This window comes from Pseudomonas sp. MF6396, from assembly GCF_002018915.1.
GTDB classification, from domain to species: domain Bacteria; phylum Pseudomonadota; class Gammaproteobacteria; order Pseudomonadales; family Pseudomonadaceae; genus Aquipseudomonas; species Aquipseudomonas palmensis.
On record NZ_MVOK01000018.1, the window covers coordinates 55,870 to 110,035 of the forward strand.

A 54,166-nucleotide genomic window follows, 5' to 3' on the forward strand; every position below is an offset into this window, starting at 1 on the left:
CGAGATCGACGAACCGCTGGCCAACTTCTATGCCTCCGGCCCCCTGTCGCTGGGCAGCAAGCTGGGGCCGACGTTGTGGCAGTTCCCGCCGAACATGCGTTTTGACGAGGGGTTGTTCGATGCGTTTCTGGCGCGCCTGCCGCACACCGGCAAGCAGGCCAAGGCCCTGGCCGCGCAGTGTGCCGAGCGGATGCAGCGTGCGGGTTACCTGGAGGGCGCCGACCGGCAGGTGGTGCGCCATGCAGTGGAGGTGCGTCACGAGAGCTTTCTGGACCCGGCGTTCGTGGCGTTGCTGCGCAAGTACCGGGTAGCGCTGGTGGTGGCCGACACGGCGAAGAAGTGGCCGCATGTGGAGGACTTGACCAGCGACTTCGTGTACATGCGCCTGCATGGGGATGTGGCGCTGTACAGCAGCGGGTATTCGCAGGCGGCCTTGCGCGGCTGGCAAAAGCGTATCCAGGCGTGGAAACGCGGGGCGCAGCCTGGGGATGCGCGGTTGATCGATGCGGCGAGTGCGGCGCCGAAGGCGGCGCATCGCGATGTGTACTGCTACTTCGACAACGACATCAAGGTGCGCGCGCCCTATGACGCCAGACGGTTGCTGGAGCTGCTGAAGCTGGACAAGGGCCTGGAAGCGACACCGGGTGCTGCGCTGTAGGAGCCAGCCAGGCTGGCGAACCGGACACCGCGAAACACCGGCCAACGCAGCGCGCCCTTCGCCGGCAACGCCGGCGCCTACATGCCGTTCACAAACCCCTTGAGAAAGTCGATCCAGGCCCGCACCTTGCGCGGCACGTGGTTGCTGGCCGGGTACAGCGCGTACACGCTCTGCTCGGCAAAGCGATACCCCGGCAATGCATCCAGCAGACGCCCGGTACGCAGGTCGTCCTCGATCAACCAGGCCGGCAGCAGCGCCACGCCCAGCCCCTGCAAGGCGAACGAACGCAGGATCGAGGCATTGTCCGCCACCATCACCGCCCGGCCCGATGGCTCGTACACCGCCGCCTCCCCCCTCTGATCGAGCAACGCCCAACCGGCCTGGCGCTCGAAACGCCCATGCACCAGCCTGGGCAAGGCGTTCACCTGGGCAAGCGTCGCCCCTGGCACGCCCACGCCCGGCGCCATCACCAGGTGCACTGCATAGGTCTCCAGGCACACCCCGCGGTAGCCTGAATCCTGCGCCTGACCCAACCGGATGGCCACGTCGAAGCGCTCCTGAACCAGGTCCGCATGGCTGGTGTGGGTTTCCAGCCGCACGTTGAGCAACGGGTGCTCGCGCATGAACAGCTGCAAGGCCGGCGCCACCACGCGCAAACCGTACTCCACCGTGGAGGTGACCCGCAGGCTGCCCTGCAACCCGCCATGCTCGGCACGCGCCTGCTCGATGGCCAACCGCGCCTGCTCCAGCACCAGCAGGCACTGACGGTAGAAGCCCTCGCCGGCATCGGTCAACGCCACCCGGCGCGTGGTGCGGATCAGCAGGGTCACGCCCAGCTGCGCCTCCAGCTGCTTGATACCGAAGCTGACCGCGGCGCGGGTCTGGCACAGGCGTGTGGCCGCCGCCGTGAACGACCCCGCCTCCACCACGGCGCAAAACAGCTCGAAACGGTCCAGGCTGACCATGCAAAGGCCCCTTGATTGTCAAAATAATTCGACCAATCTGACAGTATTGCGGGGCTTATTCAATCATCAGCACCGCCCTACACTGCGCCCATCGTTCTCCAGCGGCGCCCCGTCATGCCTTTTCGCAGCAAAGTCAGCCTGATCTTCCTGATGGGTTTTGCCCTCGACCTGCTCAACCTGTTCGTGCTCAACAGTGCCTACCCCGCCCTGCAGCGCCAGCTCGGCGCCTCGGTCACGCAGCTGGGCTGGGTCGGCAACGCCTACATGCTCGGCCTGACCCTGATCATCCCGCTGGGTAACGGGCTGGCGCAGCGCATCGGCGAGCGCGCCACCCTGCTGCTGTCACTGGCCCTGTTCGGCCTGGGCTGTGCCCTGGCAGGCTCGGCCCGGAGCATCGAGGCACTGATCGGCTGGCGCCTGCTGCAGGGCCTGGGTGGCGGCCTGCTGATCCCGGTGGGCCAGGCGCTGGCCTACCGCGCCTGCCCCGCCAGCGAGCGCGCCGGCCTCACCTCGCGGGTGATGATGGTGGCCCTGCTGGTGCCGGCGCTGTCGCCGGCGCTGGGCGGGCTGATGGCCGACCAGGGCGACTGGCGCTGGGTGTTCTTCGCCCTGCTTGCGCCCACCCTGGCGTGCGCCGCGCTGGTGCTGGCCTGGCTGCCCGGCGGTCGGCCCCAGCCCAGCGTACGGCCGGCCCTGGACCTGCGCCTGTTGCGCCAGCCACTGCTGCACACCGCCATGCTCATCTACCTGTGCGTACCGGGCGTGTTCATGGGGATCAACCTGGTGGCGGCGCTGTACCTGCAAGGCACGCTTGGCCTGAGCGCCACTGCCACCGGCGGGCTGATGCTGCCGTGGGCCGCCGGTGCGCTGGCGGCGATCGCCCTGAGCCGGTGGCGCTTCAACGCACTGGGCCCACGCCCGCTGCTGCTGGCCGGCATGGGCATTCAAAGCCTGGCGGTGCTGGCGTTGGCCAGCCCCTGGCTGGTCGCCCACCCCGGTTGGCTGGTGCTGCTGTATGCGTTGCTGGGCCTGGGCAGCAGCCTGTGCAGCAGCACCGCGCAGACAGCGGCGTTCGTGGCGATCCCCGAGGCCGCCATGGGCGCGGCCAGTGCGTTGTGGAGCCTGAACCGGCAGTTGAGTTTCTTTTTCGGGGTGGCGTTGCTCGGCGCAGTGCTCGACTGGCGATTGCCGGGGCCTACAGCCTACGCGCAAGTGCTGGCGCTGGGCGCCGCGCTGACCTTGCTGCCCTTGCCCTGGGTGCTGCGCCTGCCGGGCGCCGGGGCCGTGTTTGTTCAACCTGTGGAGTGAGTGCAATGCCAGAGCGTAATGCAGGGTTTGAGGAGGTGCTGGAGGCGCATGTGCAGATCCGCCAGTGGCTGGCCGGCGAGGCACGGCCGCCGTTGCTGGAGCGCTTTGCCGAGGGGTTCTCGATGTTCACGCTCAAGGGCACGGTGCTCGACAAGGCGCAGCTGGAGAGTTTTTTTGCCCAGGCCTATGGCTCGCGGCCTGGCCTGCGCATCGAGATCGATGAGATGCACGACGTGGCGCCGGGGGTGGTGACCTATCGCGAGCATCAGCAGGATGACAGCGGCCAGACCACGCTGCGCTGGTCGACGGTGGTGTTCGATGGGCAGGGCAAGTGGCTGCATTTGCAGGAGACCGCGGTAACGCCGCAGCCTGTGTAGGAGCCAGCCTTGCTGGCGAAGCGAACACCGCAAAAGCCCGACAGACCGCGGTGTGGCCTTCGCCGGCAACGCCGGCTCCTACCGCGAAGGCGCTGCCTTCTTGGCCGGCGCCTTCTTGCCCCCACCCAGGCTGCGCTTGAGCAGCTCGGTGAGGTCGATGATGTCCGCACCCTTGCCCGCTGCCTGGTCTTCGGGTGCCTCCACGGTGGCGATCTTGCCCTGGCTGGCCTTCTCCTCCACCAGCGCCATGATGGTGTCCTTGAAGTCGTTGTGGTACTCCTGCGGCGTCCAGTGCCCGGCCATGTCCTCCACCAGACGCTTGGCCATCTGCAGCTCCTTCTTGTCCACCGTGGCCGCGCTCACGCTCTTGTCCAGCTCCAGCCCTTCGAGCCCGCGGACCTCATCGGGCCAGCGCAGGGTGATCATCACCAGGGCGTCCTCCAGCGGGCGCAGCAGCGCCAGGTGCTGCTGGGTATGCAGCACCACCTTGGCCAGCGCCACCTTGCCGGTGCTCTCCAGGGTCTGGCGCAGCAGCGCATAGACCTTGCCACCGCGCTTGTCCGGCGCCAGGTAGTACGGCGTGTCGAAGTGCTGCAGCGGGATCTCGTCACTGCCCACGAACGAGAAGATATCGATGGTCTGGGTGGCCTCGGGCCGCGCCTTGCGGATCTCGTCCTCGCTGATCACCACATAGCGGCCCTTCTCGAACGCCACGCCCTTGACGATATGCTCCTTGTCGATCTCCTTGCCGGTGACCTTGTTCACCCGCTTGTAGCCCACCGGGTCCATGCTGCGCTTGTCGAGCCAGTCGAAATCGACCCGGTCGCTGCTGACCGCCGTGGTCAGCGACACCGGGATATGCACCAGCCCGAAACTGATCGCGCCCTTCCAGATCGCCCTGCTGGCCATGCTCGTCTCCTCGCCTAAGGCAATGGGTTGCCACCGGTCACGCCAAACACTTCACCGGTGATGTAACTGGATTCCTGCGACGCCAGCAGCACGTACAGCGGCGCACACTCGGCCGGCTGGCCGGGGCGCTTCATCGGCGTGTGCCCGCCGAAGTCGGGGATCTTCTCCGGCGGCTGCCCGCCGCTGGGCTGCAGCACCGTCCAGATCGGCCCCGGTGCCACCGCGTTGACACGGATGCCGCGCTCGATCACCTGCTTGGCCAGGGCCTTGGTAAAGGCCACGATCGCCGCCTTGGTGGTGGCGTAGTCGAGCAGGGTCGCCGACGGCTGGTACGACTGGATCGATGCGGTGTTGATGATGGTGGCCCCGGCCGGCATCAGCGGCACGGCCGCCTGGCACAGCCAGAACAGCGCGTACACGTTGGTCTTCATGGTGGCGTCGAACTGTTCGCTGCTGACCTGGCCCACCTGCTTGCGCGCCACCTGCTTGCCTGCCACGTTGACCAGGATGTCCAGCCCGCCCAACTGGTCGTGGGCCTGGCTGACCAGTTCGCGGCAAAAGGCCTCGTCCTTGAGGTCGCCCGGCAAGGCGATGGCACGCCGGCCCTCGGCCTCGATCAACTGGATGACTTCCTTGGCATCGCTGTGCTCGATGGGCAGGTAGTTGAGCACGATGTCCGCACCCTCGCGGGCAAAGGCGATGGCCACCGCACGGCCGATCCCGGAGTCGGCGCCCGTGATCAGCGCCTTGCGCCCCTGGAGCCGGCCAAAGCCCTGGTAGCTGTGCTCACCGTGGTCCGGCTTGGGTTGCATGCCGCTGTCCAGCCCAGGCGCCGATTGGCCCTGGGCCGGAAACGGCGGTTGCGGGTACTGGGTCAGCGGGTTGCGCATGCTGTACTGGTTGCTGGGTTTTGGCGTCGACATCGGGATCCTCCGGTACGGTTCAGTGCCTCAGTGCGTGGGGGCCTGCCTGGCGCAGCCGCAGCCACTGGCAGAACAGGGTTTGCCGGCCGGGTGATGATCGGCGCAGGCCTGACAGCAATAAGACTTGCCTTCGCGTTGCACGGGGTTGTCGCCGACCTTGCAGTTGCAGTCCGGGCAGGCACAGGTCTGTTGGTCCATGGTCTTGACTCCTGAAGGTGATGGTCGTCATCGGTGGCGCCGTTTGGCGCCCCTGCAAGAAGTGACCGGCCCGCGCGCGCAATGGTTCAAGGCAGTTGGTCCGCTTGCGGCAAAGCCGATGAAACCCTGGCCGCTTTGTGACCTCCACAGAACACGAGGGGCCCTTTCGCCCCGGTACCGGAGACCGCCATGACAAGCCACCTGGTCAAGCTGTTCACCCAACCCAACTCGGCGTGGGCCGACATTCGCCACGACGAGGAAGTCCACCCGCGTCACTACCTGTCACACCTGCTGTTGCTGGCACTGATCCCCACCGTATGCCTGTTCATCGGGATCACCTCGGTGGGCTGGAGCCTGGCCGAAAACGAGAACGTGCGCCTGAGTGCCAGCAGCGCGTTGCAGCTGTGCATCCTGCTGTTTCTGGCGATCATGGCGGGCACGGTGCTGATGGGGGCATTCATCCGCTGGATGTCGCGTACCTTCGATGCACGCCCCACCCTCAACCAGTGCATCGGCTTTGCTGCCTACACCGCCACACCGTATTTCATAGCCGGGCTGGCCGGGCTGTACCCGAGCCGTTGGCTGGCGGTCACGATACTGGGCGCGGCCACGGTGTACGCGACCTTTCTGCTGTTCACCGGTCTGCCGACCTTCATGCGCATCCGCAAGGAAGACGGCCTGCTGTACTCGGCCAGCGTGTGGGGGGTGGGGTTGCTGGTGCAGGTGACCATCCTGGTGTCGATGATCCTGTTCTGGTTCAACACCCTGCAACCGGAATACCTGCGCCCGGCCGGCCTGGGCTAGCCGGGCGCATGGGGGTCAGGCGCGGTACAGCCTGCGCGGCTGCAGGCCCATGGTGCGGCGCTCTTCGCGGATCTGACCCACCAGGTCCGCGATGGCCCGCACGTCGGGCAAGGCGCTCAGCTGGATACCCGTGACCGTAAGCTCGGCATACTCGGCATCGGCCGGCAGGTGGATGGTCAGCGCCAATCCGTCGCTGCACGCCACTTCACAGCGCCATGGCAGAAAGGCGCCTTCTATCAGGCGACGCAGTTCCAGATCACACACTCCGTTCATTGGCATGATGCAACCCTCGATGTCTCAGGTGTAACCACTAGTAAGGGCCCCCCGGGCCCGACATTCAAATCGAAAACTCCAATACAGCCCCCGGCATCTGATTGACCGGGGCAATGAAACCGCACCGGCATGTTCAGCCGTTGCGCGTCACCGTCAGCCCCACTGCTGCAATGCGCTCGACCTGCTCGTAGCCAGGTTCGAGCAGTTGCTCGCCAAACACGTCAGGGTCCAGCTCCTGGTAGTGCCACGACCATTGCGGGGCGGTGAGCTGGGCACGGATGGCGGCAAGGAACGGGTCGTGCCCGTCGACCATCGCCACCCCGGTGTACAGCAGCAGCGTGCCGCCCTGGCTCAGGCGCCCGATTGCCTCGTTGACGATGCGCAGCGACAGGTCGGCGCCCAGGCTGCCGCCACCGTGACGATAGGCGCGGCGGCCGGCATCGAGCATGTACGGCGGGTTGGCGACGATCAGGTCGAAGTTGCCGGTAATGCCCTGCAGTACATCGCTGTGCGCCACCGACACATTGGCCAGCCCGGCCAGGGCCACGTTGATCGCGCTCAGGCGCAGGGCGTCGGGGTTGATGTCCAGCGCGGTGACCTGGGCGTGCCGGCGTGCACGGCCGATCAGTATCGCCCCTACCCCGGCCCCGCAGCCGATATCCACCGCGTGGTTGATTTCGCTGAAGCGGCCCTGCAGGTGGCTGGCGATGAAGTGTGCGAAGCGATAGCTGTCGGGCCCGAAGAACACCGCATCGGCCTGCGTGGTGGGAAAGCCCGAATGCACGAACAGCAGGTCCTCCAGGCTCGACCAGCGCACCCGGCTGCGCCAGCAGTCGCCGTCTTCGTCGAGAATCTGTGCCACGCGCATCTGCGCCAGTTCGTCGGCCGACAGCAGCGAAGCGGTGAACGGACGGTTCCAGCCAAAAATGTCGCGCAGGGTGCGCGCCCGCGCCGCGCTCTGGCGCTCGTTGTTGCGCTGCTGGGTCAGCGGGGTGACGCAGGTGAAGCGGTAGCCGTCGGCCTGCAGACGCCGGCCCAGTTGCAGCAGGGCCTTGTCCGCTTCAGGCTGGCAGGTGTTCAGCAGCATGGTGCACTCCTTCAGTTTAGGCCGGTGAGCTGGCGGTACATCCGCGTGGCCTGCAGGCCGCGCGGCAGTGCATGGCGGTTGCCGGCCATGGCGTCGATCAGGCGTTCGATACGGCACTGTGCGGGCAGCGCCTGCAGCTCGATGTCGAGCGCGGTGTCGTCCGAAGGCATCGAGGGTTGCAGGGCGCTGCCCTGGGTACGTTCGGGGTTGCCGGCCGGCTGCCAGTCGCCAGCGATCCAGTCATGCAGCAGCTGCTTCTCATACACGCTGAACACCCCGAACATCGCCGCGCCCGGCCCCTCGATCACCTGCCAGAAGCGGCTGAGCTGTGGGTCCTGCCCGCGCTTGATCCAACCCTTCTGTTCCAGCACGCCAAGAAAGCCCGGCATGCTGCCCGGCTCGGCCAGCCATTGATTGACGGTGCGCCCCTGGAAGCGGCAGTAGTCCGAATGCATGTGCTGGCCGAAGGCGCGCTTGCGTTCGAGCAGCGCCACCACCTCGGCCTCCAGGTCAAAGCCTGCGATGATCGCCGCCGAGCCCTGGCCCAGGTCGTTGAGCCGGTAGCCGGCGACCACGCGCTGGTAGAAACGCCCGTCGTCCTGCTCCGGGCGCAACTGCTGCAGGGCCTGCACGGCCTTGCGTGCATGGCCGCTGCTGGCGTTGTCGATGGTGACGTGCAGGCGAAAGTACTGGGCATCCAGGCCCAGTTCGTCGAGCTCGTAGGCGCTGATCAGCAGGTGCAACGGCAGCTGCTCATAACCCAGGTTGTAGCCGATCACCTCGGGCAGGAACATGTCGCTGTTGGCCCCCAGCGCCAGCTGCAGGCAGCCCTGCAGGTAACGCTCGTCGGGCAGCGGCACCGGCTCGTGGCAACCGGCCTCGGCCAGCAGGCGGCGATAGATCAGCACATGGTTGCAGGCCGGGTCGCCATCGCCCAGCTCTTCGAGGTAGATACGGATCAGCCCGTGATAGCGCGGGTCGGCCCAGTGTCGCAGCAGCCCGTGCAGCCAGGCGCCGTCCACCGCCTTGGTGGGGGCCACATGGTGCAGAAAGTACAGCGCGTGGGCGCGAGTGCTGAAATAGCGCCGGGGCGCGCCGGCCTTGCGCCCGGCCAGGTATTCGGAGTATTCGCCGGCAACTGCGGCGGTGCGCCGGTCGGTCCACGCGTCCAGTTCGCCCGGGGTTGCCGGCAGGTCGTCCTGCAGACCCTGTGTGCGCAGCAGTTGCTCGGCCAGCCAGGCGGCACTGCCCACCAGGTCACCGCGCAGCAGCGCCTGGTAGCGGTTGAGCAGGTCGCCGGCCTGAACCTGCGCCAGGTCGGCAGTCGGGCGGGTTGCGTTCATCACGGTCATGGCCGTTGTCCTCTTGGCTGCCCCTTGCAGTCGATATGCAAGGGAATGGGCGCTGCGCTGCAAAGTTCCACAGCCCCGCCAAGCGGATGAAAAAGTCGTGCGGGCTTACCGTTCGTCTCATGCACGCAAAGATTTTAAAACTTTGCCCCGTGGCCTATCTCCACACCTATGTGAGGTCCACAAGGCTTCGCATCCCAATGACATGAGGATCAGCATCATGGACAAGAAAGAAAACTCGGGAAACTTTGCCAACGACAAGAACAAGGCGTCGGAAGCCGGCAAAAAAGGTGGGCAGGCCTCCGGAGGCGGCGCTGGCAGCCAGGGCAACAAGAAGCCTGACGCCACCAAGTCTGACACCCGCAAACCAAGTGGTGGTGGTCGTAGCTGACGCTCGAGCGACCGGCGCACCGAGGGTGCGTCGGTCTTGAGGACTCTTGATGAAGCAGTACGTCATCCACTTTCATTGCCCGATCGATCAGGGCACCACCGAGCGCTTTCGCGACCGTTGCCTGCAGGCGATCGACGAAGGGGCCAGCGCCCTGCTGCTCAACCTGTCGACCATCGGCGGCAGCACCCACCTGGGGTTCTCGATCTACAGCTTTCTCAAGTCGCTGCCGGTGCCGGTCAGCGCGGTGAATGCGGGCAACATCGAATCCATGGGCATCGTGATGTACCTGGCCGCCAGCGAACGCCTGGCCGTGCCCCACTCGCGGTTTCTGATCCACCCCATGACCTGGCACTTCAGCCAGAGCGCGGTGGACCACTCGCGCCTGCGTGAATACCTGTCGAGCCTGAACAACGACCTGGAGCGCTATGCGCGGATCTTCGAACTGGAGACCGCCCATGCCGAGCGCAAACTGGACATCATCCACTGCCTGTCGGCCGAGGAACGGGTGATTCCTGCCTACGATTCGCTGGCCTGCGGCATGGCCCACCGGCTGGAACAGGTAGTGTTCGACACCGATGCCCGCCACCTCACCGTCAGCGCCGAACACTGATGTCGAACAATCAGACTGAATTATTTGGTGGCTGGAAGGTACTTAGTTAGGCGGTATGAGTGAACACGCATCGGTCACCACGTTGAAAGGATTTTCAGGGAACCATGAACAACGCAAAACTCTTCGTCATCGACTATCAATTGCACGGCAAACAGAAGTCCTTCGTGATTCGTGCCGAGGCGATGGACAACGCCGAAGCCTGGCACTGGGCCAGCTGTGACGCCGGGGTGGGGCATATTCCGCGCTATGGGCGCGAGAAGGTAAAGAAGGTCAGCAAGCCACTGGCCGAGCGGTACGGAATCACCGAGGTGACGTGGCGCCAGAGCCACTGAGACGGCGCTGCGTCCAGCGCGGGCCAGGCCCGCGCTGACCGCAGCACAACCCGGTCAACCCGGAATCAGCAAGCCACGCTGCACCGCCGGCCGCGCCAGAAACGCCTCCAGCACGCGTCGAACCTCGACGAACTCCTCGATCCGCACCAGATCCCCCGCTTCGTAGAAACCGATCAGGTTGCGCACCCACGGCAGCGTGGCGATGTCCGCGATGCCGTACTCGCCCATGATCCAGTCGCGCCCGTGCAGGCGCCGGTCCAGCACGCCCAGCAGGCGCCGCGCCTCGTCCACGTAGCGCTGCAGCGGGCGCTTGTCTTCATAGGCCTTGCCGGCGAACTTGTTGAAGAAGCCCACCTGGCCGAACATCGGGCCGATGCCGCCCATCTGGAACATCAGCCACTGGATCGTCTCGTAGCGCGCAGCCGGGTCTTCAGGCAGCAGCTGGCCGGTCTTCTCGGCCAGGTACAGCAGGATCGCCCCCGACTCGAACAGCCCCAGCGGCTTGCCCCCCGGCCCGTGCGGGTCGAGGATCGCGGGGATCTTGTTGTTGGCACTGAGCGAGATGAACTCGGCGCTCAGTTGATCCTCGGTGGCAAAGTCCACCTTGTGCGCCTCGTAGGCCAGGCCCGTCTCTTCGAGCATGATCGACACCTTCACCCCGTTGGGCGTGGGCAGCGAATACAGTTGCAGGCGCTCGGGGTGGCGGGCAGGCCATTTGCGGGTGATGGGGTAGGCAGAAAGATCAGTCATCGGCAGCCTCTGGTTCGGCAGTGGCGCAGGCGCGCACCATCACCCAGTCACGGTGACGTTCCGGCCCGCAGACAAAAATGGCCTCGCCCACCTGGCGGAAGCCATTGCGTTGGTAAAAGCGGATCGCCCGGCTGTTGTGTTCGTTGACCGTCAGGCGGATCGCCCCACCCACCTGGGCCAGGGTGTCCTCAAGCAGGCGCTGGGCCGCGCCCTGGCCATGGTGCTCGGGCAGCACGTAGCAGCGGCTCAGTTCCGGCAGGCCGTCGGCCGCCTCGATACCCAGCGCCTGCGCCGCCTTGTCGATCAGGGTGTAGCCCACCACCACGCCGTCATGCTCCAGCACGCGCAATTGCTTGGCGCGGCTGATCAGGTGCAGGCAGAAGTGTTCGGGCTGAAGATGGCCTCGGATATAGGCGGCAAGCGCCTTGGCCGATGAATCGGCGGGGCTTGCCAGGGCGAAGGTCTGGCTGGCGATGTCGCTGAGGGCTTCAGCATCGGCCGGCCGGGCAGTACGGGTACTGAAAAGCATGCTGCAACATCCTGTCCAACGGGCGAACCTGCATGGTAGCCCGTTCCATCACCGGCGCGACAGCACCCTACGCACTCAACGTCGCCGAAACAGCGGCCTGGGCTCGATCACCGAACGCCCGTAGAGCACGCTCATGCCCTGCAGGCCCTTGAGCGCGTCGGCTGCCGACTTGTCCTCGCGCACGGCAAAACTGTCGAAACCGCACTGGCGCATATGGCTCAGCTGGTCGCGCAGCACATCGCCGACAGCACGCAATTCGCCCTGCCAGCCCAGCCGCGTGCGCAGCAGGTAGGCCTGGCTGTAGCCACGGCCATCGCGAAACGAGGGGAAGTCGATGGCGATCAGCGGCAGCACGCCCAGCCACAGCTGCAGCGACTCGACATCGTCATCCGGCCCCAGCCACAGCCCGTGATAACCACTGGGCTGCGCCAGCCAGCGGTGCAGCGGCAAAATCAGCGCGCCCGTCGGCAGCGGCGCCTCCTGCTCGCGCAGCAACTGCCAGCTGTCGCCCTCCACAAGCTGCGCCTGCCCTTGGCGTATCGCGATCACATTGCGCATGTGGACACCTCCGGCTGCCTGGCATAGACGCGCTCCTTGAACGGCTCCAGCCCCACCCGCGCCACGGTGTCGACGAAGGGCTCGTCGAGTTCGCGGTAGGCGCAGTAGGTGGCCACGATCTGCTCGATCACGCGGGGGATCTCGGCGGCGCTGAACGACGGGCCGATCACCTTGCCCAGTGCGCTGGCCTTGCCCTGCGCCCCGCCCAGGGTCACCTGGTACCACTCGCTGCCGTTCTTGTCGACGCCCAGGATGCCGATGTTGCCGATGTGGTGGTGGCCACAGGCGTTGATGCAGCCCGAGATGTTCAGGCTCAGCTCGCCCAGGTCGTGCAGGTAGTCGAGGTCGTCGAAGCGGCTCTGGATGGCCTGGGCGATGGGGATCGACTTGGCGTTGGCCAGCGCGCAGAAGTCGCCGCCCGGGCAGGCGATGATATCGGTCAACAGGCCGATGTTGGCGGTGCCCAGGCCCTGCTCGCAGGCCAGACGCCACAGCGGGTACAGGTCGGCCTTGCGGACATCGGGCAGGATCAGGTTCTGCTCGTGGGCGATGCGGATTTCACCGAAACCGAAGTGCTCCGACCAGTCGGCCACGTTGTCCATCTGCTCGGCGGTGAGGTCGCCGGGGGGCGCCGCCGGGCCGGGCTTGGTCGACAGCACCACGCTGGCATAGCCGGCCACCTTGTGCGGCTGCACGTTGCGCGAGACCCAGCGGGCGAAGGAGCGGTCCATGGCCAGGTGGGTGCCGTAGTCCAGGTCGCCGTCGGGCTGCGCGGCGTAGCATGGCGGCGCGAAGCCTTCGGCCACCCGCTGGAACTCGGCTTCGGTGAGCTGCGCCGGGCCGTCCTTGATGTGTTGCCATTCCTGTTCGACTTCACGGGCAAAAGCCTCGATGCCCAGTGCCTTGACCAGGATCTTGATGCGCGCCTTGTACTTGTTGTCGCGCCGGCCATGGCGGTTGTACACCCGCAGGATGGCCTCGACGTACGACAGCAGGTGCTCCCACGGCAGGCCCTCGCGGATCTGCAGGCCCAGGATCGGCGTGCGCCCCAGGCCGCCGCCGACCATCACCCGCAGGCGCATCTGCTGGCGCCCGTCGCGGTAAAGGTACAGGCCGATGTCGTGCATCATGATCGCTGCGCGGTCCTGGCGGGCCGAGCAGATGGCGATCTTGAACTTGCGCGGCAGGAACAGGAACTCGGGGTTGATGGTCGACCACTGGCGCAGGATCTCGGCCAGCGGGCGCGGGTCGATGATCTCGTCGGCGGCGACGCCGGCGAAGGCCTCGGTGGTGATGTTGCGCACGCAGTTGCCGGAGGTCTGGATCGCATGCATGTCGACCTCGGCCAGGCGCTGCAGGATATCCGGCACCTGGGCCAGTTCGACCCAGTTGAACTGGATGTTCTGGCGCGTGGTGAAGTGGCCGTAACCGCGGTCGTAGTCGCGCGCGATGCTGGCCAGGGTGCGCATCTGGCGGGCGCCGAGGGTGCCGTAGGGGATGGCCACGCGCAGCATGTAGGCATGCTTTTGCAGGTACAGGCCATTTTGCAGGCGCAGTGGCAGGAATTCTTCTTCGCTCAGTTCACCGGCAGTGAAGCGCTGCACCTGGTCGCGGAACTGGGCTACGCGCTCGAACACCAGTGCACGATCGTATTCGTCGTAGTGATACATGGTCGGACCTCATCAGGGAGGCCGCTACTATGGCTTCGAGGTGTACTGGGTTACAGATTCAGGTTGGGGGGATTAATGCGGATCAGTTGACCCGGTGGCGCCTGTATCGCGGGTCAAGCCCGCTCCCACAGAACGTTCACAGCCCCTCAAGTCGGTGCACAACCTGTGGACCCGCGAAGGGCCCTTACAGGCCGACAGTATCGCTACGCTTGAGCTCGCCGATCTTCTCCAGCCGCGCCCGCACGATGTTGCGGCTGATGTTGAGCAGGCGCCCGGTCTGCAGCTGGTTGCCGTGGCAATAGCGGTACGCGGTGCGAAACACCGTCTCTTCGATATGATCGTACAAATCCTCTACGTTCTGCTCGAACAGCGCCGTCAGCGCCGCCTCCAGGCTTGGCGCCTCGGGCGTCTGCAGGCGCAGCGGCTGGGCGCTCTCCTCCTGGCGGATACCCACCGAGCGCATGTCCACCAGGTGCAGGTCGGCCGGCTGCACCACCTGCTGGCGGCACACCAGCAAGGCATGGTGAATGGCATTCTCCAGCTCGCGGATGTTGCCTGGCCAGCTGTGCCCCAGCAGTTTGCGCTCGCTCTCCAGGCTCAGGCTGGCGCGGCTGTAGCCCAGGCGCTGGCAATGCTCCTCGAGAAAGAACTCGGCCAGCGGCAGGATGTCGCCGGGGCGCTCGCGCAGCGGCGGCAGGCGGATGGTCGCCACGTGCAGGCGGTAGAACAGGTCTTCGCGAAAGTGCCCCGCCACCACCGCATCGGCCAGGTTGACGTTGGTGGCCGCCACCAGGCGCACGTTGATCGGGATCGGCGTGCGCGACCCCAGCCGCACCACTTCGCGTTCCTGCAGCACACGCAGCAGCTTGACCTGCATGTTCAACGGCAGGTCGCCGATCTCGTCGAGAAACAGCGTGCCGCCATTGGCCGCCTCGAACCAGCCCGCCTTGCTGTTGGTGGCCCCGGTGAATGCGCCCTTTTCATGGCCGAACAACTCGCTCTCCACCAGGGTTTCGGCAAAGGCGCCGCAGTTGACTGCCACGAACGGTTCGCGACCGCGCCGGCTCAACTGGTGGATATGCCGCGCCACCAGTTCCTTGCCGGTGCCGGTCTCGCCGATGATCAGGGTGTTGGCCTCGCTCGGCGCCAGGCGCTCGATACGGGCCAGCAGTTCCTGGGAGCGAGGGTCCTTGAACACCAGCACGGTGGCACGAACGGATTTGGTCAGTTCCCGGGCATGGGGATGGGTAATCAGCGACATGGTGCATTCCTGGCATTGATAGCGCCGGCCCATAGTGCACGAAACAAATTAGAACAAATAATTATTAATTCATCTTTGTATATTCCAATTTCACCTATCAGAAACCACCTGCTGAGGCGCTGCTGCCACAGCAGCAATCCGGCCCAGGGGGTTGCTTGCAAATCAGCAGCGCGGTGCTGGGCAGCGTCTGTATGAAACCAGGAAAACCCTTCTGATTCAGCAGGTTGCGTGAATATTTCAGCATCTGGCACGGCTTTCGCTCTGCACCCGGCATCGTTGTTTCGCCCAAGGAAGCCCCTGATGAAATTCCCGCACTCCGTGGCCTTCGGCCTGAGCCTGCTCGCCCTCTCCTGCGCCGCCATGGCCGCCGACACCTACGCCCCCACGCCCGACCCGCTGCAGGGCGACGGGCGCGTTTCGGCGTTCTACCACTGGGAACAGGCGATCCCGGCCACCCCCGGCAGGTTGCTGCGCAGCGAGCCGCTGGAGCAGACCCTCAGCCTGCCCGGTGCGGCCAGCCAGCTGCGCATTCTCTACAGCTCCACCGACGGCATCGACGGCAAGACCCCGATCGCGGTCTCCGGCGCGCTGTTCATTCCCCAGGGCAAGGCCCCGGCCGGCGGCTGGCCGGTGGTCACCTGGGGGCATGGCACCGTCGGCGTGGCCGACATCTGCGCGCCGTCCTGGTCGGGCCGCTCGTACCGCGACGTGCAGTACCTGGCGCGCGGGCTGAACGAGGGCTATGCCATCGTGGCCACCGACTACCAGGGCCTGGGCGTGCCCGGCGGCCACCCGCGGCTGAACAACCGCATGGCCGCCTACGGCATCCTCGATGCGGCCCGCGCCGTGGTCAGCGGGGTGCCGGGCCTGGCCAACAAGGTGCTGGTGGTCGGCCAGTCCCAGGGCGGCGCCGGGGCCTTCGCCTCTGCCGCCTATGCCCCCACCTACGCTCCGGACCTGGGCCTGAAGGGCAGCGTCGGTACCGGGGTGATCTACACCGTGGGCGCCAGCAACGTGGGTGAGCAGGACCCGAACAAGGTCGACGCGTCACTGGCCTACGGTTTCTACACCCTGCTGGCCGCGCAGCAGTACGACCCGAGCATCGACCCGCGCGACTTCTACACCGACAAGGCCCTGCCACTGTTCGAACAGGCTCGCACCACCTGCCTGGCGTCGCTCACCGCCGATGTGATCGGCACCGGGCTGACCCCGGCCAACACGCGCAAGGCCAACGACGGCGCACAACTCAAGCCGTGGCTGGCGCAGGTCTCCTACCCGACGCTCAAGCTTGCGCAGCCGATCTTCATCGGCACCGGCGCCGAGGACAAGACCCCCGCTGCCGTCACCCAGGTCAGCCTGATGAAGGACGCCTGCGCTGCCGGCTCGGTGGTCGAGGGCCACCTGTACAAGGGCCTGGGCCACAGCGAGACGGTCAATGCCTCGCTCAAGGACTCGCTGCCCTTCGCGCGCAAGGTGTTCAGCGACCAGCCCGTCACCCCGATCTGCAACCCCAGCGTGCAATAAGCCAGGAGCCTGCCCATGAGCATCGAATTCTTTACCCGCCTGCCGCTGCACGGTGAAACCCAGTTCCTGCCCGGCGACCCGCGCAACCGCGGCGACTGGCATGCCGGCGGCGCCAGCACCGGCGCGGTGTCGGGGTTTGCGGTCGGTGACCACTTCACCTACATCGACTACCTGGGGCAGATTGCCCGGGCCGCCGAAATCAACGGCTTCGGCGGTGCGCTGATGGTCAATGCGCCGTCCGGCGAAGAGCCCTGGACGGTATGCTCGCTGCTGGCCCGCGAAACCCGCACGCTGAAGTTCGTCACCGCGTTCCAGCCCTACCACTACACCCCGTGGGTGGCGGTGCAGCAGGCCGGCACTTACCAGCGCGCCAGCGGCAACCGGCTGGTGTGGAACATCATCAACGGCGGCTCGGACGCCCTCCAGCGCCAGGTCGGCGACCTGGCCGAGCACGACGAGCGCTACGCCCGCGCCACCGAGTTCATGGATGTGGTCAAGGGCTACTGGCACTCGGAGCACTTCCACTACGACGGGCGCTTCTACAAGGCCGAAGACGGCGGCCTGCGCGGGCCGCAGAAAAAGGCCGAGCTGCCGCTGATCTGCACCGCCGGCTCGTCGATTGCCGCCCGCGAGTTCGCTGCAAAGCATGCCGACTTCTACCTGATGCGCGCCGAGCACCCCGACGAGATCGCCGCGCTGATCGCCGACATCCGCCAGCGTGCGCTCACGTTCGGCCGCAGCGACATCCGCTTCGGCCTGTCGATCGACGTGATCGCCCGCGAGACCGAGGCACTGGCGCTGGCCGAAGCCAAGCGCTTTTTCGACGAGGGCGTGGCCAGGGGGGCCGCCAAGGCCAAGGCGGCCCACGAAGGGCTGCGTACCGCGCGCAAGCTCAGCTACGAGGAGGACTACCGGCCCGAGCACGACGAGCGTGGCTTCGACGATTTCTTCATCTACCCCAACGTGTGGTCGGGCTTCAGCCACATCGGCATCCCGCCGGGCCTGGCGCTGGTGGGCAGCTACGCCAACGTGGTGGCGCGCATTCGCGAGTACAACGCGCTGGGCATCGACCTGTTCTTCCTGGCCGGCTACCCGCACCTGGAAGAAGCCTACCGCCTGGGCGAGCACGTCCTGCCGCACTTTCGCGGTGAACGGCAGGCGCTGAGCCGGCCCGTGCAGGCCACCGCGCAGTTGCGCGCGGCAGGAGCCTGAGCCATGAACCCCAACCACTACAGCCGGCGCCAGTTCATCGGCCAGGGCCTGGCCATGGGCGGCGGCCTGCTGCTGGGCACCAGCCTGCTCAGCGGCTGCGGCCCGGATGAGGCCCCCGCCCCCGCCGCCGGGGTTGCCCAGCCGCGGCACGGCGGGCGCCTGCGCCTGGGCATCCTGGACGGCGGCCAGACCGGCAACCTCGACGCCCACAAGCCCATCGGCAGCGGCATCGTGCGCGGCTTTGCGCTGTACAGCAAACTGTGGGAATGGGACGAGCAGATGCAGCCGCGCCTGGCCCTGGCCGAGTTCGCCGAGGCCAGCAGCGACGCGCGCAGCTGGACCCTGCGCCTGCGCCAGGGCCTGGAATTCCACAACGCCAAGACCATCGATGCCGACGACCTGATCTTCTCGATCCGCCGCCTCACCGACCCGCAGCTGGCTTCGCCCTACGCCGCCTTGCTGCACTGGGTGGACCGCGACAACCTGGTCAAGCTCGACAACCGCACGGTGCGCCTGAGTTTCAAGGACGGCCGCAGCTTCCTGCCACTGCCGGAAACCTGGGTGAATTTCGGCGGCATCGTGCCGGTGGACTATCACCCGGTCACCAACCCGGTCGGCGCAGGGCCCTACCGGTTCAAGAGTTTCACCCCCGGCCAGCGCTCGGTGTTCAGCCGCTTCGAGAACTACTACAAGGCCGGCAGGCCGTATGCCGATGAACTGGAGATCATCGACTTCAAGGACCAGGTCTCGCGCCTGGCCGCGCTGCGTGCCGGGCAGATCGACATGGCCAACGGCATGCCCAGCGAGCAGTTGCAGGTGCTCGAGCGCGACCCGCGGCTGAACCTGGTGACGTCGATCAGCGGCAACTGGCTGTCGTTCGAAATGAACACCAGCAAGCCGCCATTCAACGACCCGCGGGTGCGCGAGGCACTGCGCCTGCTGGCCGACCGCGACGAGCTGGTGCGCCGCGCCCTCAACGGCCAGGGCCGCGTGGCCAACGACCTGTACGCCCCGTTCGACCCCACCTTCAACCACGCCCTGCCCCCGCGTGCCCATGACCCGCAGCGCGCCGCGCAACTGCTGCGCGAGGCTGGCCAGGAACACCTGCGGGTGGAACTGGTGACCACCGCCGGGCCGGCGCTGGCCTCGGCGCTGGTGCTGGCCGAGCAGGCCAGGCGCATCGGCGTGACCCTCGATGTGCGCCAGGTCGACAGCGCCACCTTCAACGGCCCGCAGCAGGACCAGTGGCTGCTGAGCACCGGCGGCACCATCGGTGCGCCGTTCCTGGCCAGCGCCATGCACACCGACGCGCCGTTCGCGGTGGCCAACAAGACCCACTTCGACGACCCGCAGTTCACCCAGCTGTTTCTGCAGGCCATGGCCCAGCCGGACCTGGCCAGGCGCACCGCACTGGTCCACCAGGCGCAGCAGATCCAGTACGACAAGGGCGGCCTGCTGATCTGGGGCTATGCCAACCTGCTCGATGCGTTTTCACGCAAGGTCGGCGGCGCGGCGCCGGAGCAGACGTTGTTCAGCACCTGGCGTTTTGAAAACCTGTGGTTGAACAACGCCGCCTGAGCGCTCTGAAAAGTACAAGCGCACCCCTGTAAAAGGCATTTTTCCGTTACACCGCTACCGCCATCATGGCGGCAGCGGCGCTTGCCGCGCCTAACAACAAAAACGGAAAATGCCATGTCAGCGCACGCCCGCCTGCCGTTGGCGGTACTCGCCCGGCGTCACCTGCGCATAGCGCAGGAAAAACCGGCTGAAGTACGCCGGGTCCTTGAAGCCCAGGCTGTAACAGATCTCGTTGGCCGAACTGCCGGTGAACAGCAGCAGGCGCTTGGCTTCCTGCATCAGGCGCTCCAGGATCAGGCGCTTGGACGGCAGGTTGGCGATACGCCGGCACACGTCATTGAGCCGCGCCTCGGTCACCCCTACCCCCAGCGCATAGCGCGACAGCGGCCAGTGCTCCAGGTAATGCGCCTCGATCAGCTCGTTGAAGCGGTGGAACACCTGCAGGTCCTCATGCCGGGTCTGGCGCGCCGGCAGCGAGCGCGCGCACAGGCGCAGCAGGCTGAGCATGATCAGCCGGGTCAGGCTGTCCAGCGCCGGGCCACGGCCCACCTGCGCGGCATTGATCGCGCGGTGCAGCTCGTCGAACAGCAGCACCAGGCGCCGCGCCTCGTCGGCAAACCGTCCCTCCAGCCTGCTCAGCGCCACGCACGCCGGCGCCACCTGCGGCCCAGGCGCCAGCGCAGGGTCGGCTTCGAGCAGTTGCCATACCAGTTGCTGGCGCACGGTCAGCACGTGGCCATCGGCGTCGGGCTCGGTGACGAACGAGTGCGGGATGGTCGGCGGGGTAAGGAAGAACATCGGCCCCGACTCCACGTACTGCTGGTCGTCCAGGTACACCCGCACCGTGCCGCTCTTGACGTAATGCACCTGAAAGTAGCGGTCGTGGCGGTGCACCGGCATGTTGCGGCCGAAAAAGCCGGCCAGGTTGCCGAGCTTGTCGTAATGCACCTCGGCATCGCTGTACCGCTGGTCGTAGACCTGCCCGATGTTGATGTTGGGAATCGGCGTGCGTTCGTTCATGACGGGGTTTCCTGCTGTGTTCCTGTTCTGCCGGCAGCTTAACGCCTGACACGCGCCGCTTGCCTTTCGTTAACATCTTAATTATAACGTTAACACATTAACGATTTGTCCCGCAGGGTGCTTGCCGCCCTGCCCTTGCCAGGAGAAGAGCATGAGCCGTGCCCTGCACGACGTTGCCACCGGCACCCTGTTCGGCGTTGCGCTGAACTACCAGGGGTTGCTGAACCAGCGTCTCGCCGAATTCGAACAGGCGCCGTACCAGAAGCCCCCGGTCAAGCCGGTGCTGTTCATCAAGACCCCCAACACGCGCAACCGCCATGGCGCCCCGGTGGTGTACCCGCAAGGTGTCGAACGCCTGCAGCCGGGCCCGGCGCTGGGCGTGGTGATCGGCAAGCGCGCCAGCCGCGTGAGCGTCGAACAGGCCCTGGAGCACGTGGCCGGCTACACCATCGTCAACGAGTTCAGCCTGCCCGAAGACAGCTACTACCGCCCGGCGGTCAAGGCCAAGTGCCGCGATGGTTTCTGCGTACTCGGCCCTGAGCTGGTGCCGACCGCGCAGGTGGCCGACCCGCATCAGCTGGCCATCGAGCTGTTCGTCAATGGCGAACTGCGCCAGCACAACAGCACCGCCAACCTGGTGCGCAACATCCCGCAGCTGATCGCCGAGATCAGCGAGTTCATGACCCTGCACGCAGGCGACGTGCTGATTACCGGCACCCCCGAAGGCCGCGTGGACGTGCTGCCAGGCGATCAGGTCGAGGTCCGGATCAGCGGCCTGGGCCGCCTGGCCAACCCGATCGTGGCCGAACAGGAGCAACGCTGATGAAACACGCCCGTATCCGTTACCAGGGCCAGGACCACGCCGTGACCGTGGAAGATGGCAACAACGTGCGCCTGGCCGATGGCCGCCTGCTCGCCGAGCACGAGGTGCAGTGGTTGCCGCCGGCCACCGGCAGCATGTTCGCGCTGGGCCTGAACTACGCCGACCACGCCGCCGAACTGGCCTTTGCCGCACCCACCGAGCCGCTGGCCTTCGTCAAGTCGCCCGGTACCTACACCGGCCACAACCAGGTCACCTGGCGCCCGGACAACGTCAAGTACATGCACTACGAGTGCGAGCTGGTGGCGGTGATCGGCAAGCCGGCGCGCAACGTCAGGCGCGAGGACGCGCTGCAGTACCTGGCCGGCTACACGGTGTGCAACGACTACGCGATCCGCGACTACCTGGAGAACTACTACCGCCCCAACCTGCGGGTGAAGAACCGCGACGCCACCACCCCGGTGGGCCCGTGGATGGTCGATGTGGCCGATGTACCGGATGCGTCCAACCTCACCCTGCGCACCTGGATCAACGGTGAGCTCAAGCAGCAGGGCAGCACCCGCGACATGATCTTCGACATCCCCTACCTGATCGAATACCTGTCCAGCTTCATGACCCTGCAACCGGGCGACATGATCGCCACCGGCACCCCCGAAGGCCTGGCCGACGTGGTGCCGGGTGATGAAGTGGTGGTGGAAGTGGAAGGTGTCGGCCGCCTGGTCAACCGCATTGTCAGCGAAGCCGAGTTCTTCGCGCTGAACCCGCAAGAGGCATGAACCCGATGATCAAGCACTGGATCAATGGCCGTGAGGTCGAAAGCAAGGACGTCTTCGTCAACTACAACCCGGCCACCGGCGAGGCCATCGGCGAAGTCGCCAGCGGCGGCGCCGAAGAAGTCGCCCAGGCAGTTGCAGCGGCCCGGGAGGCGTTCCCCAAATGGGCCGGCACCCCGGCCAGGGAGCGCGCGCGGCTGATGCGCAGGCTGGGCGAGCTGATCGAGCAGAACGTGCCCCGGCTGGCCGAGCTGGAAACCCTGGATACCGGCCTGCCGATTCACCAGACCAAGAACGTGCTGATCCCGCGGGCCTCGCACAACTTCGACTTCTTCGCCGAAGTGTGCACGCGCATGGACGGCCACACCTACCCGGTCGACGACCAGATGCTCAACTACACCCTGTACCAGCCGGTCGGCGTGTGTGCGCTGGTGTCGCCGTGGAACGTGCCGTTCATGACCGCCACCTGGAAGACCGCGCCCTGCCTGGCCCTGGGCAACACGGCGGTGCTGAAGATGAGCGAACTGTCGCCGCTGACCGCCAACGAACTGGGCCGCCTGGCGGTCGAGGCCGGCATCCCCAACGGTGTGCTCAACGTGATCCAGGGCTACGGCGCCACCGCAGGCGATGCCCTGGTGCGTCACCCGGACGTACGCGCCATCTCGTTCACCGGCGGCACCGCCACCGGCAAGAAGATCATGCAGACCGCGGGCCTTAAGAAGTACTCGATGGAACTGGGCGGCAAGTCGCCGGTGCTGATCTTCGAGGACGCCGACCTCGAGCGCGCGCTGGACGCGGCGCTGTTCACCATCTTCTCGCTCAACGGCGAGCGCTGCACCGCCGGCAGCCGCATCTTCATTCAAGAGAGCGTGTACCCGCAGTTCGTGGCCGAGTTCGCGGCGCGGGCCAGGCGCCTGATCGTGGGCGACCCGCAAGACCCCAGGACCCAGGTCGGCTCGATGATCACCCAGGCCCACTACGACAAGGTGACCGGCTATATCCGCATCGGCATCGAGGAAGGCGCCACCCTGCTGGCCGGTGGCCTGGAGCGCCCGGCCAACCTGCCGGCGCACCTGGCGCGCGGGCAGTTCATCCAGCCCACGGTGTTTGCCGACGTGAGCAACAGCATGCGCATCGCCCAGGAGGAGATCTTCGGCCCGGTGGTGTGCCTGATCCCGTTCAAGGACGAGGCCGAGGCACTGAAGCTGGCCAACGACACCGAGTACGGGCTGGCCTCGTACATCTGGACCCAGGACATCGGCAAGGCGCATCGCCTGGCCCATGGCATCGAGGCCGGCATGGTGTTCATCAACAGCCAGAACGTGCGTGACCTGCGCCAGCCGTTCGGCGGGGTGAAGGGCTCCGGTACCGGTCGCGAAGGTGGCCAGTACAGCTTCGAGGTGTTTGCCGAGATCAAGAACGTGTGCGTGTCGATGGGCAGCCACGCCATTCCGCGCTGGGGCCTCTGAGGGCTTCGCCGGCAAGGCCGGCTCCTACAGACGGCACAACCCCTGTAGGAGCCGGCCTTGCCGGCGAAAGCACCCGCCCTGACCCACCACAAGAACAACAGATCCAGGAGTACACCACCATGGGCGAAGTCGTCCTCGCAGCCAAAGTCTGCCACGTCCCCTCGATGTACCTGTCCGAACTGCCCGGCAAGCACCACGGTTGCCGCGAGGCCGCCATCGCCGGCCACAAGGAGATCGGCCGCCGCGCCCGCGAACTGGGCGCCGACACCGCCGTGGTGTTCGATGTGCACTGGCTGGTCAACAGCGGCTACCACATCAACTGCGGCGAGCACTTCAAGGGCACCTACACCAGCAACGAACTGCCGCACTTCATCAAGAACATGGACTTCGAGTACCCCGGCCTGCCGGCACTGGGCGAGTTGATCGCACAGGAGGCCAATGCCGCCGACGTGCGCACCCTGGCCCACAACATCCCGAGCCTGGAGCTGGAATACGGCACCCTGGTACCGATGCGCTACATGCACATGGACGTGCCCGCCGCCGACAGACTCAAGGTGGTGTCCATCGCCGCCTGGTGCGCCTGGCACCGCCTGGAAGACAGCTTCACGTTCGGCGCCGCCGTGCGCCGGGCCATCGAGAAGAGCGACCGCAAGGTGCTGGTGCTGGCCTCCGGCTCGCTCTCGCACCGCTTCTCGGATGACCGCAACGCCGAGGCCAACATCCACAACTGGACCCGCGAATTCGACAAGCAGATGGACCTGCGTGTGGTGGAACTGTGGAAGCAGGGCCGCTTCAGGGAGTTCTGCGCGATGCTGCCCGACTACGCCAGCCACTGCTACGGCGAAGGTGGCATGCACGACACCGCGATGCTGCTGGGCCTGCTTGGCGGCGCCGACTACGACAGGCCGGTGGAGGTGCTGACCGAGCCGTTCGGCAGCTCCGGCACCGGCCAGATCAACGCCATCTTCCCCGTCTGACCCCGCCAAGGAGCCCAGGATGCCCCACTTCATCGCCGAGTACACCGACAACCTCCAAGCCCAGGCCGACCTGCCCGGCCTGTTCGAAAAGGTTCACCACTGCCTGGGCGCCACGGGCGTGTTCCCGCTGGGCGGCATCCGCAGCCGTGCGGTGCGCCTGGACACCTGGCGCATGGCCGACGGGCAGCACGACTACGCCTTCGTGCACATGACCCTCAAGGTCGGCCACGGGCGCGACCTGGCCACCCGCGAACAGGTGGCCAAGGCCCTGTTCGCGGTGATCACCGAGCACTTTGCCGACCTGCAGAGCCAGCGCCTGCTGGCCCTGTCGTTCGAAATGATCGAGCTGCACCCGCAACTGAACTTCAAGCAGAACAACGTGCACGCGTTTCTGAACCAGCAGCAGCCGGGCTGAACCCGGCCCTGCGCTCCCCCATCGGCCCTCTGACCAAAAAGAACAAGATCATGAGCACAGCCAATACCGCCGCATCGGCCAGCCTTGCCCAGCACGACTCCACCCACGGCACCGTCACCTGGCGGCTGATGCCGCTGCTGCTGGTCTGCTACCTGTTTGCCCACCTGGACCGCATCAACATCGGCTTCGCCAAGATGCAGATGAGCAGCGACCTGCACTTCAGCGACACGGTGTACGGCTTCGGTGCCGGCCTGTTCTTCATCGCCTACGCGCTGTTCGGCGTACCCAGCAACATGGCCCTGGACCGGGTCGGCCCGCGGCGCTGGATCGCTACCCTGATGATCGTGTGGGGCGCGCTGTCCACCGGCATGCTGTGGGTCGAGTCGGCCTCGGGCTTCTACGTGCTGCGCTTTCTGCTGGGCGTGGCCGAGGCCGGGTTCTTCCCCGGCATCCTGGTGTACCTCAACCGCTGGTACCCGGCCCGGCGCCGTGGCCAGATCACCGCGCTGTTCGCGATTGCCGTGCCGATGGCCGGGGTGATCGGCGGGCCGCTGTCGGGCGGCATCCTGGAACTGTTTCACGACGCCGCCGGCCTGCGCGGCTGGCAGTGGATGTTCCTGATCGAAGGGGCCCCGGTGATGCTGCTGGGCCTGGTGGTGCTCAAGCGCCTGCCCGACAGCTTCGAGCACGTCAGCTGGCTGGACGCCGGCCAGAAGCAGCACCTGCGCGAGCAGTTGGCCAGCGAAGAGCAACGCAAGTCGATCACCTCGTTCGGCGGCATCCTGCGCAACCGTCAGGTATGGCTGCTGGTGGCGGTGTACTTCGCGGTGATGCTGGCGGTCAACACCCTGGCCTTCTGGATGCCGACCCTGATCCACGGCGCCGGTATCGGCAGCGACGGCCGCGTGGGCCTGCTCAGCGCCATCCCCTACCTGGCCGGCTGCCTGTTCATGATCGCCTGCGGGCGCTCGTCCGACCGCCAGCGCGAGCGGCGCTGGCACCTGTGCGTGCCGCTGCTGATGTCGGCACTCGGCATCGCCGTGGCCGGGCTGGCCCCGGGCAACCCGCTGATGGTGCTGGGCGGCCTGATCGTCGCCGGCATGGGCGCCAGCGCCGCCCTGCCGATGTTCTGGCAGCTGCCGCCGGCGTTTCTGTCCAACACCACGCAGGCGGCCGGTATCGCGCTGATCAGCTCGTTCGGCAGCATCGCCTCGTTCCTTGCGCCCTACCTGATCGGCTGGATGCGCGACACCACCCACAGCGCCAGCCTTGCGCTGTACGTGCTGGCCCTGTTCATCGCCCTGGGTGGCCTGCTGGTGCTGCGCACCCGGGCTGCCATCGTCAACCCCCAGTAAGAGATGCCGAACATGCTCGACCCTAGCCAGATCCTTCAAGCCGCCGCCCAGCTCGACCGCGCCGAGCGCAGCCGCGAGCAGGTGCGCCAGTTTTCCCTCGACCACCCGGCCATCGGCATCGAGGACGCCTACGCCATCCAGCGCGCCTGGGTGGCGCAGAAGATCAAGGACGGGCGCAAGCTGGTCGGGCACAAGATCGGCCTGACCTCGCGCGCCATGCAGGTGTCGTCCAACATCACCGAGCCGGACTTCGGCGCGCTGCTCGACGACATGTTTTTCGACGAAGGCAGCGACATCCCCTTCGAACGCTTCATCGTGCCGCGGGTGGAGGTGGAGCTGGCGTTCATCCTCGGCAAACCCCTCAAGGGGCCCAATGTGACCCTGTTCGATGTACTGGATGCCACCGAATGGGTGATCCCGGCGCTGGAGATCATCGATGCGCGCATCCAGCAGGTGGACCCGCACAGTGGCGCCACGCGCAAGGTGTTCGACACCATCTCCGACAACGCCGCCAATGCCGGGGTGGTGATGGGTGGGCGCGCGGTGCGCCCGGGCGACATCGACCTGCGCAAGGTGCCGGCGGTGCTGTACCGCAACGGCGTGATCGAGGAATCCGGGGTGTCGGCGGCGGTGCTCAACCACCCGGCCAAGGGCGTGGCGTGGCTGGCCAACAAGCTGGCGCCGTATGACGTGGCGCTGGAGGCCGGCCAGGTGATCCTGGGCGGTTCGTTCACCCGGCCGGTGGCCGCCAACCCCGGCGATACCTTCCATGTCGACTACGACATGCTCGGTTCCATCGCCTGCCGTTTTGTCTGACCTTCGGAGACTGCCATGCACCTGCCTGTGAACCGTTTCAAACAACGCCTGGCCAGTGGCGAGCCGCAGATCGGCCTGTGGCTGGGGCTGGCCAGCGCCTATTGCGCGGAGCTGGCGGCCAATGCCGGCTTCGACTGGCTGCTGATCGATGGCGAGCATGCGCCCAACGACCTGCGCGGCATGCTCGCGCAGCTGCAGGCGGTGGCGCCCTACCCTGGCGAGGCGATCATCCGCCCGGTGATCGGCGACACCGCGCTGATCAAGCAGGTGCTGGACATCGGCGTGCAGACGCTGCTGGTGCCGATGGTGGAAAGCGCGGCCCAGGCCGGCGAGCTGGTGCGCGCCATGCGCTACCCGCCACTGGGCGTGCGCGGGGTGGGCAGTGCACTGGCGCGGGCGTCGCGCTGGAACAGCATCCCCGGCTACCTGGACCAGGCCGATGCGCAGATGTGCCTGCTGGTGCAGATCGAGAGCGCCGAGGGGCTGGCGCAGCTGGACCGGATTGCGGCCGTGGAGGGGGTGGACGGGGTGTTCATCGGCCCGGCCGACCTGAGTGCGTCGATGGGGCACCGGGGCAATCCGGGGCACCCTGACGTGCAGGCGGCAATCGAAGACGCGATCGTGCGGATTCAGCGTGCGGGCAAGGCGGCCGGGATTCTCAGCGCCGATGAAGCGCTGGCGCGCCGATACATCGAACTGGGCGCGGCGTTCGTGGCGGTGGGGGTGGATACCACGGTGCTGATGCGCGGGTTGCAGGGGTTGGTGGGCAAGTTCAAGGGTGAGGCGGCACCTGTCGACAAGGCTGGCGGGGTGTATTGATCTGACGGGCCTCTTCGCCGGCAAGGCCGGCTCCTACACAGGCTGCCGTGTCTGCAGGAGCCGGCCTTGCCGACGAATGAGTTAGCGCCGTACTTGCTTCAGTTCTTCCAGCAACCCCAGCAACTGCTGCAGCTTCTGTTCACCGAACTGGTCCTGCAGCTGCTGGTAGTTGGCCTCCATGCTCTGGCTCATGGAGTCGAAACACGCCACGCCCTTGTCCGCCAGCTTGACCAGCACCCGCCGCTGGTCCTGCTCGGCCTTGCGCCGGCACACCAGCCCCGCCGCCTCCATGCGCACCAGCACACCGGTCATGCTCGGCTTGAGGATGCACGCCTGTTCGGCCAGCCGGTAGATCTCCAGCTCGCCCTGCTGGCTGAGGATACGAATGACCCGCCACTGCTGCTCGGTCAGGCCATGCTGGTTGAGCGAGGGGCGGAAGAAGCTCATTGCCGCCTCGCGGGCTTGCAACAAGGTAAGAGTCAGCGAAACACGAGGTTTGGACATGGAAGGCTACGGTCATCAGGTTATTTGTTAACACTTTAACAAAGAAGCCGGCGGCCACCTACCCGCCTGCGCAGCGCTGGCACCCGCGGTCAAGGCACGCGGCACGCAGGATCAAGACACGCCACCCCGCCAAGCCCCCTAATAGGCCTCGAAAGCTCCTCCACTTTTCAGGCTGCGCCATGATCACGATCGAAACGCCGACCTACTACACGGCAACCAAGAAATACAACCTGAGCTTCCCGACCCTGGAACACGATGAAGACGCGGACGTGGTCATCATCGGCGGCGGGTTTTCCGGCATCAACACGGCGCTGGAGCTGGCCGAAAAGGGCATCACCAACATCGTCGTACTCGAGGCCCGCTACCTGGGCTTTGGCGGCACCGGGCGCAACGGCGGGCAGATCATGGCCGGCATCGGCCACGACCTTGAAAAGATCAAATCAGCCGTGGGCGAAGATGGCCTGCGCCAGATCTTCGAGATCAGCGACCTGGGCGCCGACATCATCAAGCAGCGCATCGCCCGGTACGCCATCGATGCCGACTTCTGCCACGGCTATGGCTACATGGGCTTCAATGCCCGCCAGGAGAAAACCCTGCGCGCCTGGGAGAAAGACTTCAAGTCGGTGAATTCCCAGCACGAGATCCGCTTTCTGGGCGGCAGCGAGGTCAGCCAGATCATCGGCTCCAACGCCTACGGCAGCGCCCTGCTGCACATGGGCGGCGGGCATGTGCACTCGCTCAACCTGCTGCTGGGCGAGGCCAAGGCCGTGGCCGGGCATGGCGTGCGCATCTTCGAGAACAGCCCGGCGCTGCAGGTGCAGTACGGCGAGCGCATCACCGTGCGCACCGGCCGCGGCTCGGTACGCGCCAGCAAGCTGCTGTGGGCCTGCGACAGCTTTCTGAACAGGCTTGAACCCGAACTGCACCGCTCCACCATCAACACCTACGCCTTCCAGATGATGACCGAGCCGCTGCCCGAGGATCTGATCCGGCGCATCAGCCCGATTCGCGGCGCCTACAGCGACATCCGCCCGGTGATCGACTACTACCGCGTGACCAACGAGAACCGTCTGCTGTTCGGCGCCGCGACGCCGCTGGTGGAGCATATCCCACGCGACCTCAAGGCCTGGAACCGGGCATTGATGCTGAAGATCTTCCCGTACCTGAAGGACGTGAAGATCGACCTGGCCTGGGGTGGCCCGATGGCCTGCAGCCCCAACCTGTTCCCGCAGGTCGGCACCCTGCCCGGGCGCAGCAATGCGTTCTACGTGCAGGGCTACTCCGGGTTCGGCGTGACGCCCAGCCACATCATCTGCAAGGTGCTGGCCGAGGGCATGAGCGAAGGCTCGGCCCGCTATGACCTGGTCAGTTCGATCCCGCGCCCGACGATTGTCGGCAAGGACCATATCCGCCCGCTGCTGCTCACGGCCGGCAAATCCTGGCACCAGCTGTCGGGGTACTGGAATGGCCGGCGCTGACCCCCCTTTTTTTCCACTGTTCAAGGAACACTGCCATGACCCTGACTGCACTCAAGCACAACATCCAGCTCGGCGAACTCGACGCCTGGGGCACCGTTGCCGACCTGGGCTCGGAGATTCTCGAAGGCGAGGTGCGTGCCTTCGGCAAGATGACCTTCGGCGCGCCGACCGACGCGCTCAGCAGCGCCTACTTCGGTACCACCCAGGGCAGGTTCCGCATGGTCTACCCGTTCAACGAGCAGGCCACGGTGATGACGGGCGAAGTGCGCCTGACCGATGAAAGCACCGGGCAGAGCACGCTGTACAAGGTGGGCGACAGCTGGTTCGTGACCAAGGGCACACCGGTGCTGTGGGAGGTGCTGAGCGAGAGCTTCGTGAAGCATTACCTGGCGGTGGCCTGACGGGCCTCTTCGCCGGCAAGGCCGGCTCCTACGGGATGACGCGGTGCCTGTAGGAGCCGGCCTTGCCGGCGAAGGCATCACCTCGGTGCCGCGCCCAGCGCATCCCCGAACACCACCCACATCGCCCGCAACCGCCGCGCGTACGCCTGCGGCCCGGCATAGATCAGCTCTACATTCAGGCTGTCCACCACCCCCAGATACGCGTCCACATACACCCCCCGCCGCGCCACCGGCACCTGCGGCAGGCACGTGCCCAGCGCCTGCTCGAACACCTCGCCCAGCCGCGCCAGGTACCCCTCGAAGCCTGCCGAGATGATCGGCCGCAGCGCCGCCGGCGGAAAGAACGCGGTACGCAGCAGAAACCGCAGGTGCGCCGACTGCTGATAGCGCTCACCCAGGCAGTGGGCATAGCCGGCCCCCGGCAACGCGTCATCGCACTGCGCAAAGCACTGCTCCACATACAGCCGCTCGGCCTCCACCGCACGCTCGAACACCGCCTCGAACAGGTCGTCCTTGCTGCTGAAGTGCGCATACAGCGACGGCTTGCGCATGCCGGCCGCCGCCGCGATGTCGTTGAGCGAGGCGGCATCGTAGCCATGCTCGGCAAACTGCTCGACCGCGATCGCGCAGACCTTCTGCGCCGAAGGCGTGAGGGTTCTCATGCAGGGTTCTCCCGTATCAATGCCCGGCCAGGCTGCTCGCCTCGACCGGCGCGTGCCGGGTGCAGGCGCGCACCAGCAGCGCCACGACAACACCCGAAATCACCAGCAGCGACGCCCAGTGCGCCGCGCCCAAAGGCGCCATGATGCCCGACAACGGCGTGGCGAACGACGAAATGATCAACTGGAAGGAGCCCAGCAACGCCGCCGTGGAGCCCAGCGCGCGGCTTTGCGAAGACATCACCAGCGACATCAGCGTGGCCTCGAGAATGCCCAGGCCGAACATCGCCAGCGCCATGCCGGCAACGATGCCGGCCAGCCCCGCCGCGCCCAGGGCCCCTGCCAGCACCACCAGGGAACCGATCAGCAGGCACCCCGCACCGGCCTTGGCCAGGCGCAGCAGGCCCTTGCGCGCCACCAGCCGACCCGCCGCGATGGCGCCGAGCAGAATTGCCACCCCGGTGGCGCCGAACAGCGTGCCGAAGGCTTGCACCGACAGGCCGAAGTGGGTCTGGTAGACGAACGCCGCACCGCCGATGTAGGCAAACAGAAAGAAGAACACCGCCGCCAGCGCCAGCGCCGGGCGCAGGAACTGGCCATCGCTGCCGATGCGCAGGTAGGTGCGCAGGATGTCCCGCGGCTGCCAGGGCTGGCGCTTGTCGGCGGCCAGGGTTTCCTTGAGCACCCAGGCCGAGTTCAACAGCACCAGCACGCCGAGCCCGGCCAGGGTGAACATGATCGCGCGCCAGCCAAGGTGCGCCCCCACAAAACCGCCCACCGCCGGTGCGAGCACCGGCGCCAGGCCCTCGACGGTCATCAGCAGGGCGAAGATCTGCGCGGCGCGCGCCCCTTCGGCCACATCGCGGACCATGCTCATGATCACCACCAGGGTCAGCGCACTGCCCAGGCCCTGGACAAAGCGCGCCGCCAGCAGGGTTTCGAGGCTGGGCGCCTGGGCTGCGGCCAGCGAACTGAGCACGAACACCAGCAGCCCGGCCAGCAGCGGCCGGCGCCGGCCCAGGGTGTCGACCAGCGGGCCGAACAGCAATTGACCGGCGCCCATGGCCAGCAGAAACACCGTCAGCGTCAGTTGCACCCCGGCATAGGTCGCGCCGTACTCGGCGGCGATGCTCGGCATGCTGGCCAGGTACATGTCGATGGCCGACGGCCCCAGGGCGCCGATCAGCGCCAGGGACACGGCAAATTTCACGTGGGGGGACTGCGGGGTGTGCATAGCTCGAATCCACAAAAAGGTCACAGGTCTGGCTGCCGAATGCCAACCTACCGACCGGTAGGTAGCCAGAACATGCGAGCCTATACACTGTGCCCCGCAGGGTCAAGCCAGTGGTTTATCAGGCCGGGCCGGCCAGGCTATGGGAGCGGTAGTCCTTGGGCGAGCGTTCGAACTGTTTCTTGAACGAGCGGCTGAAGTGCGCCGAATCGGTGAAGCCCCATTTGTAGGCGATGGTGGTGATCGACTCGGTCTTGAGGATCGGGTTGGCCAGGTCGTCGGCGCTTCGTTGCAGGCGCGTGCGCTGGATGTAGCGGCACACGCTGTCGCCCTGCTCTTCGAACAGGCGGTAGAGGTGGCGCACCGAAATGTTCAGGCGGTTGGCCAGGTTCACCGGCGACAGGCCAGGCTGGCCCAGGGACTCGTCGATCACCTTCTGCACATAGCTGCGCAGGTTGGCGCCGTGCAGCGCCGCGCCCGGCTGCACCTGGTCATCGCCGCCCTCCAGGGCCGACCCCAGCAGCGACAGAAATGCACTGTGCAGGGCCTGGCCCTCGGCCAGCTCGCCCTCCCCCGGAGCGCTTTCCTTGCACAGCTGATCCATCAGCACATGCAGCATGCGCCCGCAGGCCTTGGTCTGGGAGATCTTGCCGAAGGTACGCGCATCGCCCCCCAACTGCCGGCACACCGCCTCGCGCGAGAGCGACAGCGAGGCGTGTTCGATCAGGCCGAACGGCATGATTTCACAGGCCCCGACCGCGTCCATCAGCAGCATCTCGCCCGGTGCCAGCTGCACACTGACGCCGTTCTGGGTGACCTGAGAGAAACCGGTGCGCTGGCTGACCAGAAAGCAGTGCTGGTCGTTGTCGCGGTCGGGCTTGATGCCGTCGCGGCGGATCAGCCCGGCGTTGGTGCGCAGGTTGGCCAGGGCCAGGCCGCCGCGTGACCAGGTGGAAATCTCGCCGATGAACAGCGAGCGGTTGAACGCAAGTTCGGTCTCGAAATGCCCGCAAATGTGCTGCATGTCGGCATTCCAGCGGTCCAGCGCAGTGCCGGCGAGTTGATGAGTACTCATGGGTACCTCCACGATGGCATCTTGTTTTTGTTGGGCAATAGTTAACATGTTAGCTATATGCACGCAACACGTTCGTCGTCGCCAGGGTGGAAGCAGTTTTGGTGCCAGTCTGCGGGTTCAGAGGCCTTCGACAAGCCGCGCCAGACCTTTCAATGCGGCCAGCAGCAGGTCACGCTGTGCGGGGTTCAGGCTGATGTAGCGACGAAACGCCGGCATGCGGTTGACCACCTCGCTGCCGCCCATGTGCTCCAGGGTCAGGGTCCAGCAGCCGCCTGCCAGGTCCAGGTGCAGGCGCTTGAAATCCAGCGGCATCAGCGCCTGTTGCAGGGCCGGGTCGTGGGCCAGGGCCTGCTCCAGCCGCGCCTGCCAGGACCGCTCGCCACGCAGCCGGCGCCAGCGCAGGCCGCTGCGCCGCAGTGCACCGGTATGCTGCAACGCCAGCCGCGCCGTGCCCTGTTGCGGGCCGGGCACCTGCAGGCGGAACTCGCACAGCACCAGGTGCATCAGCAACTGCGACTCGGTGCGCTCACGCACCTCGAACGCCAGGCTGCCATCGGCCAGGGCGTAGCGTGCACTGCCCGGCCCCAGCACCTCGCAACCGGCCAGGCCGAGGTTGCGCTGCAGGTGCGCCAGCGTCACCCCGGGGCGGTAGCCCGAGGGCGCGCGGTCAAACAGCCTTTGCCACAGTGTGGGCAGGGTATGCGCCATGCTCGACTCCCGGTTGGTGGGCAAATTCGCGCGCCAGCACCTCTTCGACCGAGGCCGGCTTGAACGGGTTGACCTTCTGCACCACCAGGGTCCAGAACAGCGCGTACACCGCCGTGGCGCCGAGCATCCAGGCGAATGGCACGTACACCTGGGCCGGGTTCATGCCCGGCGGGGTGATGAACCACATGCCCAGGCCGATGCCGACGCTCGACAGCAATTGCGGCAGCGGGAACAGCGGCGAGCGGTAGGCCCGTGGCAGGTCGGGCCGGCGAATGCGCAGGATCACCACCGACAGCGTCACCAGCAGGTAGGCGGTGCTCCAGGCACACACCGCCGCCAGTACCAGGTGCAGGATGGTGTCGGTGTTGCCGCCCAGCCACCAGGCGTGCAGGCACGGGATCAGCATCGCCACCAGAATGCACACGATGGGCGTCTTGAAGCGTGGGTGCAGGTAGGTGAACACCCGGGGCAACGCGCCATCCACCGCCATGCCATAGAGGATGCGCGGCACCCCGGCCATCAGGGTGTTGATGGTGGCGGCGCCGGCGAACAGAAAACCGATGCCCAGCCACAACGGGCCGATATCGCCCATCACCTGTTGGGCAAAATGCGGAATGGCCATGGGCGTGTCCAGCAGGTGCGTACCGCTGGCGGCGTCGAGCAGCACGTTGTCGACCTGGCGCTTCATCGCCGCGCCATAGATGAACATGCACGAGGCCACGCCGAACAGCCCCAGCGCCATGGCCCTGGGCAGGGTGCGCGCCGACTGGCGCAGGTCGGGTGCCAGCGGGGTGACGAACTCGCAGCCGACGAACATGAACATCGCCATGCCCACCAGCGACAGCACGGTGATCAGGTCGGTGCCCACCAGCGACGCGCCGAACCAGCCGTCCAGTTGCACCGCCGGGGCGGCGATCAGGCCGAGCACGCCGAACACCATCAGCGTGGTCCACATGCCGAAGGTGAGGATGATCTCGGCCTTGCTGAACACACTGATGCCGAACGCATTGAGGATGCCGAACACCACCACGAAGCCCACCCCCAGCAGCCACGAGCCACCGGCGGATTCGGCCAGGGTGTTGAGGTGTTCGAAGTTCACCAGCGCCATCACCCCGGCCAGGATGGTTTCGGCGGTGCCGGCGAACACGTGCACGATCAGGTAGGCCGACAGCGTGCCGGTGATGGCGAAGAAGCGCCCCATGCCGCAGTTGATATAGTCGTACACCGAGCCGGTGGTGGGCAGGATGGCGGCGGCTTCGGCGAAGGTGGTCGACTGGGCGAGCATCATCAGCATGGCGATCAGCATGGCCACGGCGAACGCACCGCCGCCGATGCCGAAACCGGTGGTGGCGGTGAGGATCACCGGGCTGGCCATGATCAGGCCGATGGTGCTGGCCAGCGCGGTGGGGAACCCGACCGTGCCACGGTTCAGGTGCACGCTGAGGGTGTGGTTGAGCGACATGATGAGCGACCTCGAATGCCGTTGTTGTGGTTATGCGCCACTGTGCGCTGGCGGTTGACTGGCGTCTTGCCCGTGGCTGCCTGGGGTTTTGTTGCAGCCTGCCAGGGCACTTCTGGCCGTAGCCGGTTTGCCTGACACACCCTGCACTCAGGTTTTACGACCGCTTCGCGCTCGATCGTCGGCCAAGCCAACTCCCACGCCCTGCGGGCAGAAGCCGACCTCACAGCCCCAAACAATCTGCTTCTGGCCGCAAGGCCGTGGGAGCGGGCTTGCCCCGCGATCTGGCGCGAAGCGGCAGCAAAACCAGCGCACCCGATTTGCCTGACACACCCTGCACTCAGGTTTTACGACCGCTTCGCGCTCGATTGTCGGCCAAGCCAACTCCCACGCCCTGCGGGCAGAAGCCGACCTCACAGCCCCAAACAACCTGCTTCTGGCCGCAAGGCCGTGGGAGCGGGCTTGCCCCGCGATCTGGCGCAAAGCGGCAGCAAAACCAGCGCACCCGATTTGCCTGACACACCCTGCGGGCAGAAGCCGACCTCACAGCCCCAAGCAACCTGCTTCTGGCAAGCACCCCGGCACCTACCCGCCTGGCGCACACAATCAATCCATGTGGCAGCCAGATCAAAGACAGCCCCCACCGTCCCCGCCCTAAATGGCCACCACTCACGCCAACCCGGGGACCCCACCACCATGAACCTGCACCCTCACCTGCTTGCCGCCCTCAGCCTGGCTGCGCTGCTGGCCCAGCCATCAGCCCAGGCCATCGAGCTCCACGCCGATGACGAGTCCCACCTGAATGCCGACATCCTGGCGGTGTACGGCCTGTTCAACAGCCGCAAGAACTACGACGCCACGCCCGGCGGCTCGACCTGGCGCGAGGGCTTCATCAAGTATGGAATCAGCGGCGACCAGCGCCTGGCCGGCAACGGCAGTGCCTACGGCGCACTCAGCTGGGTCAGTTCCGCCACCTGGGGCGATGGCGACGCAGGCGGCAACACCGACGGCACCGAGCGCACCACCAAGCTGGAAGACGCCTACCTCGGCTGGCGCTCCGGCGAACTGTTCCCGTTGCTGGGCAAGGATGGCGTGGATGCCTCATTCGGCCGTCAGGTGGTCAAGCTGGGCCGCGGCTTTCTGATCAACGACGACGGCCCCAACCTCGGCAAAGGCCCCGCCGACGGCGCGCTGGACCGTGGCGGCGCCTATTACCTGGCGGCGCGCCACGCCTTCGACCGCACCGCCGTGCTGCGCCTGGGCGGCGAGCGTGGCGTGCACGCCAGCGCGCTGTGGCTCAAGTCCGACAACCGCGCCCAGGCCGAGACCGAACTGGCCGCCGGCACCCTGGACTACACCACCGCGGCCGGCACCCTGGGGCTGACCTGGGTTCACGGCCTGGGCGTGACCGAGCAATGGGCCAGCGAATTCCAGCGCCAACGCGACGGCATGGACACCTACAGCCTGCGCGGCGAAGGCAACGCCGGTATCGACAACGCCAGCTTCGCCTTCGAATACGCCTGGCAGGACAAGCAGGCCGGCCCGGAAAAGGCCTGGTACGCCGAGGCCGGCTACACCTTCGCCGAGCTGCCCTGGGCACCCAGCCTGACCTACCGCTACACCCGCTATTCCAAAGGCTGGGATGCCTTGTTCACCGGGCTGAGCACCGGCTACGGCACCTGGTTCCAGGGTGAGGTGGCGGCCAACTACGCGGGGCCGTTCAACAGCAATACCGGGGTGCATCACCTGGGCCTGGTGGCCAAGCCACTGGAGAACCTGACCCTGGGCGCGCTGTATTTCGACTTCGATACCCTGCACACACGCAACGCGCTGAACCTCGGTGCCCGCGAGCTGGACCTGTACGTGGAATGGGCAGTCAGCCCGCACCTGATCGTCAGCCCGCTGGTGGGGCTGTACCAGCCGAAAAAGGATGAGAACACGGGGGGCAATCAGGTGGGCGGCAATGGCACCAACCTGTACAGCCAGGTGACGCTGGCGATGCCGTTCTGAGTTGGCTGGGGCGACGGCCAGGGACATGTCCAAGGCCATCGCCCCCGGGGTTACACGGTCGCGTGGGCCTGTTGCTTGAGGCGTTCGGTGTCGACGCGCACGAACACCGAGTCGGCCGTCACGGTGAGCACGTCGCCGGCCCAGACTTCGCAGATGACCCGGCTCTTGCGCCCCACCTCACCCTCGACCCACGCCTTGAGCACCAGCTCCACGCCCATCGGGGTGGGCTTGAGGTAGGTCAGCGAAAGCTTGCCGGTGACGCAGTCGATGCGCGGCAGGCTGCCCGGCTCGCGGCCTTCGGCGCGGTAGTGCCAGGCCATGGCGGTCCAGTTCGAATGGCAGTCCACCAGCATCGCCAGCAACCCGCCGTACACCAGCCCCGGCCAGCCGGTGAAGGTGGCATCGGGTTCGTGCCGGCACAGCACGTGGCTGCCGTCCTCGGCCCAGTGGCTTTTCAGGTGCAGGCCGCTGGGGTGCGAGGTACCGCAGCCGTAGCACACGCCCTCTGGCGCGGCGAGGTCTTGCAGGGGTAAGGCTTGGGCGTTCATAGGCTTCCTGATTGTTTTTATGGAAAGTCAGACCGTCGATGGTAACGCTGCCAGGCCCGCGCGCGAAAGCGCCAGGGGCCGCCGCAGAGGCTCAGGCCTCCACCGGCAGCCCTGCCGCCTGCCAGTCCGGCAGGCCGCTGTCGAGCCGGCGCACCTTGAAGCCGTGCTCGCGCAAGGCCGCGGTGGCGGTACTCGACAGCACGCACCAGGGGCCCCGGCAGTAGGCAACGATCTCCTGGTCCTGCGGCAGTTCGGCCAGGCGCTGCTGCAGCTCGTCCAGTGGCATGCTGATCGCCCCCGGCAAGTGCCCCAGGGCGTATTCCTCGTGGGAGCGCACATCCAGCAGGGTGATGCTCTGCTCGTGCAGGCGCTGCACCAGTTCGTCGCGCGACATCGCCTCCAGGCGCTCCTGCGCACTCATGCTGTCGGCCAGCAGCTCGCGCACCGCCAGGCGGTTGTGCTCGGCGAACTGCCCCAGTGCCGCCAGCACCTCCAGGATCGGCCCACCACCCAGGCGGTACAGCACGCGCTTGCCGTCGCGGCGGGTCTGTACCACGCCGGCGCGACGCAGGTGCTGCAGGTGCTGGGAGGTGTTGGCCACGGACAACCCGCACAGTTCGGCCAGGCGCTCGACCGCACGCTCGCCCTGGGCGATGTGTTCGAGCAGGTGCAGCCGATGCGCATGGCCCAGGGTGCGGGCCAGCTCGGCGATATCGATGAAATGTTGCTGAGGAAGGTCGGTCATTGACAGGAAGCTATCATTCGCCAATCATTCAATCAATTCATTGAATGTTTTATTCAGGAGCAACGCCATGTCCCCTCTGCTTCACTTCATCGCCAGTGCCAGCCTGATCGGGCTGCTGGGCACGGCGCTGGCCGACCTGTGGGCCGAAACACAGAAGCGGGTGCTGAAGGTGCCCACGCCCAGCTGGCCGATGGTCGGGCGCTGGGTGGCGCACCTGCGCCATGGTCAGTTCACTCATGACAGCATCGCCAAGGCGCCGCCCGTACCGGGCGAAGCCCTGCTGGGCTGGGCGACGCACTATGTGATCGGGGTGCTGTACGCCGGGCTGCTGCTGGCGATCTTCGGCATCGGCTGGGCCCACAGCCCTACCCTGCTGCCGGCGCTGGCGATCGGTATCGGCACGCTGGTGGCGCCGTTCTTCATTCTGCAGCCGGGCATGGGCGCAGGCGTACTGGCCCGTCGCACCCCCAACCCCAAGGTGGCACGCCTGCGTAGCCTGGCAGCGCACACGGCGTTCGGGGTCAGCCTGTTCGTCGCGGCACTGCTGCTCAATGGCCTGGGCCTGATGCCCCGGGGCTGAGCTCAGGCCTCACGCTGGCACCAGGCGTCTATCAGTACGTCCAGCAATGCCTGCGCATCCGTGGTGTTGGCGTCGACCAGGGCAATGGCCCAGCCACAGCCGGCCAGCTCGAAGTGTTCGCGCCAGTTGGGCCACGCCACAAGCCCGGCCAGGTCGAAGGAAAACATGCCGCCCCGCTCGCCATGGCCGCCGTGAATCGACTCGCCCAGGCCGAATGGCTGCGGGTCGAAGGGCTTGAGGCTCACGTAGTACACGTGGTGGGTGTCGTGCTCCGGGGTGGGCGCGCGGTTGCACTGGGAGAAGTCCACCGACTGCCAGCCCAGCTCGCGCTCGTTCATCGGCTGTGCCTGCGCGAGCAGGTAGTCGAGCCCCAGCGTACGCCCACCCGGCCAACCGAGCTGGGTGGCACTGAAGGTTCGCTGGCGCGCCTTGCGTGGGTTGGCAAGCTCGCTCCAGCCCAGCTCGCGGGTCAGCACCAGGCCCTTGAGCAAGCGGTGCTCGCCATTGTTCAGCTCCAGCACGAACTGGCCGTAATCGGTGGGTATCACCCGCACCAGGTGCGTCGGTGCCCCGTGGTCCTGCCCCATGTCTTCTTCCCCTGATGTTACAAAGAATTTCGGCAACGCCGCAGGGTCTACCCAGTAGATCCCCACACAAGAGTCTGCCATGAAATTCGAACGCTTCGCCCAGGGCCTGGCCAAACAGGCCGGTCGCTCGCGCACCTTCCTCATCGCACTGGTACTGATCGTGGTCTGGGCCGTCACCGGGCCGTGGTTCGACTACAACGACACCTGGCAGCTGATCATCAACACCTCGACCACCATCGTCACCTTCCTGATGGTGTTCGTCATCCAGAACACCCAGAACCGCGACAACGACGTGCTGCACATCAAGCTCGACGAACTGCTGCGCTCGACCAAGGCGGCGCACAACGCGCTGATGAACCTCGACCAGCTGGACAACAGCCAGCTCAAGCAGTTGCTCAAGGAGTACCGGGAGATCGGCGAAGACCGCGCCACCGACCTGCCCGCCGATGAAACCGGGGGCAGGCGCGGCGACGCGCAGTGAGGCGGGCTACTGGTTGGCGCCGGTGAGGGTGTTGTAGCTGGTGATCAGGTTGCGGTAGTCGGGGATGTGGTTGGAGAACAGCGCGCCCAACCCCTCGACATCGTTGCGCCAGTCGCGGTGCAGTTCGCAGGCTGCGCCGAACCAGGTCATCAGTTGCGCACCGGCCGACGACATGCGGTCCCAGGCCGCGTCGCGGGTGATCGGGTTGAAGGTGCCGGAGGCGTCGGTGATCACGAACACCTCGAAGCCTTCGGCAATCGCCGACAGCGCCGGGAACGCCACGCACACCTCGGTGACCACACCGGCGATGATCAGCTGCTTCTTGCCGGTGGCCTTGACCGCCTTGACGAAGTCCTCGTTGTCCCAGGCGTTGATCTGGCCGGGGCGCGCGATGTACGGCGCGTCAGGGAACTGCGCCTTGAGCTCGGGCACCAGCGGGCCGTTGGGGCCGCTTTCAAAGCTGGTGGTGAGGATGGTGGGCAGTTTGAAGTACTCGGCCAGGTCGGCCAGCGCCAGCACGTTGTTCTTGAACTTGTCCGGCTCGATGTCACGCACCAGCGAGAGCAGCCCGGCCTGATGGTCGACCAGCAGCACGGCGGCGTTGTTCTTGTCCAGACGGGTGTAGGGAACACTCATGGTAATACTCCTTGCAGGGGTGGTCCGGCGCCGTGGCGCCGGAGTTGGGACAAACGTGAGTTGCATACAGACCCTAGTCGGCGCGTGTGACAGTGCCGCCGCCATTGGTCATCTGGCCGAAGCGCCCGGCGCGAAAATCGGCGAACGCCGCCTCGATCTCGGCATCGCTGTTCATCACGAACGGGCCGTAGCCGACGATGGGTTCATCCAGCGGCTCGCCGCTGAGCCACAGCACCGCCGCCTCGCTGTCGGCCTGCAGCAGCACTTCGTCGCCGGCACGCTCCAGCAGCACCAGTTGTGCCGGGCCCACCGAACGCTCGCCATTGACCGTGACCTGGCCGCGCAGCACCACCAGGGCGCTGCTGTGACCGGCCTGGGCAGGCAACCGCACGGGCTTGCCGGACTTGAGCTGCATGTCCCACACCTGCATCGGCGTGAAGGTGCGCGCCGGGCCGCGATGGCCGTGGTAGTCACCGGCGATCACCCGCAGGCTGCCGGCACCGCCGGGCAGCGCCACGCTGGGGATGTCGGCGGCCAGCAGGGTCTGGTAGCCGGCAGGGGCAGACTTGTGCCGGGCCGGCAGGTTGACCCACAACTGCACCATCTCCAGGGTGCCGCCACTGCGGGCGAACGACGGCGCATGGAACTCTTCATGCAGGATGCCGCCTGCGGCCGTCATCCACTGCACATCGCCCGGGCCGATCAGGCCGCCGGCACCGGTGGAGTCGCGGTGCTCCAGTTCGCCCTGGTAGACGATGGTCACCGTTTCGAAACCGCGGTGCGGGTGCTGGCCGACGCCGCGACGGGCGCTGGTGGGGGTGAAGGCATGGGGCCCGGCGTAGTCGAGCAGCAGGAACGGGCTGATGTGCTGGGCCAGGTTGTCGTAGGTGAACAGGCTGCGTACCGGGAAGCCGTCACCCACCCAATGCGGGTGCGGGCTGCTGTAGACGCCTTGGATCTTTTTCATGAGCTACCTCCTCTCGTGCATGAAGCCAACGATAAGGGCGCAACGCTGAAGGCGGTAGATAGCGTAAAGTGCCCTCAGCGTTCCATTTGGAGAACAGTGGTGGAAGACCTCAACGACCTGTACTACTTCGCCCAGGTGGTCGAGCACGGTGGCTTTGCCGCCGCCGGCCGTGCCCTGGACATGCCCAAGTCCAAACTCAGCCGGCGGGTGGCCGGGCTCGAGGAGCGCCTCGGGGTGCGCCTGATCCAGCGTTCCACCCGGCATTTTTCGGTAACCGACATCGGGCAGGCCTACCACCGCCATTGCGTGGCCATGCTGGTGGAGGCCGAGGGTGCGGCCGAGCTGATCGAGCGCCACCGTGCCGAGCCCCAGGGCATCGTGCGCCTGAGCTGCCCCACGGCGCTGCTGGATTTCTGGGTGGGGCCGATGCTGTCGCGCTTCATGGTGCAGTGCCCGCTGGTGCAGCTGCATATCGAGAGCACCAACCGCCATGTGGACCTGATCCAGGAAGGCATCGACATTGCGCTGCGGGTGCGGGTGCCGCCGCTGGAGAGCAGCGACCTGGTGATGAAGGTGCTGGCCAACAGCACGCAGTTGCTGGTGGCCGCGCCCGGCTTGCTGGCGTCGTTGCCCAGGCCCATCGTGCCCGCCGACCTGGCCGCCTTGCCGAGCCTGCACTGGGGCAACCCGCAGCGCGATTATCAATGGCAGCTCAATGGCCCGGACGGCGCCACGGCCAGCTTGCGGCACACGCCGCGGCTGGTGACCGACGACCTGGTGGTATTGCGCCAGGCGGCGCTGGCGGGCGTGGGGGTGGTGCACCTGCCACTGGTGGTGATCCGCGACGAGCTTGCCCGTGGCGAGCTGGTGCAGCCCACCCCGCACTGGGCACCGCAATGCGGGCTGGTGCACGCGGTGTTTGCCTCACGGCGCGGGCTGCTGCCTTCGGTGCGGCACCTGCTGGATTTTCTGGCCCAGGAGTTTGCCCAGAGCGGGATCGATTGATGTGCCAGGGTTTGCTGGCGCTATGCGCCAGATCGCGGGTCAAGCCCGCTCCCACGGGGATTGCGGCACTCTTTGAATAGGCGCTGTACCTGTGGGAGCGGGCTTGCCCCGCGATCGAATGCACAGCATTCGCTGATCCTGCACCCACCGATCATCAGGCATACTGCCCCCCCACCCTCAATCCCAACGCACCGCCATGCAGCCGATTGTCCCCCTGGCAGAAAACTACCCCCACGGCGAGCGCATCGCCCCGCACTGCCACAACCGCGCCCAGCTGATCCATGCCCTGAGCGGGGTGATCACGGTCAACTCCAGCCAGGGCTGCTGGGTGGTTCCGCCAGGGCGCGGCGTATGGGTGCCCGCCGCCGTCGAACACGACCTGAAGATGGCCGGCCAGGTCCGCATGCGCACCCTGTTCGTCGCCTCCGACGCGCGCCCCGACCTGCCGCTGACCTGCCGCGTGGTGGACATCCCGCCGCTGCTGCGTCAACTGATCATCAGCGCCATGCTCATCCCCGCCGACTACCCGCCCGGCGGGCGTGACGAGCGGGTGATGCAGTTGATTCTGGACGAGATCCGCGTGCTGCCGATTCTGGCCCTGCACGTGCCGCTGCCGGTCGACCCGCAACTGGCCGCGCTGTGCCAGGCCCTGCGCGACGACCCGGCCAGCCCCTGGAGCCTGCAGCGCGCCGCCGCCCACAGCGGCCTGAACGCACGCACCCTGACCCGCGCCTTCCAGCGCGAAACCGGCCTGAGCTTCATCCAGTGGCTGCGCCGCCTGCGCCTGCTGGCCAGCCTCGACGCGCTGGCCGCCGGGCACTCGATCCTGAACGTGGCGCTGGACCTGGGCTACGACAGCCCCAGCGCCTTCAGCGCCATGTTCCGCCGCACCCTGGGGGTCTCGCCCAGTGCCTACTTCGGCAAGACCCCAGCCTACGGCCAGCCCGACGCCGACTAGTCAGCGTGCATGCTGGCGCAGCAGCAGCGACGCCAGCGCACACACCGTCAACGCCACGCACGACACATAGAACGCATCCGAATACGCCATCAGGTAGGCCTGCTGATGCACCGTCTGGTCCAGCTGCGCCAGCACCTGCAGGTGCGCCGGGGCCTGTGCATCGAGCACCCCGCCGGGCAGACGCTGCTGCACGGGTGCATCGAACAGCGTCAGGCTCTCATTGATACGCTGCCCGTGAAACCGTTCGCGCAACGACACCAGCTGCGTCAGCAGCGCCGTGCCCACCGCACCGCCCAGGTTGCGCAGCATCGATATCAGCGCCGAGGCGGAGCCGGCCTGGGCCTTGTCCAGCCCTTTCACCGCCAGCACCGACAGCGCCACCATGATCAGCGGCTGGCCCAGCCCGCGCACCACCGTGGAGGGGATGATCACGTTCTTCGCCGCGTCCGCCGACAGGGGCGCCCCCAGCCAGCAGCCCAGCGCCATGATCGCGAAGCCGCTGGCCACCAGCACCTTGGCGTTGAGCCAGCGCATCAGGCGCGGCAGCAGCGGCGCCAGCAGCAACTGCACCATGCCGTAGGCGATCAGGCTGATGCCGATTTCGCGGGCGTTGTAGCCCTGCACCTGGGACAGGTAGTTGGGCACCAGAAACACCAGCCCGAAGGTCGCCGCCCCGAACACCGCCATGGCCAGGCTGGCCACGCCGAAGTTGTAGCTGGCCAGCAGGCGCAGGTTGATGAAGGGCCGCGCGCCCCACAGCTGGCGCTGCACGAACAGCGCCAGCGCCACCACGGCAATCACGCTGAAGGTGACGATGAACGCCGAATCGAACCAGTCCTCGCGCCCGCCCTCCTCCAGCACGATCTGCAGCGCGCCCAGCCCCAGCGCCATGGCCGCGATGCCCAGCCAGTCGGCGCCGCGCAACTGGGCGCGGTCGCCGGCCTGCGCCGGGATCGACCACGCCACCGCCGCCAGCAGCGCCACCCCGGGCAGCAGTTGCAGCAGGAAGATCCAGCGCCATGAATAGGCGTCTGTCAGCCAGCCGCCGATCGACGGCCCGGCGGCCTGGGCCACGCTGTTGGAGAGGCTGAACAAGGCCATGCCCAGGGCGATCTTGCTCGGCGGCAGCTCGGTGATGATCAATTGCATCGACAGCGGGATCAGCACCGCCCCCGAAGCGCCCTGGATCACGCGGATGGCGATCATCGCCTGCAGGTTCGGCGCCAGCGCGCAACTGACCGAGCTGATCAGGAACACCAGCGAGCCCACCAGCATCACCCGGCGCAGCGAGAACACCTGCACCAGCCAGGCGGTGAGCGGAATCATGGTGATTTCCGCCACCAGGTAGGCGGTGGAGATCCACGAGCCTTCCTCGAACGTCGCCCCCAGCGCGCCTTCGATTTCCGGCAGCGCGGCACTGGTGACGTGCACGTTCATGCCCGCCATGAAGCAGCCGAACAAGCCACCGATCACCGCCACCCACGCGCGCAGCGATACCTTGTCTTCAGTGCTCATCGCGCACCTGCGCCGTGCGCGTATCGATGGTGGCGATCACCGACATGCCCGGCAGCAGCCGCGGCGTGCCGGGTTCCACCGGGTCGAGGTGAATACGCACGGCAAAGCGCTGCACGATCTTGGTGAAGTTGCCGGTGGCGTTGTCGGGCGGCAACAGCGCGAACACCGCCCCCGAGCCGGGCGAGACGCTGTCGACCGTGCCCTGCCAGTGCCGGCCGAAGGTGTCCACCTCCAGGGTCGCGCGCTGCCCCGGGCGCATGTGTTCGAGCTGGGTTTCCTTGAAGTTGGCCACCACGTAGGCCTGCTCCACCGGTACCACTGCCAGCAGTGGCAGGCCGGGGCTGACGTACTGCTGCACACGCACCTTGCGCTGCCCCACCACGCCGTCGAAGGGCGCCCGTACCTGGGTGTCGGCCAGGGCGTTCTCGGCCAGGGCCAGGGCCGCCTCGGCCTGTTCCAGCTCGGCCTCGCGGCGCACCAGTTCGGCTCGGGCCTCGCGCTGCTGGCTGGCCAGCACCTGGTGGCGGGCCCGCTGCATCGCCCAGCCGGCGTCCGCGCCCTTGAGCGTGGCCTGCGCCTGGGTGCGTGTGGTGCTGGCGCGTTCGGCACGCTGGGCACTCACCGCGTTCATGCCGATCAACTGGCGGTAACGCTGCCAGTCGAGTTCGGCGCGCCGCGCCTCGGCACCGCCCGCCTCGCGCTCGGCGGCGGCACGGGCAATCGCCTGCCCTTGCCCCTCCAGCTGCGCCGCCAGGGTCACCAGCACGGCCTGCTGCGCCTGCACCGAAGCGGTACTGGCGGCCAGCGCCGCACGGGCCTGGCGCACCTGCTGGCGATAGTCGCGGTCGTCCAGCTGTACCAGCAGGTCGCCGGCCTTGACCACGGCATTGTCGGCCACGCTGACCTGGGCCACATAGCCCCCCACCCGCGCACTGATCGGCGCCCAGTCGGCGCGCACGTAGGCATCGTCGGTCTGTTCGTTGAAGCGCCCGCTGTGCCACACATACAAGGCAACCCCTAGTACCGCCAGCGTGCCGGCTGCGCCCAGGGCGCGGCGCAGCGTCATCACGCGCACGCGCTCGGTGGCTTGGGTAACCGGTGGTTCGGGGCTGACCGCCTGGTTCATGTTCGTGCTCCCTGTTGTTGTTCAAGGATGCACTCTAAGGGGGTCAGCGGTTGGCGTTCGCTAGCGTACAGGCCAGTATTCGTCGCGAAATGGACAACCTGCCATCAGCCCAGCAGGTAGGTTTGCACCTCGTGCGCACAGGCCTGCGGATCTTCCTGCATGAAGCAGTGCCCGCCGGGCACCTCGCGCAGCTCGACCCTTGGGTTCAGACGCGCCCAGCGCGCCAGCGACACGGGTACGAAGGGATAGGTGGTGATGCCATGCAGCACCCGTGCGGGTGTCTGCACCTGGGCCAGGGCAGCCCACAGCCCGCGCGGGAACGAACTGAACACGTCCACTTCGCGCGCAGGCCGGCACTTGAGCACTACCCCTTCGCCGCAGTCGCCGATGGCGTGGTCCACATAGGCCTGCAGCGCCTCGTCGTGCCAGCCCTTGAAAATGCCGCGCCCGTGCAGCGCGGCGTAGGCCGCCTCGCGGTCGGGCCAGTGGCTGCGCCGGGTGGCGGCCTTGCGTGCCAGGCCGTGGCGACGGTGCATGCCGAACAGCGTGGCCACGCTCATCACCCCCAGCATCGAGCGGCTGAACACCACAGGGTCAAGCAATACCGCCCGCTGAAACAGGCCCGGTTGCAGCGCCAGCATCAAGCCGGTCAGCACCCCGCCGAAACTGTGGCCCATGGCAAAGCACGCCACCTGCCCGTATTCGCCACGGCCTGTCTGGAAGGCCTCGATCGCCAGCGCGGCGCTGCGGTTCCAGCCCACGAAGGCGCCGCCATGATCGCTGTCGCCATGGCCCTGCACATCGCACAGCCACAGGTCGAAATGCTCGGCCAGGCGCTCCAGCAACGGCTGGTAGGCCAGGCAGCAGAACCCGGTGCCGTGGATGAAATGCAGCAGCGGCTTGCCGCTGGCGGGTGAGCGCCAGCCGCGCAGCGTGAAGTGTTCGGCGCAGTCATGCGACCAGGGGATCAGTTCCATCGGGACTCGCTGTGGGGGTTACACAAAACCGGATTCTACAAACAGCAGTGGATACAGCGATAGCACCAGCAGTGCGGCCATCAGCCAATTGAACAGCTTGAGCCAGCGTGGGTCCTGCAGCACGGTGCGCAGCGCGCTGCCGAACATCACCCACACGCACACGCTGGGCAGGTTGACCACGGCGAACACCGCGGCGATCACGATCACGTTGGTCAGGTAGCCCTGGCTGGGTGCATAGGTGGTGATGGCGCCCACAGCCATGACCCAGGCCTTGGGGTTGACCCACTGGAAGGCTGCCGCGCCCCAGAAACCCAGGGGCTTGCGCGTGCCGGGGTCGGCGCTGGTCAGCGGGCCGGAATTGGCGATCTTCCAGGCCAGGTACAGCAGGTAGCTGGCGCCCACGTAGCGCAGCACGCCGTAGGCCAGCGGGTAGGCCTTGAACAGCTCGCCCAGGCCAAGGCCCACCGCCAGTACCAGCACCATGAAGCCGATACTGATGCCCAGCGCGTGGGGAATGGTGCGACGCACACCGAAGTTCACGCCGGAGGCCAGCAACATGGTGTTGTTGGGGCCGGGGGTGATCGAGGAGACGAAGGCGAACAGCACGAAGGCCATCAGCAGGTTGAGCGAGGTGAGCATGGCGGGTGTCCGGCGGTGTGTTGTTGTGAAGTGACACTAACCAAGTCGGTGCGCAGCGCTGCGATACAGTTGGGGGCAATTGTGGCACTACACTTGGCGAGCCCTCACCACCCTCCAGGCTTCCCGTGCCCTCGACCGGTAATTGCCTTAGGATAACCCTCCTCGATTTCCGGAACAGAAGCCCCGCCATGCCCGTACATATCCGCCCAGCGCGCGTCGAAGACGCCAGCCAGATCCTCACCTTCATCACCGAGCTTGCCGAGTACGAGCGTGCCCGCCACGAGGTGATCGCCACGGTCGCCGATATCGAGCGCACGCTGTTCGGCGAAGGCAGCAGCACCCAGGCGCTGATCTGCGAGCGTGACGGCCAGGCCATCGGCTTTGCGGTGTACTTCTTCAGTTATTCGACCTGGCTCGGCACCCAGGGCATCTACCTCGAAGACCTGTACGTCACGCCCCAGGCCCGCGGCACGGGTGCGGGCAAGGCGTTGCTGCGCCACCTGGCGCAAGAGGCCTGTGCCAAGGGCTGCGGGCGCCTGGAGTGGAGCGTGCTGGACTGGAACGAACCGGCCATCCAGTTCTACAAGTCCATCGGCGCGCAGCCGCAGGACGAGTGGGTGCGTTATCGCATGGAAGGTGAAACGCTGCGCAGCTTCGCCCAGGGTTGAGACCACGCCATGTTCTTTCGATTGGCCGCCGACGGGCTGGTACTGTTTCATCTGACGTTCATCGTGTTCGTGATGCTGGGCGGGTTGCTGGTGCTCAGGTGGCCGCGGCTGTGCTGGCTGCACCTGCCGGCCGTGACCTGGGGCGTGCTGGTGGAGGTGCTGCACCTGCCCTGCCCGCTGACCGAATGGGAAAACCGCCTGCGTGCAGCGGCGGGTGACACCGGCTACCCCGACAGTTTTGTGGAGCATTACCTGATACCGCTGATCTACCCGGCCAAGCTGACGGCAGGCATCCAGCTGTGGCTGGGGGCATTGGTGTTCGTGGTGAATGCGGGGGTCTATGCGTGGTTGTGCTACTCGCGCAGGCGCCGTGCCTTGCGGTGAGTGCTCAGGCCGCTTCGCCGGCAAGGCCGGCTCCTACGGGAGCCTGCCTTGCCGGCGAAGTGGTCACCACAGCACCTGAATCAGGCGCTCACCTCCTCCCGCGCCGCATAGCGCTGGGCCAGCACCGCACACACCATCAGCTGGATCTGGTGGAACAGCATCAGCGGCAAAATCATCGCGCCAATCGCCCCCCCGGCAAACAGCACCTGGGCCATCGGCACACCGGTGGCCATGCTCTTCTTGGAGCCGGCAAACAGGATGGTGATGCGGTCTTCCACGTTGAACCCCAGCCGCTTGCCCAGCAACTGCGTGCACCACAGCACCACCGCCAGCAACACGCAGCACACCAGCGCCAGCCCCAGCAGCCGCACCAGCGGCACCGACTGCCACAACCCGCTGATCACCGCGTCGCTGAACGCGGTGTACACCACCAGCAGGATCGAGCCCTGGTCGACGGTCTTCAGCCAGCGTGCATTGCGCGCCACCCAGGCGCCGATCCAGCGCCGCGCCAGTTGCCCGGCCACGAACGGCACCAGCAGTTGCAGCACGATCTTCAACACCGCATCGAGGTTGGACCCGGTATCGCCCTGCACGCCCATCAGCACCATCACCAGCAGCGGCGTCAGCACGATGCCCAGCAGGCTGGAGGCCGCCGCGCTGCAGATCGCCGCCGGGATGTTGCCCCGCGCCAGCGAGGTGAAGGCAATCGCCGACTGCACGGTGGCCGGCAATGCGCACAGGTACAGCACGCCCAGGTACAGCTCGTCGCCCACCAGCGGCAGGAACAGCGGCTTGAACAGCATGCCCAGCAGCGGAAACATCACGAAGGTGCAGCCAAAAACCAGCAGGTGCAGGCGCCAGTGCCCTGCCCCGGCCGCCACCGCCTCGCGCGACAGCTTGGCGCCGTGCAGAAAGAACAGCAGCCCGATGGCCAGGTTGGTCAGCCAGCCAAACACCACCGCGCCCTGGCCCTCGCAGGGCAGCAAGGTGGCCAGTGCAATCACGCCGAGCAGGGCCAGGGTGAAATTGTCGAACAGCAACCGCAGGTGTTTCATGTCACGTCCTGTCTTGTTATTGGGATGGCGCAGACGGTAAGGTTTCTTTTCTTTTCCGACTAACGACAGAACCCCAAGAGTGTCGCCCAAAGGACAACCCCACGCCCCGCGCATCCCGCCCCTGAGCGAGCTCAAGGTACTGCCGCGCCCGCTGTACGGGCAGGCGCAGTCGCTGGCCAACATCGCCCTGGGCTTTCGTCACAAGCATGCCTGGGGGCAACTGTCGTATGCGGCCCAGGGCGTGCTGCATGTGCACACCGGCGCCGGACGCTACGTGGTGCCGCCGCAGCGCGCGGTGTGGATCCCGGCGCATACCCCCCACCAGGTCAGCTGCGCCGACGACACCTGCATCCGCAGCCTGTACATCGAGCACAGCGTGTGGCCGGGCACCCAGTGCCGGGTGATCGGCGTGAATGCCTTGCTGCGCGAGCTGATCCGCACCTTCAGCGGCCTGCCGGTGGCCTACGACACCGAGGGCGCAGACGGGCGCCTGGTCGCCGTGCTGCTCGACCAGCTGGCCAGCGCCCCGCAGGAAGACCTGATTCTGCCGCTGCCCCAGGACACCCGCCTGCGTGCGCTGTGCCGGCGCCTGCAGGCACACCCCGAGGACAGCACCGGGCTGGCAGCCTGGAGCCTGAAGTACGGCGTTTCGGAAAAGACCCTGAGCCGGTTGTTTCTGCGTGACACCGGCATGACCTTTCGTACCTGGCGCCAGCGCATGCGCCTGCTCAGTGCGCTGCCAGCACTCAGCCGCGGCGAGCGCGTCACCGACGTGGCCCTGGCCTGCGGCTACGAATCGCTGTCGGCCTTTATCGCCGCCTTTGGCAAACAGTTCGGCCTGTCACCGGGCGAATTCCTCCAGACCCACCGGAAACCCATTACGTGAACCTGTTCAAACCGCATCACCTGCTGAGCGGCCTGCTGCTGGCCAGCCCTGCCGCCTGGGCCGCCACCGTGCCTGACAACCTCGACAACCTGGTAGAGGCCGCCAGCCAGGCCGTGATGCAGGAGCACGCGATACCCGGCATGGCCGTGGCCCTGACAGTCAATGGCCAGCACCACTACTACGACTTCGGTGTGGCCTCGCGCGACAGCGGCCAGGCCGTCGACCGCGACACCCTGTTCGAACTGGGCTCGATCAGCAAGACCTTCAACGTCACCCTGGCGGCCTATGCCCAGGCCACCGGCAAGCTGAAGCTGACCGACAGCCCGGCCAGCTACCTGCCCGAACTGCGCGGCCGGGCCCTGGAAAACACCAGCCTGCTGAACCTGGCGACCCACACCGCCGGCGGCTTCCCGCTGCAGTTGCCGGACAGCGTGCACGACAACGGGCAACTGATGCGCTACTTCAAGCACTGGACCCCGAGCTACCCGGCAGGCACCCGGCGTACCTATGCCAACCCGAGCATCGGCCTGCTCGGGGTGATCAGCGCCCGCCAACTGGACATGAGCTACCGGTCCGCCCTGCAGGACCTGCTGTTTCCGGCGCTGGGCCTGAACAACACCCATCTGCAGGTACCTGCCAACTGGCAGCGTATGTACGCCCAGGGCTATACCCGCGACAACGTCCCCGCCCGGCTGAGCCCTGCGGTGCTGGCCGACGAAGCCTACGGGGTGAAGTCCAGCAGTGACGACATGCTGCGCTTTGTCGAGGCGAACATGGGCCTGGAGAAACTCGATACGCCCCTCAAGCAGGCCATTGCCGCCACCCATACCGGCTATTACCAGGTGGGCCCCATGACCCAGGACCTGATCTGGGAGCAGTACCCCTACCCGGTCGCATTGCAGACCCTGCTCGACGGCAATGCCAGCCGCATGGCCCTTGAAACCCTCGACGTCACGCCGCTGCAACCCCCGCTGGCCCCGCAGCAGGCGGTGTGGATCAACAAGACCGGCTCTACCAACGGCTTTGGCAGCTACGTGGCGTTCGTGCCCTCGCAGCGGATCGGCATCGTGATCCTGGCCAACAAGAACTACCCCAACGAAGCGCGGGTGAAGCTGGCCTACCAGATCCTCGGCGCCTTGAACGAAGGTAGCCACTGACCGTGAGCAAACCGGTACGCGACACCCTCAAGCTGCTGTTGCTGCTGGCCGGGCTGTGGGGCTTCGCGCGCCTGCCGCCGAGCCTCGGAGCGAACCTGATACTGGTCGGCGGGCTGGCGGCCGGCGGCATCTATGCGCTGCTGAACCTGTCGCGCCTCTTCGCCTTTCTCAGCTACTGGCCAGGGTCGTTGCTGTACAGCGTGGTCGTGGTGTACCTGTGCAAGCTGTCTGCGCAACGGATGCTCAATGCGCGCTTTGGCATCGAGGTGGACTACCTGGACAACGCGGCGGTGGTGTATGGGGCACTCTATTCCATCCCGTTCTCGCTGATGCTGCTGGGGGTCTACCTGCTGTTGCCCCAGTGGCTGCGCAGGGCGGCTGGCAGACTACGCCCCGGCGCCGCCCCGGCCCCGGCGCAAAAAGTGCCGACGTTCGAACCCTTCTTTGCCGCGGCCCTGGTCTGTTGTGCGGGGTTCGCCCTGCAGCAGCTGGACGAGGGCCTGGAGTACGCCCTGATCGTCGATGCCATGCCCGCCTCCAACTGCGGCCCGGTCGACGCGGGCACTGCATGGCTGCGCAAGAACCACAGCCAGTGCTACAGGCTGCAGGGCAACCCGTTCACCGGCACCTTCAGCCTGCAGCAGGTCGACAGCCCGGCGCCCTGATGCTGCGTGCAGTGAACCTCTGCCGCACCCCGCCCCTCGAATGCTCAGGGGCCAGCGTTGGCCCGACCCCATGCGACGGTGCCTTCGATGAGTTTTACCCTGTGGATCGCCGTGTTCGGCGCCGTGTTGCTGATCCTGGCCCTGACCTCGTCGTACCTGCGCTGGATGCCGGTGACCACCTCGGCGGTGTGCCTGCTGCTGGGCATCGGCATCGGCCCGCTGGGGCTGGGCCTGTTGCACCTGGACCTGGACCACGCCGCCGGCTGGCTCAAGCACCTGACCGAAGTCGCGTTGCTGTTCTCGCTGTTCATCAGTGGCCTGAAGCTGCGCCTGCCGCTGCGCAGCCGTGTCTGGCGGGTGGCATTCGGCCTGGCCGGCCCGGTGATGCTGCTGAGCATCGGTGGCTTCAGCGTGGTGCTGCACTACCTGGGTGACATGGCGTGGGCGCCGGCCCTGCTGATCGGCGCCATCCTTGCGCCCACCGACCCGGTGCTGGCAGCGCTGGTGCAGGTCAACGATGCGCAGGACCACGACCCGCTGCGCTTCGGCCTGTCGGGCGAGGCCGGGCTCAACGACGGCGTGGCCTTTCCCTTCGTGCTGCTGGGCTTGCTGCTGGTGCAGGGCCAGGCCGTCGACGGCTCGGCGCTGTTCACCTGGTTGTGGCGCGACCTGCTGTGGGCGATGCCGGTGGGGTTGCTGGTGGGCTACTGGATGGGCAAGTTGCTGGGGCGCCTGACCCTGACCCTGCGCATCAGCCATGCCGACAGCACGCTCACCCCCAACGACTACCTGGCACTGGCGCTGATTGCACTGGCGTATGTGGTGGCCGACACCCTGCACGCCTATGGGTTTCTGGCGGTGTTTGCCGCCGGGCTGGGGCTGCGCCAGGCCGAGGTGAGCTTCACCGGCGGTTCGCAGACCCCGTCCGAGCACCTGGCGCAACCGGTGGCCGGGCACCTGGAAGCCGCGCCGGAGAATGCGGTGCATGGCGACCTGGACAACCTCGAAGACACCCAGGTGGCGGCCGGGGTGATGATGGGCGACATGCTTGCCTTCGGCAGCCTGGTGGAGCGGGTGATGGAAGTGTTTCTGGTGACCGTGCTCGGCGTGGCGCTGGCCAGCCACTGGGACTGGCGCGCACTGGGCTTTGGCCTGGCGTTGTTCTGCGTGGTGCGCCCGTTGAGCGTGTTGCTGATGCCTTGGGGCAGCCTGCTCGACTTGCGCCAGCGGCTGATGGTCGGCTGGTTCGGCATTCGTGGCATCGGCAGCCTGTTCTACCTGTTCTACGCCCTGAGCCACGGCCTGGGCGGCACGCTTTCGGCGCAGTGCCTG

At 66.7% G+C, this 54,166-nt stretch carries 60 protein-coding genes (2 of these 60 running past the window's edge); 31 read left to right on the forward strand and 29 right to left on the reverse strand.

Annotation, left to right across the window (positions count from 1 at the left end):
• Positions 1-658: the 3' portion of a DUF72 domain-containing protein gene (locus MF6396_RS18300; protein WP_078481219.1), read on the forward strand. The gene continues 263 nt to the left of window position 1, outside the view; 658 of the gene's 921 nt are visible here — the last part of the coding sequence; its start codon lies beyond the left edge, outside the window; it ends in the stop codon at positions 656-658.
• Positions 659-735: 77 nt separating this feature from the next.
• On the opposite strand, the gene MF6396_RS18305 is transcribed toward MF6396_RS18300, so the two are convergent.
• On the reverse strand, positions 736-1,623 hold the full coding sequence (locus MF6396_RS18305; RefSeq protein WP_078481221.1) for a LysR family transcriptional regulator: 888 nt from the start codon (positions 1,621-1,623) through the stop codon (positions 736-738).
• Between the two features lie 114 nt (positions 1,624-1,737).
• Here MF6396_RS18305 and MF6396_RS18310 point away from each other — a divergent pair, with 114 nt between their 5' ends.
• Positions 1,738-2,931 (forward strand): MFS transporter, encoded by a 1,194-nt coding sequence (locus MF6396_RS18310; protein ID WP_054914436.1) that lies wholly within the window; start codon positions 1,738-1,740, stop codon positions 2,929-2,931.
• Positions 2,932-2,936: 5 nt separating this feature from the next.
• On the forward strand, positions 2,937-3,308 hold the full coding sequence (locus tag MF6396_RS18315) for a hypothetical protein (RefSeq protein ID WP_078481222.1): 372 nt from the start codon (positions 2,937-2,939) through the stop codon (positions 3,306-3,308).
• A gap of 78 nt (positions 3,309-3,386) precedes the next feature.
• Here MF6396_RS18315 and ku read toward each other — a convergent pair whose 3' ends face one another.
• Genes ku through MF6396_RS18330 form a run of 3 tightly spaced genes read right to left on the reverse strand, consistent with a single transcriptional unit; the run spans position 3,387 to position 5,338 of the window.
• Positions 3,387-4,217: a non-homologous end joining protein Ku gene (gene ku / locus MF6396_RS18320; protein ID WP_078481224.1), complete on the reverse strand. Its 831-nt coding sequence runs from the start codon at positions 4,215-4,217 to the stop codon at positions 3,387-3,389.
• 14 nt (positions 4,218-4,231) lie between these two features.
• Positions 4,232-5,140 carry an SDR family oxidoreductase gene (locus tag MF6396_RS18325; protein WP_043860037.1) on the reverse strand — a complete coding sequence of 303 codons (909 nt, stop codon included), beginning with the start codon at positions 5,138-5,140 and terminating at the stop codon, positions 4,232-4,234.
• A gap of 27 nt (positions 5,141-5,167) precedes the next feature.
• Complete coding sequence (locus MF6396_RS18330) at positions 5,168-5,338, reverse strand: metallothionein (RefSeq protein ID WP_043860038.1); 171 nt, start codon at positions 5,336-5,338, stop codon at positions 5,168-5,170.
• A 189-nt stretch (positions 5,339-5,527) separates the two neighbouring features.
• Between MF6396_RS18330 and MF6396_RS18335 the strand changes: the two genes are divergently transcribed.
• Positions 5,528-6,142: a Yip1 family protein gene (locus MF6396_RS18335; RefSeq protein WP_078481225.1), complete on the forward strand. Its 615-nt coding sequence runs from the start codon at positions 5,528-5,530 to the stop codon at positions 6,140-6,142.
• Between the two features lie 15 nt (positions 6,143-6,157).
• On the opposite strand, the gene MF6396_RS18340 is transcribed toward MF6396_RS18335, so the two are convergent.
• From MF6396_RS18340 to MF6396_RS18350, 3 genes are all read right to left on the reverse strand, one after another.
• On the reverse strand, positions 6,158-6,421 hold the full coding sequence (locus tag MF6396_RS18340; protein ID WP_043860040.1) for a DUF1652 domain-containing protein: 264 nt from the start codon (positions 6,419-6,421) through the stop codon (positions 6,158-6,160).
• Between the two features lie 127 nt (positions 6,422-6,548).
• Complete coding sequence (locus MF6396_RS18345) at positions 6,549-7,502, reverse strand: methyltransferase (RefSeq protein WP_043860041.1); 954 nt, start codon at positions 7,500-7,502, stop codon at positions 6,549-6,551.
• 11 nt (positions 7,503-7,513) lie between these two features.
• Positions 7,514-8,854: an iron-containing redox enzyme family protein gene (locus MF6396_RS18350; protein WP_078481226.1), complete on the reverse strand. Its 1,341-nt coding sequence runs from the start codon at positions 8,852-8,854 to the stop codon at positions 7,514-7,516.
• Positions 8,855-9,068: 214 nt separating this feature from the next.
• Here MF6396_RS18350 and MF6396_RS18355 point away from each other — a divergent pair, with 214 nt between their 5' ends.
• The 3 genes from MF6396_RS18355 (at position 9,069) to MF6396_RS18365 (ending at position 10,184) form a co-directional block, all read left to right on the forward strand.
• Positions 9,069-9,242, forward strand: coding sequence for a KGG domain-containing protein (locus MF6396_RS18355; protein WP_370409158.1), 174 nt, complete (start codon positions 9,069-9,071; stop codon positions 9,240-9,242).
• Between the two features lie 49 nt (positions 9,243-9,291).
• Positions 9,292-9,852 (forward strand): ATP-dependent Clp protease proteolytic subunit, encoded by a 561-nt coding sequence (locus tag MF6396_RS18360; RefSeq protein ID WP_043860043.1) that lies wholly within the window; start codon positions 9,292-9,294, stop codon positions 9,850-9,852.
• Between the two features lie 104 nt (positions 9,853-9,956).
• Positions 9,957-10,184 carry a DUF6555 family protein gene (locus MF6396_RS18365; RefSeq protein ID WP_043860044.1) on the forward strand — a complete coding sequence of 76 codons (228 nt, stop codon included), beginning with the start codon at positions 9,957-9,959 and terminating at the stop codon, positions 10,182-10,184.
• Between the two features lie 54 nt (positions 10,185-10,238).
• Here the strand turns inward: MF6396_RS18365 and MF6396_RS18370 are convergent, their stop codons facing one another.
• The 5 genes from MF6396_RS18370 to MF6396_RS18390 all read right to left on the reverse strand — a co-directional run bounded on the left by MF6396_RS18370 (position 10,239) and on the right by MF6396_RS18390 (position 14,952).
• Complete coding sequence (locus tag MF6396_RS18370) at positions 10,239-10,934, reverse strand: glutathione S-transferase N-terminal domain-containing protein (RefSeq protein WP_043860045.1); 696 nt, start codon at positions 10,932-10,934, stop codon at positions 10,239-10,241.
• Entirely contained in the window at positions 10,927-11,463 is a 537-nt protein-coding gene (locus MF6396_RS18375) for a GNAT family N-acetyltransferase (RefSeq protein ID WP_043860046.1), read from the reverse strand. Before MF6396_RS18375 ends, MF6396_RS18370 begins: the two co-directional genes overlap by 8 nt.
• Before the next feature lie 75 nt (positions 11,464-11,538).
• Entirely contained in the window at positions 11,539-12,021 is a 483-nt protein-coding gene (locus MF6396_RS18380; protein ID WP_043860047.1) for a DUF934 domain-containing protein, read from the reverse strand.
• Positions 12,009-13,691 (reverse strand): nitrite/sulfite reductase, encoded by a 1,683-nt coding sequence (locus MF6396_RS18385; RefSeq protein ID WP_043860048.1) that lies wholly within the window; start codon positions 13,689-13,691, stop codon positions 12,009-12,011. Before MF6396_RS18385 ends, MF6396_RS18380 begins: the two co-directional genes overlap by 13 nt.
• 184 nt (positions 13,692-13,875) lie before the next feature.
• Positions 13,876-14,952, reverse strand: coding sequence for a sigma-54 interaction domain-containing protein (locus tag MF6396_RS18390; protein WP_078481229.1), 1,077 nt, complete (start codon positions 14,950-14,952; stop codon positions 13,876-13,878).
• 300 nt (positions 14,953-15,252) lie between these two features.
• Here MF6396_RS18390 and MF6396_RS18395 point away from each other — a divergent pair, with 300 nt between their 5' ends.
• Genes MF6396_RS18395 through MF6396_RS18405 form a run of 3 tightly spaced genes read left to right on the forward strand, consistent with a single transcriptional unit; the run spans position 15,253 to position 19,266 of the window.
• Positions 15,253-16,476 (forward strand): alpha/beta fold hydrolase, encoded by a 1,224-nt coding sequence (locus MF6396_RS18395; protein ID WP_078481233.1) that lies wholly within the window; start codon positions 15,253-15,255, stop codon positions 16,474-16,476.
• 15 nt (positions 16,477-16,491) lie between these two features.
• Entirely contained in the window at positions 16,492-17,688 is a 1,197-nt protein-coding gene (locus MF6396_RS18400; RefSeq protein WP_078481235.1) for an LLM class flavin-dependent oxidoreductase, read from the forward strand.
• A 3-nt stretch (positions 17,689-17,691) separates the two neighbouring features.
• A complete protein-coding gene (locus MF6396_RS18405) occupies positions 17,692-19,266 on the forward strand; it encodes an ABC transporter substrate-binding protein (RefSeq protein ID WP_078481236.1) in 1,575 nt (524 codons plus the stop codon).
• Between the two features lie 117 nt (positions 19,267-19,383).
• Here MF6396_RS18405 and hpaA read toward each other — a convergent pair whose 3' ends face one another.
• On the reverse strand, positions 19,384-20,286 hold the full coding sequence (hpaA, locus tag MF6396_RS18410) for a 4-hydroxyphenylacetate catabolism regulatory protein HpaA (protein WP_078481238.1): 903 nt from the start codon (positions 20,284-20,286) through the stop codon (positions 19,384-19,386).
• 151 nt (positions 20,287-20,437) lie between these two features.
• Between hpaA and MF6396_RS18415 the strand changes: the two genes are divergently transcribed.
• The 8 genes from MF6396_RS18415 to hpaI all read left to right on the forward strand — a co-directional run bounded on the left by MF6396_RS18415 (position 20,438) and on the right by hpaI (position 27,730).
• The gene (locus MF6396_RS18415) at positions 20,438-21,109 is read left to right on the forward strand and encodes a fumarylacetoacetate hydrolase family protein (protein WP_043860075.1); all 672 of its coding nucleotides are present in this window, start codon (positions 20,438-20,440) and stop codon (positions 21,107-21,109) included.
• On the forward strand, positions 21,109-21,882 hold the full coding sequence (locus MF6396_RS18420; protein ID WP_054914429.1) for a fumarylacetoacetate hydrolase family protein: 774 nt from the start codon (positions 21,109-21,111) through the stop codon (positions 21,880-21,882). The genes MF6396_RS18415 and MF6396_RS18420 overlap by 1 nt, the downstream gene beginning before the upstream one ends.
• Before the next feature lie 5 nt (positions 21,883-21,887).
• On the forward strand, positions 21,888-23,348 hold the full coding sequence (gene hpaE, locus MF6396_RS18425; RefSeq protein ID WP_043860079.1) for a 5-carboxymethyl-2-hydroxymuconate semialdehyde dehydrogenase: 1,461 nt from the start codon (positions 21,888-21,890) through the stop codon (positions 23,346-23,348).
• 119 nt (positions 23,349-23,467) lie between these two features.
• Positions 23,468-24,325, forward strand: a complete 858-nt coding sequence (hpaD, locus tag MF6396_RS18430; protein ID WP_043860073.1) for a 3,4-dihydroxyphenylacetate 2,3-dioxygenase — start codon at positions 23,468-23,470, stop codon at positions 24,323-24,325.
• Positions 24,326-24,344: 19 nt separating this feature from the next.
• On the forward strand, positions 24,345-24,740 hold the full coding sequence (locus MF6396_RS18435) for a 5-carboxymethyl-2-hydroxymuconate Delta-isomerase (protein WP_043860072.1): 396 nt from the start codon (positions 24,345-24,347) through the stop codon (positions 24,738-24,740).
• 50 nt (positions 24,741-24,790) lie between these two features.
• A complete protein-coding gene (locus MF6396_RS18440) occupies positions 24,791-26,095 on the forward strand; it encodes an MFS transporter (RefSeq protein WP_043860071.1) in 1,305 nt (434 codons plus the stop codon).
• Between the two features lie 12 nt (positions 26,096-26,107).
• Complete coding sequence (hpaH, locus tag MF6396_RS18445) at positions 26,108-26,911, forward strand: 2-oxo-hept-4-ene-1,7-dioate hydratase (protein ID WP_043860070.1); 804 nt, start codon at positions 26,108-26,110, stop codon at positions 26,909-26,911.
• 15 nt (positions 26,912-26,926) lie between these two features.
• The gene (gene hpaI, locus MF6396_RS18450; RefSeq protein WP_058540257.1) at positions 26,927-27,730 is read left to right on the forward strand and encodes a 4-hydroxy-2-oxoheptanedioate aldolase; all 804 of its coding nucleotides are present in this window, start codon (positions 26,927-26,929) and stop codon (positions 27,728-27,730) included.
• Between the two features lie 81 nt (positions 27,731-27,811).
• On the opposite strand, the gene hpaR is transcribed toward hpaI, so the two are convergent.
• Complete coding sequence (gene hpaR / locus MF6396_RS18455) at positions 27,812-28,234, reverse strand: homoprotocatechuate degradation operon regulator HpaR (protein WP_043860068.1); 423 nt, start codon at positions 28,232-28,234, stop codon at positions 27,812-27,814.
• A 179-nt stretch (positions 28,235-28,413) separates the two neighbouring features.
• Here hpaR and MF6396_RS18460 point away from each other — a divergent pair, with 179 nt between their 5' ends.
• Positions 28,414-29,712 (forward strand): NAD(P)/FAD-dependent oxidoreductase, encoded by a 1,299-nt coding sequence (locus MF6396_RS18460; protein ID WP_078481239.1) that lies wholly within the window; start codon positions 28,414-28,416, stop codon positions 29,710-29,712.
• A 35-nt stretch (positions 29,713-29,747) separates the two neighbouring features.
• Positions 29,748-30,113: a cupin domain-containing protein gene (locus tag MF6396_RS18465; protein ID WP_058540258.1), complete on the forward strand. Its 366-nt coding sequence runs from the start codon at positions 29,748-29,750 to the stop codon at positions 30,111-30,113.
• Positions 30,114-30,190: 77 nt separating this feature from the next.
• Here the strand turns inward: MF6396_RS18465 and MF6396_RS18470 are convergent, their stop codons facing one another.
• The 5 genes from MF6396_RS18470 to MF6396_RS18490 all read right to left on the reverse strand — a co-directional run bounded on the left by MF6396_RS18470 (position 30,191) and on the right by MF6396_RS18490 (position 35,248).
• Positions 30,191-30,775, reverse strand: coding sequence for a TetR/AcrR family transcriptional regulator (locus tag MF6396_RS18470; protein ID WP_078481241.1), 585 nt, complete (start codon positions 30,773-30,775; stop codon positions 30,191-30,193).
• 16 nt (positions 30,776-30,791) lie between these two features.
• Positions 30,792-32,006 (reverse strand): multidrug effflux MFS transporter, encoded by a 1,215-nt coding sequence (locus MF6396_RS18475; protein WP_078481242.1) that lies wholly within the window; start codon positions 32,004-32,006, stop codon positions 30,792-30,794.
• A 118-nt stretch (positions 32,007-32,124) separates the two neighbouring features.
• Complete coding sequence (gene feaR / locus MF6396_RS18480; RefSeq protein WP_058540261.1) at positions 32,125-33,078, reverse strand: transcriptional regulator FeaR; 954 nt, start codon at positions 33,076-33,078, stop codon at positions 32,125-32,127.
• A 117-nt stretch (positions 33,079-33,195) separates the two neighbouring features.
• Complete coding sequence (locus MF6396_RS18485; protein WP_078481244.1) at positions 33,196-33,786, reverse strand: DUF3156 family protein; 591 nt, start codon at positions 33,784-33,786, stop codon at positions 33,196-33,198.
• Positions 33,746-35,248, reverse strand: coding sequence for an APC family permease (locus MF6396_RS18490; RefSeq protein WP_043860061.1), 1,503 nt, complete (start codon positions 35,246-35,248; stop codon positions 33,746-33,748). Before MF6396_RS18490 ends, MF6396_RS18485 begins: the two co-directional genes overlap by 41 nt.
• A gap of 693 nt (positions 35,249-35,941) precedes the next feature.
• On the opposite strand from MF6396_RS18490, the gene MF6396_RS18495 reads away from it, so the two are divergent.
• Entirely contained in the window at positions 35,942-37,255 is a 1,314-nt protein-coding gene (locus MF6396_RS18495) for a hypothetical protein (protein ID WP_078481245.1), read from the forward strand.
• A 50-nt stretch (positions 37,256-37,305) separates the two neighbouring features.
• Here MF6396_RS18495 and MF6396_RS18500 read toward each other — a convergent pair whose 3' ends face one another.
• Both MF6396_RS18500 and MF6396_RS18505 read right to left on the reverse strand, forming a co-directional pair.
• Positions 37,306-37,803, reverse strand: a complete 498-nt coding sequence (locus MF6396_RS18500) for a PaaI family thioesterase (RefSeq protein ID WP_043860059.1) — start codon at positions 37,801-37,803, stop codon at positions 37,306-37,308.
• A gap of 91 nt (positions 37,804-37,894) precedes the next feature.
• Positions 37,895-38,548 (reverse strand): ArsR/SmtB family transcription factor, encoded by a 654-nt coding sequence (locus MF6396_RS18505; protein ID WP_043860058.1) that lies wholly within the window; start codon positions 38,546-38,548, stop codon positions 37,895-37,897.
• Between the two features lie 67 nt (positions 38,549-38,615).
• Here MF6396_RS18505 and MF6396_RS18510 point away from each other — a divergent pair, with 67 nt between their 5' ends.
• Complete coding sequence (locus MF6396_RS18510; RefSeq protein ID WP_078481247.1) at positions 38,616-39,128, forward strand: DUF2938 domain-containing protein; 513 nt, start codon at positions 38,616-38,618, stop codon at positions 39,126-39,128.
• Positions 39,129-39,130: 2 nt separating this feature from the next.
• Here the strand turns inward: MF6396_RS18510 and MF6396_RS28235 are convergent, their stop codons facing one another.
• On the reverse strand, positions 39,131-39,715 hold the full coding sequence (locus MF6396_RS28235) for a hypothetical protein (RefSeq protein ID WP_102063821.1): 585 nt from the start codon (positions 39,713-39,715) through the stop codon (positions 39,131-39,133).
• 79 nt (positions 39,716-39,794) lie between these two features.
• On the opposite strand from MF6396_RS28235, the gene MF6396_RS18520 reads away from it, so the two are divergent.
• On the forward strand, positions 39,795-40,196 hold the full coding sequence (locus MF6396_RS18520) for a low affinity iron permease family protein (protein ID WP_043860056.1): 402 nt from the start codon (positions 39,795-39,797) through the stop codon (positions 40,194-40,196).
• Positions 40,197-40,202: 6 nt separating this feature from the next.
• Here MF6396_RS18520 and ycaC read toward each other — a convergent pair whose 3' ends face one another.
• Entirely contained in the window at positions 40,203-40,832 is a 630-nt protein-coding gene (ycaC, locus tag MF6396_RS18525; protein WP_043860055.1) for an isochorismate family cysteine hydrolase YcaC, read from the reverse strand.
• 73 nt (positions 40,833-40,905) lie between these two features.
• The gene (locus MF6396_RS18530) at positions 40,906-41,799 is read right to left on the reverse strand and encodes a pirin family protein (RefSeq protein ID WP_078481248.1); all 894 of its coding nucleotides are present in this window, start codon (positions 41,797-41,799) and stop codon (positions 40,906-40,908) included.
• Positions 41,800-41,895: 96 nt separating this feature from the next.
• Between MF6396_RS18530 and MF6396_RS18535 the strand changes: the two genes are divergently transcribed.
• Together MF6396_RS18535 and MF6396_RS18540 are read left to right on the forward strand one after the other, a co-directional pair.
• Positions 41,896-42,804: a LysR family transcriptional regulator gene (locus MF6396_RS18535; RefSeq protein ID WP_173925050.1), complete on the forward strand. Its 909-nt coding sequence runs from the start codon at positions 41,896-41,898 to the stop codon at positions 42,802-42,804.
• 196 nt (positions 42,805-43,000) lie between these two features.
• A complete protein-coding gene (locus tag MF6396_RS18540) occupies positions 43,001-43,762 on the forward strand; it encodes an AraC family transcriptional regulator (protein ID WP_043860226.1) in 762 nt (253 codons plus the stop codon).
• On the opposite strand, the gene MF6396_RS18545 is transcribed toward MF6396_RS18540, so the two are convergent.
• The 4 genes from MF6396_RS18545 to MF6396_RS18560 all read right to left on the reverse strand — a co-directional run bounded on the left by MF6396_RS18545 (position 43,763) and on the right by MF6396_RS18560 (position 48,019).
• A complete protein-coding gene (locus MF6396_RS18545; RefSeq protein WP_078481250.1) occupies positions 43,763-45,277 on the reverse strand; it encodes an MDR family MFS transporter in 1,515 nt (504 codons plus the stop codon).
• Positions 45,267-46,403: an HlyD family secretion protein gene (locus MF6396_RS18550; RefSeq protein WP_058540268.1), complete on the reverse strand. Its 1,137-nt coding sequence runs from the start codon at positions 46,401-46,403 to the stop codon at positions 45,267-45,269. The genes MF6396_RS18545 and MF6396_RS18550 overlap by 11 nt, the downstream gene beginning before the upstream one ends.
• 104 nt (positions 46,404-46,507) lie before the next feature.
• Positions 46,508-47,380, reverse strand: a complete 873-nt coding sequence (locus MF6396_RS18555) for an alpha/beta fold hydrolase (RefSeq protein ID WP_078481251.1) — start codon at positions 47,378-47,380, stop codon at positions 46,508-46,510.
• A gap of 18 nt (positions 47,381-47,398) precedes the next feature.
• Positions 47,399-48,019 carry a LysE family translocator gene (locus tag MF6396_RS18560; protein ID WP_078481253.1) on the reverse strand — a complete coding sequence of 207 codons (621 nt, stop codon included), beginning with the start codon at positions 48,017-48,019 and terminating at the stop codon, positions 47,399-47,401.
• Between the two features lie 188 nt (positions 48,020-48,207).
• On the opposite strand from MF6396_RS18560, the gene MF6396_RS18565 reads away from it, so the two are divergent.
• Both MF6396_RS18565 and MF6396_RS18570 read left to right on the forward strand, forming a co-directional pair.
• Positions 48,208-48,687 (forward strand): GNAT family N-acetyltransferase, encoded by a 480-nt coding sequence (locus MF6396_RS18565; RefSeq protein ID WP_043860231.1) that lies wholly within the window; start codon positions 48,208-48,210, stop codon positions 48,685-48,687.
• Between the two features lie 9 nt (positions 48,688-48,696).
• Complete coding sequence (locus MF6396_RS18570) at positions 48,697-49,071, forward strand: DUF2784 domain-containing protein (protein WP_043860232.1); 375 nt, start codon at positions 48,697-48,699, stop codon at positions 49,069-49,071.
• A gap of 80 nt (positions 49,072-49,151) precedes the next feature.
• Here MF6396_RS18570 and MF6396_RS18575 read toward each other — a convergent pair whose 3' ends face one another.
• Positions 49,152-50,126 (reverse strand): bile acid:sodium symporter family protein, encoded by a 975-nt coding sequence (locus MF6396_RS18575; RefSeq protein WP_043860233.1) that lies wholly within the window; start codon positions 50,124-50,126, stop codon positions 49,152-49,154.
• A 79-nt stretch (positions 50,127-50,205) separates the two neighbouring features.
• Between MF6396_RS18575 and MF6396_RS18580 the strand changes: the two genes are divergently transcribed.
• From MF6396_RS18580 to MF6396_RS18595, 4 genes are all read left to right on the forward strand, one after another.
• Positions 50,206-51,012, forward strand: coding sequence for an AraC family transcriptional regulator (locus tag MF6396_RS18580; RefSeq protein ID WP_054914413.1), 807 nt, complete (start codon positions 50,206-50,208; stop codon positions 51,010-51,012).
• Positions 51,009-52,169: a class C beta-lactamase gene (gene ampC / locus MF6396_RS18585; protein ID WP_078481254.1), complete on the forward strand. Its 1,161-nt coding sequence runs from the start codon at positions 51,009-51,011 to the stop codon at positions 52,167-52,169. The genes MF6396_RS18580 and ampC overlap by 4 nt, the downstream gene beginning before the upstream one ends.
• A 2-nt stretch (positions 52,170-52,171) precedes the next feature.
• Positions 52,172-52,834, forward strand: a complete 663-nt coding sequence (locus MF6396_RS18590; RefSeq protein WP_043860235.1) for a hypothetical protein — start codon at positions 52,172-52,174, stop codon at positions 52,832-52,834.
• 87 nt (positions 52,835-52,921) lie between these two features.
• On the forward strand, positions 52,922-54,166 hold the 5' portion of the coding sequence (locus tag MF6396_RS18595; RefSeq protein ID WP_043860236.1) for a cation:proton antiporter. It continues 90 nt past the right edge of the window; only the first 1,245 of its 1,335 coding nucleotides appear in the window; its start codon is at positions 52,922-52,924; its stop codon lies beyond the right edge, outside the window.

Bases quoted from the DNA above. Each gene is read 5' to 3' on its own strand.
- MF6396_RS18420 (WP_054914429.1), top strand. From the start codon at position 21,109: ATGAAACACGCCCGTATCCGTTACCAGGGCCAGGACCACGCCGTGACC.
- MF6396_RS18465 (WP_058540258.1), top strand. From the start codon at position 29,748: ATGACCCTGACTGCACTCAAGCACAACATCCAGCTCGGCGAACTCGAC.
- MF6396_RS18305 (WP_078481221.1), bottom strand. From the start codon at position 1,623: ATGGTCAGCCTGGACCGTTTCGAGCTGTTTTGCGCCGTGGTGGAGGCG.
- MF6396_RS18310 (WP_054914436.1), top strand. From the start codon at position 1,738: ATGCCTTTTCGCAGCAAAGTCAGCCTGATCTTCCTGATGGGTTTTGCC.
- MF6396_RS18575 (WP_043860233.1), bottom strand. From the start codon at position 50,126: ATGAAACACCTGCGGTTGCTGTTCGACAATTTCACCCTGGCCCTGCTC.
- hpaI (WP_058540257.1), top strand. From the start codon at position 26,927: ATGCACCTGCCTGTGAACCGTTTCAAACAACGCCTGGCCAGTGGCGAG.
- MF6396_RS18390 (WP_078481229.1), bottom strand. From the start codon at position 14,952: ATGTCGCTGATTACCCATCCCCATGCCCGGGAACTGACCAAATCCGTT.
- MF6396_RS18505 (WP_043860058.1), bottom strand. From the start codon at position 38,548: ATGACCGACCTTCCTCAGCAACATTTCATCGATATCGCCGAGCTGGCC.
- MF6396_RS28235 (WP_102063821.1), bottom strand. From the start codon at position 39,715: ATGGGGCAGGACCACGGGGCACCGACGCACCTGGTGCGGGTGATACCC.
- MF6396_RS18470 (WP_078481241.1), bottom strand. From the start codon at position 30,775: ATGAGAACCCTCACGCCTTCGGCGCAGAAGGTCTGCGCGATCGCGGTC.
- MF6396_RS18415 (WP_043860075.1), top strand. From the start codon at position 20,438: ATGAGCCGTGCCCTGCACGACGTTGCCACCGGCACCCTGTTCGGCGTT.
- MF6396_RS18335 (WP_078481225.1), top strand. From the start codon at position 5,528: ATGACAAGCCACCTGGTCAAGCTGTTCACCCAACCCAACTCGGCGTGG.
- MF6396_RS18485 (WP_078481244.1), bottom strand. From the start codon at position 33,786: ATGGCGCATACCCTGCCCACACTGTGGCAAAGGCTGTTTGACCGCGCG.
- MF6396_RS18560 (WP_078481253.1), bottom strand. From the start codon at position 48,019: ATGCTCACCTCGCTCAACCTGCTGATGGCCTTCGTGCTGTTCGCCTTC.
- MF6396_RS18520 (WP_043860056.1), top strand. From the start codon at position 39,795: ATGAAATTCGAACGCTTCGCCCAGGGCCTGGCCAAACAGGCCGGTCGC.
- ku (WP_078481224.1), bottom strand. From the start codon at position 4,217: ATGGCCAGCAGGGCGATCTGGAAGGGCGCGATCAGTTTCGGGCTGGTG.
- MF6396_RS18555 (WP_078481251.1), bottom strand. From the start codon at position 47,380: ATGGAACTGATCCCCTGGTCGCATGACTGCGCCGAACACTTCACGCTG.
- MF6396_RS18570 (WP_043860232.1), top strand. From the start codon at position 48,697: ATGTTCTTTCGATTGGCCGCCGACGGGCTGGTACTGTTTCATCTGACG.
- MF6396_RS18380 (WP_043860047.1), bottom strand. From the start codon at position 12,021: ATGCGCAATGTGATCGCGATACGCCAAGGGCAGGCGCAGCTTGTGGAG.
- MF6396_RS18510 (WP_078481247.1), top strand. From the start codon at position 38,616: ATGTCCCCTCTGCTTCACTTCATCGCCAGTGCCAGCCTGATCGGGCTG.
- MF6396_RS18490 (WP_043860061.1), bottom strand. From the start codon at position 35,248: ATGTCGCTCAACCACACCCTCAGCGTGCACCTGAACCGTGGCACGGTC.
- MF6396_RS18365 (WP_043860044.1), top strand. From the start codon at position 9,957: ATGAACAACGCAAAACTCTTCGTCATCGACTATCAATTGCACGGCAAA.
- MF6396_RS18460 (WP_078481239.1), top strand. From the start codon at position 28,414: ATGATCACGATCGAAACGCCGACCTACTACACGGCAACCAAGAAATAC.
- MF6396_RS18440 (WP_043860071.1), top strand. From the start codon at position 24,791: ATGAGCACAGCCAATACCGCCGCATCGGCCAGCCTTGCCCAGCACGAC.
- MF6396_RS18325 (WP_043860037.1), bottom strand. From the start codon at position 5,140: ATGTCGACGCCAAAACCCAGCAACCAGTACAGCATGCGCAACCCGCTG.
- MF6396_RS18345 (WP_043860041.1), bottom strand. From the start codon at position 7,502: ATGCTGCTGAACACCTGCCAGCCTGAAGCGGACAAGGCCCTGCTGCAA.
- ycaC (WP_043860055.1), bottom strand. From the start codon at position 40,832: ATGAGTGTTCCCTACACCCGTCTGGACAAGAACAACGCCGCCGTGCTG.
- MF6396_RS18545 (WP_078481250.1), bottom strand. From the start codon at position 45,277: ATGAGCACTGAAGACAAGGTATCGCTGCGCGCGTGGGTGGCGGTGATC.
- MF6396_RS18550 (WP_058540268.1), bottom strand. From the start codon at position 46,403: ATGAACCAGGCGGTCAGCCCCGAACCACCGGTTACCCAAGCCACCGAG.
- MF6396_RS18500 (WP_043860059.1), bottom strand. From the start codon at position 37,803: ATGAACGCCCAAGCCTTACCCCTGCAAGACCTCGCCGCGCCAGAGGGC.
- MF6396_RS18330 (WP_043860038.1), bottom strand. From the start codon at position 5,338: ATGGACCAACAGACCTGTGCCTGCCCGGACTGCAACTGCAAGGTCGGC.
- feaR (WP_058540261.1), bottom strand. From the start codon at position 33,078: ATGAGTACTCATCAACTCGCCGGCACTGCGCTGGACCGCTGGAATGCC.
- MF6396_RS18370 (WP_043860045.1), bottom strand. From the start codon at position 10,934: ATGACTGATCTTTCTGCCTACCCCATCACCCGCAAATGGCCTGCCCGC.
- MF6396_RS18495 (WP_078481245.1), top strand. From the start codon at position 35,942: ATGAACCTGCACCCTCACCTGCTTGCCGCCCTCAGCCTGGCTGCGCTG.
- MF6396_RS18435 (WP_043860072.1), top strand. From the start codon at position 24,345: ATGCCCCACTTCATCGCCGAGTACACCGACAACCTCCAAGCCCAGGCC.
- MF6396_RS18530 (WP_078481248.1), bottom strand. From the start codon at position 41,799: ATGAAAAAGATCCAAGGCGTCTACAGCAGCCCGCACCCGCATTGGGTG.
- MF6396_RS18340 (WP_043860040.1), bottom strand. From the start codon at position 6,421: ATGCCAATGAACGGAGTGTGTGATCTGGAACTGCGTCGCCTGATAGAA.
- MF6396_RS18400 (WP_078481235.1), top strand. From the start codon at position 16,492: ATGAGCATCGAATTCTTTACCCGCCTGCCGCTGCACGGTGAAACCCAG.
- hpaE (WP_043860079.1), top strand. From the start codon at position 21,888: ATGATCAAGCACTGGATCAATGGCCGTGAGGTCGAAAGCAAGGACGTC.
- hpaR (WP_043860068.1), bottom strand. From the start codon at position 28,234: ATGTCCAAACCTCGTGTTTCGCTGACTCTTACCTTGTTGCAAGCCCGC.
- MF6396_RS18375 (WP_043860046.1), bottom strand. From the start codon at position 11,463: ATGCTTTTCAGTACCCGTACTGCCCGGCCGGCCGATGCTGAAGCCCTC.
- MF6396_RS18350 (WP_078481226.1), bottom strand. From the start codon at position 8,854: ATGACCGTGATGAACGCAACCCGCCCGACTGCCGACCTGGCGCAGGTT.
- MF6396_RS18315 (WP_078481222.1), top strand. From the start codon at position 2,937: ATGCCAGAGCGTAATGCAGGGTTTGAGGAGGTGCTGGAGGCGCATGTG.
- MF6396_RS18405 (WP_078481236.1), top strand. From the start codon at position 17,692: ATGAACCCCAACCACTACAGCCGGCGCCAGTTCATCGGCCAGGGCCTG.
- hpaA (WP_078481238.1), bottom strand. From the start codon at position 20,286: ATGAACGAACGCACGCCGATTCCCAACATCAACATCGGGCAGGTCTAC.
- MF6396_RS18385 (WP_043860048.1), bottom strand. From the start codon at position 13,691: ATGTATCACTACGACGAATACGATCGTGCACTGGTGTTCGAGCGCGTA.
- hpaH (WP_043860070.1), top strand. From the start codon at position 26,108: ATGCTCGACCCTAGCCAGATCCTTCAAGCCGCCGCCCAGCTCGACCGC.
- MF6396_RS18540 (WP_043860226.1), top strand. From the start codon at position 43,001: ATGCAGCCGATTGTCCCCCTGGCAGAAAACTACCCCCACGGCGAGCGC.
- MF6396_RS18360 (WP_043860043.1), top strand. From the start codon at position 9,292: ATGAAGCAGTACGTCATCCACTTTCATTGCCCGATCGATCAGGGCACC.
- MF6396_RS18565 (WP_043860231.1), top strand. From the start codon at position 48,208: ATGCCCGTACATATCCGCCCAGCGCGCGTCGAAGACGCCAGCCAGATC.
- hpaD (WP_043860073.1), top strand. From the start codon at position 23,468: ATGGGCGAAGTCGTCCTCGCAGCCAAAGTCTGCCACGTCCCCTCGATG.
- MF6396_RS18475 (WP_078481242.1), bottom strand. From the start codon at position 32,006: ATGCACACCCCGCAGTCCCCCCACGTGAAATTTGCCGTGTCCCTGGCG.
- MF6396_RS18395 (WP_078481233.1), top strand. From the start codon at position 15,253: ATGAAATTCCCGCACTCCGTGGCCTTCGGCCTGAGCCTGCTCGCCCTC.